This window comes from Streptomyces sp. NBC_00016 (genome assembly GCF_045040885.1).
Taxonomy (GTDB): domain Bacteria; phylum Actinomycetota; class Actinomycetes; order Streptomycetales; family Streptomycetaceae; genus Streptomyces; species Streptomyces coriariae.
On record NZ_CP108304.1, the window covers coordinates 6981621 to 7039291 of the forward strand.

The 57671-nt window shown below is 70.5% G+C and carries 37 protein-coding genes and 1 pseudogene (1 of these 38 only partly in view); 21 read left to right on the plus strand and 17 right to left on the minus strand.

From position 1 onward, the window contains the following. The 3 genes from OG933_RS30835 to OG933_RS30845 form a co-directional block, all read right to left on the minus strand. Nucleotides 1-663, minus strand: partial view of a S53 family peptidase gene (locus tag OG933_RS30835; RefSeq protein WP_362535792.1) — the 5' end (the start) only. It extends 1278 nt beyond the left edge of the window; 663 of the gene's 1941 nt are visible here — the first part of the coding sequence; its start codon is at nt 661-663; the stop codon falls past the left edge of the window. A gap of 198 nt (nt 664-861) precedes the next feature. Further along, nucleotides 862-1461: a DUF305 domain-containing protein gene (locus tag OG933_RS30840; RefSeq protein ID WP_362535801.1), complete on the minus strand. Its 600-nt coding sequence runs from the start codon at nt 1459-1461 to the stop codon at nt 862-864. A gap of 11 nt (nt 1462-1472) precedes the next feature. Then, nucleotides 1473-2141 (minus strand): DUF3105 domain-containing protein, encoded by a 669-nt coding sequence (locus OG933_RS30845; protein WP_405630052.1) that lies wholly within the window; start codon nt 2139-2141, stop codon nt 1473-1475. A gap of 169 nt (nt 2142-2310) precedes the next feature. Here OG933_RS30845 and OG933_RS30850 point away from each other — a divergent pair, with 169 nt between their 5' ends. Together OG933_RS30850 and OG933_RS30855 are read left to right on the plus strand one after the other, a co-directional pair. Continuing rightward, nucleotides 2311-2754, plus strand: coding sequence for an RrF2 family transcriptional regulator (locus OG933_RS30850; protein WP_405630054.1), 444 nt, complete (start codon nt 2311-2313; stop codon nt 2752-2754). Between the two features lie 232 nt (nt 2755-2986). Continuing rightward, nucleotides 2987-3253 carry a DUF6959 family protein gene (locus OG933_RS30855; RefSeq protein WP_362535784.1) on the plus strand — a complete coding sequence of 89 codons (267 nt, stop codon included), beginning with the start codon at nt 2987-2989 and terminating at the stop codon, nt 3251-3253. Between the two features lie 184 nt (nt 3254-3437). Here the strand turns inward: OG933_RS30855 and OG933_RS30860 are convergent, their stop codons facing one another. After that, nucleotides 3438-4268 (minus strand): DUF4394 domain-containing protein, encoded by an 831-nt coding sequence (locus tag OG933_RS30860; RefSeq protein ID WP_362535783.1) that lies wholly within the window; start codon nt 4266-4268, stop codon nt 3438-3440. Between the two features lie 452 nt (nt 4269-4720). Between OG933_RS30860 and OG933_RS30865 the strand changes: the two genes are divergently transcribed. Continuing rightward, the gene (locus OG933_RS30865) at nt 4721-6037 is read left to right on the plus strand and encodes a PucR family transcriptional regulator (RefSeq protein WP_405630055.1); all 1317 of its coding nucleotides are present in this window, start codon (nt 4721-4723) and stop codon (nt 6035-6037) included. A gap of 54 nt (nt 6038-6091) precedes the next feature. On the opposite strand, the gene OG933_RS30870 is transcribed toward OG933_RS30865, so the two are convergent. Continuing rightward, nucleotides 6092-7291, minus strand: coding sequence for a globin domain-containing protein (locus tag OG933_RS30870; protein WP_405630057.1), 1200 nt, complete (start codon nt 7289-7291; stop codon nt 6092-6094). Nucleotides 7292-7623: 332 nt separating this feature from the next. Between OG933_RS30870 and OG933_RS30875 the strand changes: the two genes are divergently transcribed. Further along, nucleotides 7624-8985 (plus strand): glutamine synthetase family protein, encoded by a 1362-nt coding sequence (locus OG933_RS30875; protein ID WP_362535777.1) that lies wholly within the window; start codon nt 7624-7626, stop codon nt 8983-8985. Nucleotides 8986-9145: 160 nt separating this feature from the next. Here OG933_RS30875 and OG933_RS30880 read toward each other — a convergent pair whose 3' ends face one another. Continuing rightward, nucleotides 9146-9553, minus strand: a complete 408-nt coding sequence (locus OG933_RS30880) for a hypothetical protein (protein WP_405630060.1) — start codon at nt 9551-9553, stop codon at nt 9146-9148. A gap of 22 nt (nt 9554-9575) precedes the next feature. Further along, entirely contained in the window at nt 9576-10010 is a 435-nt protein-coding gene (locus OG933_RS30885) for a VOC family protein (protein WP_020126755.1), read from the minus strand. A gap of 173 nt (nt 10011-10183) precedes the next feature. Here OG933_RS30885 and OG933_RS30890 point away from each other — a divergent pair, with 173 nt between their 5' ends. Then, nucleotides 10184-13180: a bifunctional [glutamine synthetase] adenylyltransferase/[glutamine synthetase]-adenylyl-L-tyrosine phosphorylase gene (locus OG933_RS30890; protein WP_405630063.1), complete on the plus strand. Its 2997-nt coding sequence runs from the start codon at nt 10184-10186 to the stop codon at nt 13178-13180. A gap of 62 nt (nt 13181-13242) precedes the next feature. Here OG933_RS30890 and OG933_RS30895 read toward each other — a convergent pair whose 3' ends face one another. Next, complete coding sequence (locus tag OG933_RS30895; RefSeq protein ID WP_362535770.1) at nt 13243-14172, minus strand: DMT family transporter; 930 nt, start codon at nt 14170-14172, stop codon at nt 13243-13245. A 71-nt stretch (nt 14173-14243) separates the two neighbouring features. Between OG933_RS30895 and OG933_RS30900 the strand changes: the two genes are divergently transcribed. Next, nucleotides 14244-15140, plus strand: a complete 897-nt coding sequence (locus OG933_RS30900) for a LysR family transcriptional regulator (RefSeq protein ID WP_028806317.1) — start codon at nt 14244-14246, stop codon at nt 15138-15140. 141 nt (nt 15141-15281) lie between these two features. Beyond that, nucleotides 15282-15572 (plus strand): annotated as a pseudogene (locus tag OG933_RS30905) (amidohydrolase family protein); the annotation flags it as partial. 63 nt (nt 15573-15635) lie between these two features. Here the strand turns inward: OG933_RS30905 and OG933_RS30910 are convergent. After that, the gene (locus OG933_RS30910) at nt 15636-16496 is read right to left on the minus strand and encodes a phosphatase PAP2 family protein (protein ID WP_362535767.1); all 861 of its coding nucleotides are present in this window, start codon (nt 16494-16496) and stop codon (nt 15636-15638) included. Nucleotides 16497-16627: 131 nt separating this feature from the next. Further along, nucleotides 16628-17662 carry a LacI family DNA-binding transcriptional regulator gene (locus tag OG933_RS30915; protein ID WP_020126750.1) on the minus strand — a complete coding sequence of 345 codons (1035 nt, stop codon included), beginning with the start codon at nt 17660-17662 and terminating at the stop codon, nt 16628-16630. A 398-nt stretch (nt 17663-18060) separates the two neighbouring features. On the opposite strand from OG933_RS30915, the gene OG933_RS30920 reads away from it, so the two are divergent. From OG933_RS30920 to OG933_RS30965, 10 genes are all read left to right on the plus strand, one after another. After that, the gene (locus OG933_RS30920; protein WP_362535764.1) at nt 18061-19332 is read left to right on the plus strand and encodes an extracellular solute-binding protein; all 1272 of its coding nucleotides are present in this window, start codon (nt 18061-18063) and stop codon (nt 19330-19332) included. A gap of 115 nt (nt 19333-19447) precedes the next feature. Further along, on the plus strand, nt 19448-20452 hold the full coding sequence (locus OG933_RS30925; protein WP_020126748.1) for a carbohydrate ABC transporter permease: 1005 nt from the start codon (nt 19448-19450) through the stop codon (nt 20450-20452). Nucleotides 20453-20465: 13 nt separating this feature from the next. Beyond that, nucleotides 20466-21368 (plus strand): sugar ABC transporter permease, encoded by a 903-nt coding sequence (locus OG933_RS30930; protein WP_405630066.1) that lies wholly within the window; start codon nt 20466-20468, stop codon nt 21366-21368. Between the two features lie 200 nt (nt 21369-21568). Further along, nucleotides 21569-23257, plus strand: coding sequence for a glycoside hydrolase family 13 protein (locus tag OG933_RS30935; protein ID WP_054237988.1), 1689 nt, complete (start codon nt 21569-21571; stop codon nt 23255-23257). Nucleotides 23258-23386: 129 nt separating this feature from the next. Beyond that, the gene (locus OG933_RS30940; protein ID WP_362535759.1) at nt 23387-24826 is read left to right on the plus strand and encodes a lipase/acyltransferase domain-containing protein; all 1440 of its coding nucleotides are present in this window, start codon (nt 23387-23389) and stop codon (nt 24824-24826) included. 42 nt (nt 24827-24868) lie between these two features. Beyond that, nucleotides 24869-29110 carry a hypothetical protein gene (locus OG933_RS30945; RefSeq protein ID WP_362535757.1) on the plus strand — a complete coding sequence of 1414 codons (4242 nt, stop codon included), beginning with the start codon at nt 24869-24871 and terminating at the stop codon, nt 29108-29110. Between the two features lie 45 nt (nt 29111-29155). Then, on the plus strand, nt 29156-32845 hold the full coding sequence (locus OG933_RS30950; protein ID WP_405630070.1) for an AAA domain-containing protein: 3690 nt from the start codon (nt 29156-29158) through the stop codon (nt 32843-32845). Further along, on the plus strand, nt 32842-36060 hold the full coding sequence (locus OG933_RS30955) for a hypothetical protein (protein WP_362528182.1): 3219 nt from the start codon (nt 32842-32844) through the stop codon (nt 36058-36060). The genes OG933_RS30950 and OG933_RS30955 overlap by 4 nt, the downstream gene beginning before the upstream one ends. Further along, the gene (locus OG933_RS30960) at nt 36057-38435 is read left to right on the plus strand and encodes a sensor histidine kinase (RefSeq protein ID WP_405630073.1); all 2379 of its coding nucleotides are present in this window, start codon (nt 36057-36059) and stop codon (nt 38433-38435) included. The genes OG933_RS30955 and OG933_RS30960 overlap by 4 nt, the downstream gene beginning before the upstream one ends. A 216-nt stretch (nt 38436-38651) precedes the next feature. Then, complete coding sequence (locus OG933_RS30965) at nt 38652-40028, plus strand: alpha-amylase family protein (RefSeq protein ID WP_362528178.1); 1377 nt, start codon at nt 38652-38654, stop codon at nt 40026-40028. A gap of 57 nt (nt 40029-40085) precedes the next feature. Here OG933_RS30965 and OG933_RS30970 read toward each other — a convergent pair whose 3' ends face one another. Continuing rightward, nucleotides 40086-42155, minus strand: a complete 2070-nt coding sequence (locus OG933_RS30970) for a carbohydrate-binding module family 20 domain-containing protein (RefSeq protein ID WP_405630075.1) — start codon at nt 42153-42155, stop codon at nt 40086-40088. Nucleotides 42156-42388: 233 nt separating this feature from the next. On the opposite strand from OG933_RS30970, the gene pulA reads away from it, so the two are divergent. From pulA to OG933_RS30985, 3 genes are all read left to right on the plus strand, one after another. Beyond that, on the plus strand, nt 42389-47806 hold the full coding sequence (gene pulA, locus OG933_RS30975) for a pullulanase-type alpha-1,6-glucosidase (protein ID WP_405630077.1): 5418 nt from the start codon (nt 42389-42391) through the stop codon (nt 47804-47806). Nucleotides 47807-47880: 74 nt separating this feature from the next. Further along, on the plus strand, nt 47881-49509 hold the full coding sequence (locus tag OG933_RS30980) for a fused response regulator/phosphatase (RefSeq protein ID WP_362528196.1): 1629 nt from the start codon (nt 47881-47883) through the stop codon (nt 49507-49509). Between the two features lie 35 nt (nt 49510-49544). After that, nucleotides 49545-49907 (plus strand): 5-carboxymethyl-2-hydroxymuconate Delta-isomerase, encoded by a 363-nt coding sequence (locus tag OG933_RS30985; protein ID WP_020126741.1) that lies wholly within the window; start codon nt 49545-49547, stop codon nt 49905-49907. Nucleotides 49908-49974: 67 nt separating this feature from the next. On the opposite strand, the gene OG933_RS30990 is transcribed toward OG933_RS30985, so the two are convergent. The 5 genes from OG933_RS30990 to OG933_RS31010 form a co-directional block, all read right to left on the minus strand. After that, a complete protein-coding gene (locus tag OG933_RS30990) occupies nt 49975-50664 on the minus strand; it encodes a TetR/AcrR family transcriptional regulator (RefSeq protein ID WP_108221622.1) in 690 nt (229 codons plus the stop codon). Between the two features lie 175 nt (nt 50665-50839). Then, on the minus strand, nt 50840-51874 hold the full coding sequence (locus OG933_RS30995; protein ID WP_405630080.1) for a PDR/VanB family oxidoreductase: 1035 nt from the start codon (nt 51872-51874) through the stop codon (nt 50840-50842). Beyond that, the gene (locus OG933_RS31000; protein WP_362528167.1) at nt 51874-52776 is read right to left on the minus strand and encodes a metal-dependent hydrolase; all 903 of its coding nucleotides are present in this window, start codon (nt 52774-52776) and stop codon (nt 51874-51876) included. The genes OG933_RS30995 and OG933_RS31000 overlap by 1 nt, the downstream gene beginning before the upstream one ends. Before the next feature lie 104 nt (nt 52777-52880). After that, nucleotides 52881-54824, minus strand: coding sequence for a hypothetical protein (locus OG933_RS31005; RefSeq protein ID WP_362528164.1), 1944 nt, complete (start codon nt 54822-54824; stop codon nt 52881-52883). A 44-nt stretch (nt 54825-54868) separates the two neighbouring features. Then, complete coding sequence (locus tag OG933_RS31010) at nt 54869-55348, minus strand: tetratricopeptide repeat protein (RefSeq protein ID WP_405630082.1); 480 nt, start codon at nt 55346-55348, stop codon at nt 54869-54871. Between the two features lie 124 nt (nt 55349-55472). On the opposite strand from OG933_RS31010, the gene OG933_RS31015 reads away from it, so the two are divergent. Beyond that, complete coding sequence (locus OG933_RS31015) at nt 55473-55913, plus strand: hypothetical protein (RefSeq protein WP_020126735.1); 441 nt, start codon at nt 55473-55475, stop codon at nt 55911-55913. Nucleotides 55914-56083: 170 nt separating this feature from the next. Here the strand turns inward: OG933_RS31015 and OG933_RS31020 are convergent, their stop codons facing one another. After that, the gene (locus tag OG933_RS31020) at nt 56084-57640 is read right to left on the minus strand and encodes a DUF1996 domain-containing protein (protein ID WP_362528159.1); all 1557 of its coding nucleotides are present in this window, start codon (nt 57638-57640) and stop codon (nt 56084-56086) included. Nucleotides 57641-57671 lie beyond the last annotated feature (31 nt).

A 57671-nucleotide genomic window follows, 5' to 3' on the forward strand; every position in this document is an offset into this window, starting at 1 on the left:
GGTGTTGGAGCCGTAGTACGAGGAGAACGGCCCGGAGTTCTTGAACACCGCGTCCGGCGGCGGGAGCTGGTCCTTGGACGCGGCCTTGTGCGGTGCGTTGTCCAGGCCGGTGACGGTCAGGACGGCGCCGTCCAGGCTCGCGGGAGCCGAGGCCGACTTCGACGGCGCGCGGTAAGTCCGGCTGCCCTTGGTGTAGTTGTGCAGCTGGGTGCCGAACGCCTTCTCGACGGCTGCCACCTCACCGCTGACCGAGACATAGTGCCGGGTCGTGCCGGTGATCTTCAGACCGGCCGCCGTCAGCCACGACCTGACCGCGGCCACCTGGGCCTCGGTCGCGCCGAAGCGGGCCTGGGACTGCTCGGCGGAGAGGTACTTGCCGTAGGCGGGCGAGGCGGGGTCGGACACGGCCTTCGCGTACGCGGCGAGGCCGGCGGCGTCCCGTCCCGCGAGGTAGACGCGGGCGGAGACCTGGGCGCTGTCCGAGGTCGAGCCCTTGTCCGCCTTCGCCGTGGCCCACGCGGGCTTGGTCCCGGCCAGCGTGTCACGGGTCGGGCCGTCCGCGGCGTGCGCGGCGGGTATGCCGAGCGCCAGCGCGCCGGCGATCATGGGCAGTGTCGCTGCCATGCTCGCTCCGGCGCGCAGCGCGGCGCGGTTGGATCTCATAGGACCCCCTGTATGTGGTTCGACGCGAGTGGATCACTCGGCGTGCTGGCCACTCTTGCGATGAACCGTTCATGCCAGGGGAATGCGAACACCAAGAAGCGCCCAAGTGACCGCTTGCTGGGCTGATTTGACGGATACGTCCGTGAAATCGAGGGAAAACCCTATGGGTTGGTCCCCCGTGAGTCGGCCGAGTCAGTCCTACGGCTTGGCTCCCCGGGCCTTCAGCAGGTCAGTCATCAGGCCGATCTCCGACTGCTGCGCCTCGACCATGCCCCGCGCGAGCCGCTTCTCCACACCGACCGTGCACTTGTCCACACAGCCCTCGGCCATGTGGATACCGCCCTCGTGGTGCGCGGTCATCAGCTGCAGGAAGAGCACCTCGGCAGCCTTGCCGTTCAGCGTCCCGAGCTTTTGCAGCTCGGTGTTGGTCGCCATGCCCGGCATCAGCGCGCCGTCCTCGCCGTCGGCCATGTCGCCCATGCCCATCCAGCTCATCGGCGCCTTCGACGACACCTTCGGCAGCCCCCACAGATCGAGCCAGCCCAGCAGCATGCCGCGCTGGTTGGCCTGCGTCTGCGCGATGTCGTAGGCGAGCCGCCGGACGTCCTCGTCGGTCGTCCGGTCCCGCACGATGTACGACATCTCGACGGCCTGCTGGTGGTGCACCGCCATGTCCCGGGCGAACCCGGCGTCGGCGGAGTCGGCGGTGGGCGGTGCGGTGTCCGCCGAGCCGTCCTCGGCGACGGAGTAGGTGATGGCCCCCGCGGCGACGAGCACTCCGGCCACGGCCACCGCCACTCCCGCGTACCTCACTTCGACAGACCACCCGTGCAGGCGGCGCCCGGCTCGGGCGTCTGCTCGCCCTGCACGAACTTCTCGAGGAACGTGTCCACGTTCGCGTCGCTCGCGCTCGTCACCGTGCGCTGGTGCCCCCACGCGGTGAGCATGATCGGGTCGGCCTGGGCGTCGTCCGGGCTCATGAGCGTGTAGGGCGTCTTCTTGACCTTGGCGGCGAGGGCGTCGACGTCGGCCTTGCTCGCCTTGCTGTTGTACGTCACCCAGACCGCGCCGTGCTCGAGCGAGTGCACGGCGTTCATGTTGTCGAGGGCCTTGGTGTAGACGTCCCCGTTGCAGTTCATCCAGACCTGGTTGTGGTCCCCGCCGACGGGGGGCTCGGTCGGGTACTTCACGGTCTTGGTGACGTGGGTACGCCCGAGCGTGCCCTTCCACGTCTTGACCCCGTCCGCACCGGTGACGAAGTGCCCCGAGGCCGCCTTGCCGTCGGCGGCGGTGTCCTTGTCGTCGCCGGACTGCGACTTCACGACGAACACACCACCGGCGACCAGCGCGACCACGGCGACGACACTGCCGCCGATCACGAGAAACCGGTTACGCCGCTCACGGACCTGCTCGGCCCGCCGCATCTCCTCTATGCGCGCCTTGCGCGCCGCGCTGCCGGTTTTGTTGGCGGAACCCATGTGGCCTGTCCTTCTGGGGAAAAGGGGCGGGACGGTCGGGGTGTGCGAGTCCGCTGATCGTAATGGGGAGACGGGGAAAGTCGTAGACGGGTCACAGCCAAGAGAGGGGCGAGGGGGAGTGCGGGCGAATAATTTGAATCGGAGATGCGCATTATCTACGCTTCCTCCCATGCGGCTGTTGCGATCCACCGACCTGGCACTGCGCGTCCTCATGCGACTCGCGGTGGCGGGCGACACTCCGGAGGCGACCCCCACGACCCGTGACGTGGCGGCCGCCATGGAGGTCCCCTACACCCACGCGGCCAAGGTGGTCGCCGAGCTCCAGCACATGGGCCTGCTGGAGGCCCGGCGGGGTAGGGGCGGCGGCCTGGCCCTCACCGACCTGGGCCGCGCCACCTCCGTCGGCACGGTGGTCCGCGCCTTCGAGGGGGACGGCGACGTCGTCGACTGCGAGGGCGCCACCCCCTGCCCCCTGGCCTCGGCCTGCCGGCTGCGCGGCGCCCTGCGCCGGGCTCAGGAGGCGTTCTTCGCGTCCCTGGACCCGATCACGGTCGCCGACATCGTGGCGGAACCGACGGGCCCGCTGCTGCTGGGGATCTCGCGGCTCGCCTGATTCACGGGCGTCGCGCGGGCCGGCGCCGTGGGTCGGCGATGGTGCCGGGGCGCCGCGCACGTCGGAGCGGATCGCTGTCGCAGAGGCCCTGGCGTCGGCCCGTGACCGGAGGCGGATCCGTGTTCCCACCCCACGTCAGCCGCGGTTTCCGGGTCCCGCCTGCCCCATCCTTCACGCTTCCCCCCTGCCAATGCGGTTGTCGCCACATCGCCGGGCCGGATTGGATGGCCCGATGGAACGCATCGAAGCAGAGCTGTTCACCGCCGGCGGCAACAACGCCGTAGTCCGCCTGCCCGGCCGACGCTTCCCCGGGGTTCTGGTGCAGGGCGACTCCCTGTACATCCTCCGCACCGACATGGCGGAGCTGGTGGAGGCGTGCGACCGCGGTGACCTGGGCGACGCCCGCGACGCCGCCGGGCTTCTCCTGGCCGGCCTCGACGCCCTGCTGGAGCGCTACGGCGCCGCGTTGGACGAGCACGAGATACCGCGGCCGTACTGAGCCGGGCCGGCCGCCCGTGCCGTTCCCCTGGCCGTTCCCCGCCCGACGACTCCCCTGGCCGTTCCCCGCCCGACGACGCGATCCCGGGCTCGCCGCGGTCCGGGAGCAGCCGGGCCGCGGCGAGGGTGGGACGAGGGTGGAGCGGGGTGCGGGGCAGGGCGTAGGACGGGTCGTCCGGGCGGGCTCAGGTCCCGGAGATGGTGATGGCCAGGTCCGTGATGTTCAGGGGGAACTGGCCGATGGCCGTCGTGTCGCCGGTGAGGACGTCGACGCCGTACAGCGAGGGCGTGCTCGCGCCGTACGGCGTGAGCGTGGCGAAGGCCGCGTACGAGGTGGTCTTGCCGTTGGTCAGGTAGCTGAAGATGTCCAGGCCCGCGTTGAGACCGGCGTCGAAGCCGAGCAGACCGGTCGTGACGAGGTTGCCCTCGTTGGGCGGAGACTGGATGACGACCTGGTCGTTGAGCGTGTCGACGTCGATCAAGGTCGTCCCCGTGGACCCGACCAGGTCGTTGTTGGTGTACCCGGCGGCGGTCACGCCCTGCACCGCCGTGGTGGCCGGCGGGATGTTCAGTGCGGTGTCGGCGGCCGTGGTGTGGTCATTGAGGTTGTGCCGCAGGTTCTGGCCGTAGTCGCTGATCACCCGGAGCCGGTCGGCCGCCGGGTTGAAGTCGATGTCGAAGGTCGTGCCGTAGAGCGCGACCTGGAGCTGCGAGACCTTGGTGACGACGACGTCGGCGGTGGCCGGCGGGGTCTTGATCGTGTAGATGCCGCCCTTGTCGCCGAGGCCGTACAGGAGGCCGTTCTGCACCCGGTGGTCGATCCCGAGCAGTTTGGTGTCGCCGCTGAGGCCGGTGACGAGCCGGACCCAGTCGAGCACCTGCGGCTTGTCGGTGGTGAACGTGGCCATCAGCGTGCCGTCCCCGGTGATCCCGAAGGCCCGCAGGCTGGGGACGGCGGAGGCGGCGGAGCCGGAGCCGGGTGCGCCGACCATGAGGGCGGTCGCCGCGGAAATCATGGCGACGGTCGCCGCCAATCTCTTTCTGGTCCCTGTTCTCACTGTTGTCTTCCTCCCGTTCGAAAGAACGTCATTTCCTCGCACCGCACCGCAGTGGAATGGCAGCGAAAGGGCAGCGCTTCAGGCGTCCTGGACGTCGCTGAACAGCGAGGGAATGCGTTGACCGCGTTGGATGCGTCGGTTGCGCCGGTTGCGCCGGTTGTGTCGACCGACGTGTCGAGCCGTTCGCCGCACCGAAGTGATCCCCCGTGGGCGGCTGCGCGGTTCCCATTAAGCCCAGGCCGCGGCGGCCTCACAAGCGGATCCGGCGACAAGTACGCCCTGATCGAGGAACTTTGCGCGGGATGACAAACGCGACGTCGGCACATCCTTCATCAATTCACCCGGATTGATAAACCCCCGTCCGGATTTCGTCTGTCGACGCTCACGACCGCGATGGCATGCTCACGCTCATGGGGAGTCTCTTCGGTGAGCTGGCCCGGCAGGCGACGGCCAACGCGCGCCGCGAGGTGGAGACTTATGTGCGCGAGATTCCGGAGCTCGGATCCCTCGACGTGAACTCCCGGGCCAGGGCGGAGACGCTGGAGTACGCGGTGTGGTTCAGGCATCGCACGGTGGAACTCGCGCCGGAGAACGGCGGGTTGACCGAGGACGACCTCGGCTACATCACGTCGATGGGTGCGGCACGGGCCGGGTCGGGGATGTCGCTGGAGTCGCGGCAGCGGGTGCTGCGCGTGCACACCGCGCTCATGCTGCGCGAGATCAACGAGGCGACGGAAGCCCAGCGCGGCGGCCATGTCGAGGAACTCATGCGGATCATGAGCTGGTTCGCCCCCCAGGGCGAGCGCGGCATCGGCGCCTACCGCGAGGGCTTCGTGACGGTGATGCGGCACCAGGTGCCCTACGTCGAACAAGTCGCCCTGCTGGCACGGTCGTTGCTGGCCGCGGACCCCGCCGCGGAGGAGCTCGCCCTGGTCGCGGGCATGGAACTGGCCGACCACTACGCGGTGACGGTGATCCGGGTGCCGGACCGCCCGGCCGGCGATCGCGACCTGGAGAACGAGATCGAGGCGCTGGTGAAGACGCACGGGGTGCCGGCCACCTGGTGCCCGGAGCGCGGCGGCGGAGGCGGCGGGCGCGGGGGCGGTGAACTGATCGTTTTGGTTCCCCGGGCCGCCGGGCCCGCCCGGCGGCACGCCGCGCCCGACCTCGTGCCGGATCCCGTACCGGACCTTGTCCCGGACCTCGTCCCGAATGTCGTCCCGAATGTCGTTCCGGACCTCGTTCCGGACCTCGTCCCGGATCTCTTGCGGGACCTCCTGCAGGACTTCGCCCAGGCTCTCGGTCGCCCCTGCGCCGCCGGTACCGCCTGCGCGGCGCGGTCCGAGCTGGCCGGTGCCCTCGACCGGGCCCGGCGGATCAGCAGGGCGGCTCCGCTGCGGCGGGCGTCGACGCGACTGCGGCCGCACACCCTCGCGGACGTCTTCGTCGAACTCACGGTCGCGGACGTGCCGTTCGTCGACGAATGGCTCCGAACGGTGGCCCGGAGCCTGCGACCGGGCCCGGACCTGCTCGTCACCCTCGACGCCTACTACCGCCACGACATGAACCGCGGCTCCGCGGCGACGGCCCTCAACGTCCACCCGCGCACCCTGGACTACCGCCTTCGCCGGGTGCGGGAACTCACCGGCATCGACCCGGGATCGACGCACGGCGTGCGCATCCTCAGTTCGGCCGTCACGCGGAGCCTGTCGCGGGCGTGGAGCTGAGCCGAGCCGGGAGGGTGCGGCGAGGGCGGGTCCGGGTGTCGTGCGGGCCCCTTCTCAGGCCCGAGCCAGCCACAGGTCCGGGCCGAACACCTCGTAGTGCACGTCCGCCGGGGCGACCCCCTTCTCGATCAGCTGCGCCCGCACCGCCCGCATGAACGGCAGCGGACCGCACAGGTACGCGCGCGTGCCCGGCGCGACGGAGACGTCCGTGAGGTCGGCCAGACCGGTCCGGGCGTGGGCCGGCGCCTCCCGCTCGTACCAGAGGTGCACGGACGCGTCCGGCAGCTTCGCCGCGTACGTCTCGTGGTCCGTGCGCAGGGCGTGGTCCGCGGGGGAGCGGTCGGCGTGGACGACCGTGACCGGCGCGTCGTGGCCGGTGGCGGCGAGGTGGGCCAGCATCGCCACGATCGGGGTGACGCCGATGCCGGCCGAGGCGAGGAGCAGGGGGGTGCCCGCGGCGTCGGCGAGGACGAGATCGCCGTACGGCTCGGAGAGCTCCAGCACGCTGCCCTCACGCACGCGCGCGTGGAGGTGGTTCGAGACCTCGCCCTCCGGTGTCGTCGCCCCGCCGGGCACCCGCTTGACGCTGATCCGGCGCACGTCGGCCCCCGGTGCGCCGGAGAGGCTGTACTGCCGTATCTGGCGTGCTCCGTCGGGCAGTTGCGTGCGGACGGACACGTACTGGCCGGCACGGAAGTCCCGTACGGGTGCGCCGTCGACCGGGCGCAGGCCGAAGGTGACGACGTCCTCGGTCTCCCGGACGCGTTCCACGACCTCCCACTCGCGCCAGGCGTCGCTCCCGCTCTCCTCGTACAGGCGGCGCTCGATCGCGATCAGCGCGTTCGCCATCAGCCAGTAGACCTCGTCCCAGGCCGCGGCGACCTCGGGGGTGACCGCCTCGCCCAGGACGTCGGCGATGGCGGCGAACAGGTGCTCGTGGACGACCTCGTACTGCTCGGGCGCGATGCCGAGGGAGGCGTGCTTGTGGGCGATACGGGTGAGCATCGCGTCGGGGCGGTCCTGCGGGCGGTCCTGCGCGGGCTGGACGAGACGCGTGGCGAAGGCGGCTATCGATCCGGCCAGAGCCTGGCGCTGGGTGCCCGCCGCCTGGTTGCCGCGGTTGAACAGGTCCCGGAGGAGTTCCGGATGCGCCGCGAAGAGGCCGGCGTAGAAGCGCTCGGTGATCTCACCGATGGCCGCGCCCACGGCGGGGAGGGTGGCGCGGACGGTGGCAGCGGACTGTTCGGACAGCATCGGGGCTCCTCAAAGCTCACTCGGTGTTCTGCTGTCCGGCACGCTAGTTAAACTTGCATCTGAGATGCAAATTAAATGGGCGTGGCGGGACGGAGGGGGTGGGGCATTACGGATGTCGGTGCGAGCAGGCAAGATGGGCAGCAGAGCAGTACGCCCGCCGGACGCGAGGCGGTACATCTGCCGGACGTGCGGCGTTCAGGCCCGGGTCGCTGAGGCGATCATGGTCGGCAACGCGCATGAAATGGTGTTGTGGTGTGATGCTCGGGTGCCCGACCGCCTCTCCGTGGGACGGGAAACAGGCGGCCTGACCAGCAAGGATGGGGAAGCGCAAGATGGACAAGCAGCAGGAGTTCGTGCTCCGGACGTTGGAGGAGCGCGACATCCGGTTCGTACGGCTGTGGTTCACGGACGTGCTGGGCTTCCTCAAGTCCGTCGCCGTGGCCCCGGCCGAGCTCGAACAGGCCTTCGATGAAGGCATCGGCTTCGACGGCTCCGCGATCGAGGGCTTCGCCCGGGTCTACGAGTCCGACATGATCGCCAAGCCGGATCCGTCCACCTTCCAGGTGTTGCCCTGGCGCGCGGAGGCCCCCGGTACCGCCCGGATGTTCTGCGACATCCTCATGCCGGACGGCTCGCCGTCCTTCGCGGACCCGAGGTACGTGCTGAAGCGCGCCCTGGCGCGCGCCTCCGACCTGGGCTTCACCTTCTACACCCACCCGGAGATCGAGTTCTTCCTGCTGAAGAACAAGCCGACCGACGGCTCCCGCCCGACCCCGGCCGACAACTCCGGCTACTTCGACCACACCCCGCAGAACGTGGGCCAGGACTTCCGGCGCCAGGCGATCACCATGCTCGAGTCGATGGGCATCTCGGTCGAGTTCTCCCACCACGAGGGCGCCCCCGGCCAGCAGGAGATCGACCTGCGCTACGCGGACGCGCTCTCCACGGCCGACAACATCATGACCTTCCGGCTGATCATGAAGCAGGTCGCGCTGGAGCAGGGCGTGCAGGCCACCTTCATGCCGAAGCCGTTCTCGGAGTACCCGGGCAGCGGAATGCACACGCACCTCTCCCTCTTCGAGGGTGACCGCAACGCGTTCTACGAGTCGGGCGCGGAGTACCAGCTCTCCAAGGTCGGCCGGTCCTTCATCGCCGGTCTGCTGAAGCACGCCGCCGAGATCGCCGCCGTCACCAACCAGTGGGTCAACTCCTACAAGCGCATCTGGGGCGGCTCCGAGCGCACGGCCGGCGCGGGCGGCGAGGCGCCGTCGTACATCTGCTGGGGCCACAACAACCGCTCCGCGCTGGTCCGCGTGCCGATGTACAAGCCCGGCAAGACGGGCTCCGCGCGCATCGAGGTCCGCTCCCTCGACTCCGGCACCAACCCGTACCTGGCCTACGCCATGCTCCTCGCGGCCGGCCTCAAGGGCGTCGAGGAGGGCTACGAGCTTCCGCCGGGCGCCGAGGACGACGTCTGGGCCCTGTCCGACGCCGAGCGCCGCGCGATGGGCATCGAGCCCCTCCCGCAGAACCTCGGCGAGGCCCTGAGCCTGATGGAGCGCAGCGACCTCGTCGCCGAGACCCTCGGCGAGCACGTCTTCGACTTCTTCCTGCGCAACAAGCGCCAGGAGTGGGAGGAGTACCGCAGCGAGGTCACCGCCTTCGAGCTGCGGAAGAACCTGCCGGTGCTGTAAGCGCAGGTCGGGGCGGGTTTCCCGCTGTGACGACACGTGGGGCCGACGGTCATGGACCGCCGGCCCCACGGCGTCCTACCGACTCCGGGCCGACTCCGGGCCGACTCCGGGCCGGCCCCGGGGCGGCCCGCAGGTGAGGCGGCCCCGCACCGCCCGGGACTCAGTGTGCGCGAAGTGCCCGGTGGGCGCCGTACGCCTCGATGAAGGCCTGGATCGACGGCAGGTCGTTCGCGAAGGACGTCGAGCGCCACTTCGTCTTTCTGCCGTCGCGATGGGCCAGGTCGATCCATACGGCGATGCTCACCGAGGAACTGTCGGAGAAGCTCTGTCCGTTCACCCGGAGCGTGATCCCGGCCAGATCGTGGAAGTCGACGATCGTCAGCGACTTGCCTTCGTTCGCGTACTCGACGGCGCCGTCAGGGGTGATGACCAGCAGCGGGTCCGGGTCGTGCGAGGTCCCGCGCAGGAACCCGGAGAGTTTCCCGCGCCTCTTGGTGAAGACGCGCCAGTCCGCAGGTACCGGACCCTGGCGTGCCTGCCGGAGGATCGCTCGTGGATCGGTCGGCATGACCCCGCACCCCGCCGGTGCCCTACGGGGCCGACAGTTTCGCCAGGACCTGGTGGAGCGGTTCCGTCTCCCGGCGGCGGTACTCCTGGATCGCCCAGCCGTTGCCGTCGGGGTCCTTGAAGTACATGAAGGTCGCTCCGTCCTGCGGTGCGAACTGCTGGGGTTCGCTGACCTCCAGGCCGCGGGCGGTCAGTTCCTCGTACGCCGCCTTCGCGTCCGTCACGCAGAGCTGCATGCCGTGGTAGGTGCCCGGCTGCGGGGTTCCCGTCGGCACCTGGAGGCCGTCGACCAGGGCGATCGAACAGCCGGAGCCGGGTGGGGTGAGCTGGACGATGCGTACGCCCTCCATGACCTCGCCGTCGAGGTCGACGTGGAAGCCGACCTTGTCGCGGTAGAACTCCTTGGCCCGGTCCACGTCGGACACCGGCAGCAGGATCACCTCTAGGGTCATGTCCATGGCTTGACTCCCTTGTCGCGGCCGTCGCTCTGTCTGTACAGAACCGAGGTCCCGCGGCACCGAAGTCCCGCGGAACCCGAAGTACCACAGAACCGGAAACCGCGCCGGGGCGCCACCGAAAGGCCCGGGTTACGCTCAGGTGCGTACGACCTTGATCCGAGGGAGGGCCGGGGATGATGGCGCCGGGGCGCAGGAGCAGCACCTTCACACGGCTGCTGCGGCACGGCTTCACCGACCCGTCCGCCGCCGAGCGGCTCCTGGACGGGCCCGAGCTGTCGCCGGTGCGCAACGACCCCTTTCTGCTGGAGGCGCTCGGCGCCACCGCCGATCCCGATCTCGCCCTGCACGGTCTCGTCCGGCTGCTGGAGGCCCAGCCCGGCCCCACCGCCCGTCGGGAGCTGCTCGACACGCTGATAGCGGCCAAGCCGCTGCGCGACCGGCTGCTGGGCGTGCTGGGGGCGTCCGCCGCCCTCGCCGACCACCTCGCCCGGCATCCGCGGGACTGGGAGGCGCTGGTCACGTACGAGCCGCGGGACCTGCATCCCGGGGTGGAGGAGTTCGAGCAGGGCCTGGCCGAGGCCACGGACCCCGTGTCGCTGCGCGTCGCCTACCGGCGCTGCCTGCTGTCCATCGCGGCGCGGGACGTCTGCGGGACGACCGATCTCGCCGAGACCGCCGCCGAGCTCGCCGATCTCGCCACCGCCACGCTGCGGGCCGCCCTGGGACTCGCCCGGGACGCCGCGCCCGACGACGCCGCGTTGTGCCGGCTGGCCGTCATCGCGATGGGCAAGTGTGGCGGGCACGAGCTGAACTACGTGTCCGACGTCGACGTGATCTTCGTGGGGGAGGCCGTCGACGGGGCCGACGAGGGCAAGGCACTGCGGGCCGCCGCCAAACTGGCCGCGCACCTGATGCGGATCTGTTCCGAGACCACCGTCGAGGGGTCCATCTGGCCCGTCGACGCCAATCTGCGGCCCGAGGGACGCAACGGGCCGCTGGTGCGGACGCTGTCCAGCCATCTCGCCTACTACCAGCGGTGGGCCAAGACCTGGGAGTTCCAGGCCCTGCTGAAGGCGCGGCCGGTGGCCGGCGACCTGGCACTGGGGGCCGAGTACGTCGCCGCCGTGGGGCCCCTGGTGTGGCAGGCCGCAGAGCGGGAGAACTTCGTCGTCGACGTGCAGAAGATGCGGCGGCGGGTCGTCGAGAACATCCCGGTCGCCGAGGTCGAGCGTGAACTGAAGCTGGGGCCCGGAGGGCTGCGGGACGTCGAGTTCGCCGTACAGCTGTTGCAGCTGGTGCACGGGCGGGCCGACGCGTCCTTGCGGAGCGGGACCACGCTCGACGCCCTCCAGGCCCTCGCCGCGGGGGGGTACGTCGGGCGTGCCGACGCCGAGCAACTGGACGTCGCGTACCGCTTCCTGCGCTCCATGGAGCATCGGATCCAGCTCTACCGGCTGCGGCGGACCCATCTGGTCCCCGAGGCCGAGACCGACCTGCGGCGGCTGGGCCGCTCACTCGGACTGCGCACCGACCCGGTCGCCGAGCTCGGCCAGGAGTGGAAGCGGCACGCCGCCGTGGTGCGTCGGCTGCACGAGAAGCTGTTCTACCGGCCGCTGCTCGACGCCGTCGCCCAACTCGCGCCCGGTGAGACCCGGTTGAGCCCGAAGGCGGCCCGCGAGCGGCTGGTGGCGCTCGGGTACGCCGACCCCGCGTCCGCGCTGCGCCACCTGGAGGCGCTGGCCTCCGGCGTCACGCGCAAGGCGGCCATCCAACGCACCCTGCTGCCGGTTCTGCTCGGCTGGTTCGCGGACTCCGCCGACCCGGACGCGGGCCTGCTCAACTTCCGCAAGGTGTCGGACGCGCTCGGCAAGACGCCCTGGTACCTGCGGCTGCTGCGGGACGAGGGCGCCGCCGCGGAGAACCTCGCCCGGGTGCTGTCCGCCGGGCGGCTCGCCCCCGATCTGCTGATGCGGGCACCGGAGGCGGTGGCGCTGCTCGGCGACGGGGACGGTGGCGGGCTCGAGCCGCGCGGGCGGGCGCAGTTGGAGCAGGAGATACTCGCCGCGGTGCGACGGGCCGACGGCGTGGTGCAGGCGGTCACCGCGGCGCGTGGGGTCCGTCGGCGTGAGCTGTTCCGCACGTCCGCCGCCGACATCGTCGCCTCCTACGGTACGGAGGCGCAGCCGGTCGAGGCGGATCAGGGCGCCCTCGTGGACCTGGTGGGCGGGGCCGTGTCGGACATCACGGCCGCCACGCTGGCCGGCACTCTGCGCGCGGTGGTGCGGGACGGCTGGGGCGACACGCTTCCGACGTCCTTCACCGTCATCGGCATGGGCCGCTTCGGCGGTCATGAACTGGGCTACGGCTCCGACGCCGACGTCCTGTTCGTGCACGAGCCCCGGGACGGCGTCGACGAGCGCGAGGCCGCGGAGGCCGCGAACAAGGTCGTCTCCGAGATGCGCCGGCTGCTCCAGATCTCCAGTGCCGACCCGCCGCTGCTCATCGACGCCGACCTGCGTCCGGAGGGCAAGTCCGGGCCGCTCGTCCGCACATTGAAGTCGTACGAGGCCTACTACCGTCGCTGGTCGCTGGGTTGGGAGTCACAGGCCCTGCTGCGGGCCGAAGTCGTCGCCGGGGACGAGGAGTTGGGGCGAAGCTTCATCGAGCTGATCGACCCCCTGCGGTATCCGGCGGACGGGCTCGGCGAAGAGGCCGTCCGGGAGATCCGGCGGCTGAAGGCCCGCATGGAGTCGGAGCGGATGCCCCGGGGCGCCGATCCGAAGCTGCACACCAAGCTGGGCCCCGGCGGCCTGTCCGACGTCGAGTGGACCGTGCAGTTGGCCCAGATGCGGCACGGTGCGACGCATCCGGGGCTGCGCACCACCCGCACCCGTGCGGCCCTCGCCGCCGCGCGCGACGCAGGCATCGTCCCGGACGAGGACGCGGCGACGCTGGACGAGGCGTGGGTACTGGCGACCCGGGTGCGCAACGCGGTGATGCTGGTGCGCGGACGGGCGGGGGACACCTTCCCGTCCGACCCCCGGGAACTGGTCGCGGTGGGGCGGTACCTGGGGTACGGGCCCGGGCGGGTGGGCGACATGCTCGACGACTACCGGCGCACCGCGCGGCGGGCCCGGGGCGTGGTGGACGAGCTGTTCTACGGCGGCTAGGGCGCTTCTTTCGGATCGGGTCGGATCAGGCCGTGGACCCGGGCTGATCCAAAGGAAGCGCCCTAGGGCCGCTGGACGACGGGCCGGGTCACGCCGTCGCGCCGCGCGTCCGCAGGCCCGCGCGTACGCGACGCCGTGTTCCGCCGGGTCAGCCCCACGCCCACCAGCACCACCGCCATGCCCGCGAGAACGCGTACGCCGATCTGCTCGTCCAGGACCGCGGCGCCGAGCGCGACCGACACGACCGGGAGCAGGTAGCCGACCGTCGCCGCCGTGGTGGGGCCCTCGTCCGCTATCAGGCGGTAGTTGAGGTAGAAGGTCACGCCCGTGCCGAGGACGCCCAGCGCGGTGACGGCGAGCAGGGCGGTGGCGTCCGGACGGAAGGGGCCGGCCGCGGGGAGGGCCAGGGTGCTCCAGGCCGTGGCGGTGAGGAGCTGGGCCGCCGACATGGCCATCGGGTTCTTCGAGGCCGTCAGGTGTCGGGCCATGTAGGCGAAGGCCACCGCGTAGCTCGCCGCCGCGGCCAGCAGGTACAGGGCGGGCAGGCTGAGCAGGCCCTCGTGGTGCCAGGGGGCGAAGATCAGGACGGTCCCGGCGAAGCCCAGGACCAGACCGGCCAGCCGCACGGGACGCAGCGCCCGGTCCGTGCCCAGGCCGATCCCGATGAGGAGCGACCAGAGCGGGGTCGTGGCGTTGAGGACGCCCGCGATGCCCGAGTCGAGGTGCTGCTCGCCCAGGGCGAAGAGGGCGAAGGGAAGCGCGTTGCAGAACAGGGCGGCCACGGCGAGATGGCCCCAGGTGGTCCGGGACCGGGGGAGGCGCTGGCCTGCCCGGCGGGCCAGGAACAGCAGGACGGCCGTGCCCAGGACGCACCGGGCGACGGTGATCTGGGCGGGGGTCAGGCCGTGGGTCAGGGCCAGCTTGATCCAGAGGAAGCCGGAGCCCCAGAAGAGGGCGAGCGCGGCCATGCGGAGCGTGGAGGCGAGGGGCATGTCCCTACGGTCGTCCGCCTGATCTGTGAGGACAAGTGAAATGTTCTGGATGGTTCGTTAAGCTGGACTGCATGCTTGATGTGCGGCGGATGCAGGTGTTGCGGGCGGTCGTCGGAAACGGGTCCGTGACGGGGGCCGCGGCCGTGCTGGGGTACACGCCGTCCGCCGTCAGTCAGCAGATCGCCGCCCTGGAGAAGGAGGCGGGGGCCGCGTTGCTGGAGCGGGTCGGGCGGGGCGTACGGCCCACGGCTGCCGGACTGCTGCTCACCGAGCACGCGGAGGCCATCGGGCGGCAGGTGGCCGAGGCCGAGGCGGCGCTCGCCGACCTGCTGGCCGGGCGGACCGGGCGGTTGGGGGTGCGGTACTTCGCCACCGCGGGGGCCGGGCTGGTGGCGCCGGCCGTGGCGCGACTGCGGGAGGCGCATCCCGGCGTCCGGATCGAGCTCAAGCTGACGGTCGATCCCGAGGACCCGGTGGCGGAGGTGCGCGAAGGGCGGGCCGATCTGGCGTTGCTGGTCAGCAGGGAGGGGCGGCAGGACAGTGGCGTACGGCTGCTGCATCTGCTCGACGATCCCTATCTCGCCGTCCTGCCGCGCGGGCACCGGCTCGCCGGGCGGCGGAGTGTGCGGCTGGCGGAGCTGGCCGAGGAGGCGTTCGTGGGCAGCGAGTGGCCGGGGCCCTGTCTCGACGCCCAGCTGGACGCGTGTGCGGTGGTCGGGTTCCGGCCCCGGTTCATGGTGCAGAGCGAGGACTACGTGACCGCCCAGGGGTTCGTCGCCGCCGGTCTGGGCGTGAGCCTGGTGCCCCGGCTGGGGCTCGGCAGCCGGCATCCGGGGGTCGTCGTGCGGGAGGTGCGTGACCCGGTGCCGGTACGGGCCATCCAGGCGGTGGTCCGCGAGACGGCGCCGGCGCAACCCGCGCTGGACGCGTTCATCGACGCGCTGAAGGGGGCCGCGGGAGCGCCGTGAGGGGCCGTGCGATGCCGGCCGGGCATGGCGGCGTCGATCGGGCCGCGCGGCCCCCATCCACCCGCGCGGCCCCCATCCGTCCGCGCGGCCCCCATCCGTCCGCGCGGCACCCGTCGGTCGACGCGGCACCCGTCCATCCGGCCCATCGCCCCGTACGACGTGCGGGGCGTGCTGGCCGACGCCCGTGCGCCCCGGGGCGCGGCCTCGGCGCGGGCGGGACTCACCGGGCTGGAGGCGCTGGAGGGCTGCACCACGCATGCCGCCAGGGCCGCGGGGGAGAGCGGATCGGCCGGCCGGATCGCCGTCGGGTTCCGGGCCGACCTCACCGCGCTCGGTCTCGACCCGGTCGCCGCTCCGGCGGACGAGACGGCCGAGGCGCCGGTGCGGCTCACGGTGACCGGGGGACACGTGGTGCACAGGGGAGAGCGCTGAGCCGCAAGCCGCAAGCCGCAGCCGCAAGCCGCGGCGCCGAGCGGCGGACCGTGCTGCCGGATGTCAGGCCTTCGTGGGGAGCAGGGGCCTGCCCTGCCCCTTCGGCGGCACCCTTCTCGGCAGGGCGTACGGCAGGGTCCCGTACCAGACGCGGGCCACCGCGAAGCCGAAGGCCAGGCAGAGGACGCCCCCCACGGCGTCCAGCCAGAAGTGGTTGGCCGTCGCGACGATCACCACCAGCGTCGCCGTCGGGTACAGCAGGCCGAGGATGCGCACCCAGGGCAGCCTGGCCAGCGCGAACACGGTTAGACCGCACCACAGGGACCAGCCGATGTGCATGGACGGCATCGCCGCGTACTGGTTCGACATGTGCTTGAGGTCGCCGGAGGCCATCGAACCCCAGGTCTGGTGGACCATCACCGTGTCGACGAAGTCGGCGCCCGGCATCAGCCGCGGGGGCGCCAGCGGATACAGGTAGTAGCCGACCAGGGCCACGGCGGTGGTGGCGAAGAGCACCAGGCGCGTCGCCGCGTAGCGCCCCGGGTGGCTGCGGTAGAGCCAGACCAGGACGGTCAGCGTGACGACGAAGTGCAGGGTCGCGTAGTAGTAGTTCATGCCCACGATGAGCCAGGTCACCGAGTTCACGGTGTGGTTGACCGACTCCTCCACGGCGATGCCGAGGCTGTGCTCCACGCGCCAGATCCAGTCCGTGTTGCGCAGCGCCTCGGAGCGTTGTTCCGGGACCGCGTTGCGCACCAGTGAGTACGTCCAGTAGCTCACGCCGATGAGGAGGATCTCGAACCAGAGGCGGGGGCGACGGGGGCTGCGCAGCCGGTGCAGGCGGCGCTGCCGGGGCGCGGTCGTGACCGGTTCTGGAAGGGCCTGGTCACGGCCTTCCAATGGCGTCACAGTCGGTTCACCCATGGACACAAAGTCTGCCAGAAAAGACCTCTTCGCCCGATCATCCCTCGGTCGGGTTCGGCCCGCACTTTCTACGACGGCCGGACCGCTCCGCCTACTGCCGGCGTACCGGGGAGAAGTCGGACGTCTCCGACCTACGGACGATTGCGGTCCCCGGGCGCCGAAGCGGTCGAACCGCGCACCACCAGCTCCGGCATGAACACGAACTCGCTGTGCGGCGCCGGTGTCCCGCCGATCTCCTCGAGGAGCGTGCGGACGGCGGCCTGGCCCATCGCGGGGACCGGCTTGCGGACGGTCGTCAGGGGCGGGTCGGTGAAGGCGATCAGCGGGGAGTCGTCGAAGCCGACCACCGAGATGTCCTGGGGCACCGCGAGACCGCGCTGCCTGGCCGCGCGTATCGCGCCCAGCGCCATCATGTCGCTGGCGCAGACGATCGCCGTACAGCCCCGGTCGATCAGGGCCGTGGTCGCCGCCTGGCCGCCTTCGAGGGTGTAGAGGGAGTGCTGGACCAGGTCGGTCTCGATCGTCTCGGGGTTGAGGCCCAGCTGTTCCTGGACCGCCCTGACGAAGCCCTCGATCTTGCGCTGGACCGGCACGAACCGCTTGGGGCCGAGCGCCAGTCCCACCCGGGTGTGACCGAGCGAGACGAGGTGGGTGACCGCCAGGGTCATCGCCGCCCGGTCGTCGGGGGAGATGAACGGTGCCTGGACCTTCGGGGAGAAGCCGTCCACCAGTACGAAGGGGACGCCCTGCGCCCGCAGCTGCTCGTAGCGCTGCATGTCGGCCGTGGTGTCGGCGTGCAGGCCCGAGACGTAGATGATGCCGGCGACCCCGCGGTCGACCAGCATCTCGGTCAGTTCGTCCTCCGTGGAGCCGCCCGGTGTCTGGGTGGCGAGGACCGGGGTGTAGCCCTGGCGGGTCAGCGCCTGGCCGATGACCTGGGCCAGGGCCGGGAATATCGGGTTCTCCAGCTCCGGCGTGATCAGGCCGACCAGCCCCGCGCTGCGCTGGCGCAGCCGGACAGGGCGCTCGTAGCCCAGGACGTCCAGAGCGGCGAGCACGGACTGGCGGGTGGTGGCGGCGACACCGGGCTTGCCGTTGAGAACGCGGCTGACGGTCGCTTCGCTCACCCCCGCCTGCGCAGCGATGTCGGCAAGCCGTGTGGTCACAGGGGTGGACTGTACCGGTCGGGTGCTGACTTGCACACCGATCGGACGCCGTGGGCGACCTGTTGAACGGCCCGCGGGCTGCTGCGTCATCGCGCTCCCTCATGAAAGTGATGGCAAGAGCTTGCAGAGTCTTGCACAGCGGCTCCGTGCCCCGCTGCGAGGCCCCTCAACCGCGACAACTACGGTCTCACGGCGGTCGAGGGGAGGTCACGCACGGATCACGTGCGGATAACTTCGGTGATGTCTTGCACTTTTTTTCTGCAAGGTCTTTCGTGCCGCTTACATCGCTGTTACGTTCACGTCGCCCGACGGCAGCAACGGCGCGGTCGGAGTCGGCAGGACAGCGGACGGGACCGCTTCCTGCAGCTAAACGGGCTCTCACCCTCAAGGAGAAACTCATGCGGCGTGGCATAGCGGCCACCGCGCTGGTGGCGTCCTTCGCCCTCGCGGCGACGGCCTGCGGCGGGGACGACAGCGGCAGCGACAACTCGTCCGGGCCGGTCACCATCACCTGGTGGGACACCTCCAACGCCACCAATGAGGCGCCGACGTACCAGGCCCTGGTCAAGCAGTTCGAGGCCGCCAACAAGGACGTCAAGGTCAAGTACGTCAACGTGCCCTTCGACCAGGCGCAGAACAAGTTCGACACGGCCGCCGGTGCCTCCGGCGCCCCGGACGTGCTGCGCTCCGAGGTCGGCTGGACCCCCGCCTTCGCCAAGAAGGGCTTCTTCCTGCCGCTGGACGGCACGGAGGCCCTCAAGGACCAGGCCAAGTTCAAGTCGAACCTGATCGAGCAGGCCAAGTACGAGGGCAAGACGTACGGCGTGCCGATCGTCACCGACACGCTCGCGCTGGTCTACAACAAGGCGCTCTTCGCGAAGGCCGGCATCGAGGCCCCCAAGACCTGGGACGACCTGAAGACCGCCGCCGCCACCATCAAGGCGAAGACCGGCGTCGACGGCTACTGGGGCTCCACCCAGGCCTACTACGCCCAGTCCTTCCTCTACGGCGAGGGCACCGACACCGTCGACGCCGACGCCAAGAAGATCACCGTCAACTCCGCCGCCGCGCAGAAGGCGTACGGCACCTGGCTGGGCCTCTTCGACGGCAAGGGCCTGCACAAGGCGGACACCACCGCCGACGCGTACGCCCACATCCAGGACGCGTTCGTCAACGGCAAGGTCGCCGCGATCGTCCAGGGCCCGTGGGAGATCACGAACTTCTACAAGGGCACCGCCTTCACGGACAAGAACAACCTCGGCATCGCCACCGTCCCGGCCGGCTCCACCGGCAAGGCGGGCGCCCCGACCGGCGGCCACAACCTCTCGGTCTACGCCGGCTCGGACAAGGCCCACCAGGCCGCCGCGCTGAAGTTCGTCAACTTCATGACCTCGGCGGCGAGCCAGGCGACCATCGCCCAGAAGAACTCCACGCTGCCGACGCGGGACGACGCCTACACCGCCGCCGTCAAGGCCGACCCGGGCATCGCCGGCTACCAGACGGTGCTGTCCGCCGCCCAGCCGCGCCCGGCGCTGCCGGAGTACAGCTCCCTCTGGGGCCCGCTCGACACCGAACTGCCCAAGATCGCGGGCGGCAAGGAGACCCTCGACAAGGGCCTGAGCACCGCTGAGACCGCCATCGCCAAGCTGGTGCCGGACTTCAGCAAGTGAGCCGGTGTGGCCGCCGGATCTCCCACACATGGGGGGAGAGATCCGGCGGCCACCTGCCTGTGAGCAGTACCACCCCGTCGAAGATCCAGCGTGAAGATCCAGAAGGTGTCGAACCATGACAGTCGCCATCGACCGCGCGACCGGCAAGCGCCGCGGTGACCGTGAGCCGAAGCCCGGGCCGGCCGGGCGCCTGAGGCGCGGCTACCAGAAGCACTGGTACGCGTACGTGATGATCGCCCCGGTGGCGGTCGTCCTCGGCGTGCTCGTGCTGTACCCCCTGGTGTACGGCCTGTACCTGACGCTGACCGACGCCAACAGCCTGAACACCGCGCGCACGATCGGCGTCAACCACATCGACGCCACCTACAAGTTCATCGGCCTCGACAACTACGCCGACATCCTCTGGGGCCCGACGGCCTACGACCGCTTCTGGTCGCACTTCATCTGGACGATCGTCTGGACGGCGGCCTGTGTCGCCCTGCACTACGGCATCGGACTGGGTCTCGCGCTCCTGCTCAACCAGAAGCTGCGCGGGCGGACCCTGTACCGGCTGATCCTGGTGCTGCCGTGGGCGGTGCCCACGTTCGTCACCGTCTTCGGCTGGCGGTTCATGCTCGCCGACGGCGGCATCATCAACTCCGCGCTCGACGCCCTGCATCTGCCCTCGCCACTGTGGCTGGAGGACACCTTCTGGCAGCGGTTCGCCGCGATCATGGTCAACACCTGGTGCGGTGTGCCGTTCATGATGATCTCGCTGCTCGGCGGCCTCCAGGCCATCGACGCCTCCCTCTACGAGGCCGCCGAGATGGACGGCGCCAGCGCCTGGCAGCGCTTCCGGTACGTCACCCTGCCGGGCCTGCGGTCCGTCAGCTCCACCGTCGTCCTGCTGGGCATCATCTGGACCTTCAACCAGTTCGCCGTGATCTTCCTGCTGTTCGGCAACACCGCCCCCGACGCGCAGATCCTCGTCACCTGGGCGTACTACCTCGGATTCGGACAGCAGCCGCGTGACTTCGCCCAGTCCGCCGCCTACGGCATCCTGCTGCTGGCCATCCTGATCGTCTTCACCTCGTTCTACCGCCGCTGGCTGAACCGCAACGAGCAGCAGCTCGCGATCTGAGGCAGGAGTTCCCATGAGTAGCACCACCGCCGAGACCTCCGCCCCCGTGAGCGAGCAGCGTCCCAAGACCCCGCGCGCCCGGCGCCGCGGCGAGAACACCCTCGTCGGCTCCCTCGCCTCGCACGGCGTCCTGCTCGTCGCGAGCGTCATCGCGCTCTTCCCGATCGCCTGGCTGGTCTATCTGTCCCTCGGCCCGGACACGGACGACTATCTGCACCCGGGCGGCATCTGGGACAAGATGACGTTCGACAACTACACGTTCGTCCTCCAGCACACGCAGTTCTTCGACTGGCTGAAGAGCTCGCTCATCGTCACGCTCGGCACCACGGCCATCGGCGTGCTCATCGCCGCCACCACCGGCTACGCCGTCTCCCGGATGCGCTTCCCGGGCTACAAGAAGTTCATGTGGGTGCTGCTGGTCACCCAGATGTTCCCGGTCGCCGTGCTGATGGTGCCGATGTACCAGATCCTCTCGGACCTGCAGCTCATCGACAACTACTTCGGCCTGATCCTCGTCTACTGCACGACGGTCATCCCGTACAGCGCCTGGCTGCTCAAGGGGTACTTCGACACCATCCCCTTCGAGATCGACGAGGCGGGACGCGTGGACGGGCTCACCCCGTTCGGCACCTTCTTCCGGCTGATCCTGCCGCTCGCCAAGCCCGGTCTCGCGGTGGCCGCCTTCTACAACTTCCTCACCGCCTTCAGCGAGGTCGCCTTCGCGTCGACGTTCATGCTGAGCGACGACAAGTACACCCTTGCCGTCGGTCTGCAGTCCTTCGTCAGCGAGCACGACGCCCAGCGCAACCTCATGGCCGCCACGGCGGTGCTGATCGCGATACCCGCCGCCGTGTTCTTCTACCTCGTGCAGAAGAACCTGGTGACCGGCCTCACCGCGGGCGGCACGAAGGGCTGAGCCGGTACGAGACTCCCGCGCGCCGTCAGGCGCGCGGGTGGCGGCCGCGGTGTCCATCCGACCCCGCCGGCACCGCGGCCGCCTCATCCACCCGTCTCATCGACTCGCCTCGTCGATCCGCCTCGAGACCACTCGCCCTCGACAACGAAGCCGAGCCCCAACACTCCATGTCAGCAACTCCGTTACGTACCAAGGACGCCATGAGCCAGCAGCCCGCAGCCCCGGCCCCCACCTCCACCTCGGCTGTCGCCACCGTCGCCAAGCGCCGTGACTGGTGGCGGGACGCGGTGATCTACCAGGTGTACCCGCGCAGCTTCGCCGACAGCAACGGCGACGGCATGGGCGACCTGGAAGGCGTACGCTCCCGTCTCCCGTACCTGCGCGACCTCGGTGTGGACGCCGTGTGGCTCAGCCCCTTCTACGCCTCCCCGCAGGCCGACGCCGGTTACGACGTCGCCGACTACCGCGCGGTCGACCCCATGTTCGGCAACCTCCTCGACGCCGACGCGCTGATCCGGGACGCCCGTGAACTGGGCCTGAGGATCATCGTCGACCTCGTCCCGAACCACTCCTCCGACCAGCACGAGTGGTTCAAGCGGGCGCTCAGGGAAGGCCCCGGCTCCTCCCTCCGGGACCGCTACCACTTCCGGACCGGCAAGGGTGCGAACGGCGAACTCCCGCCCAACGACTGGGAGTCCATCTTCGGCGGCCCCGCCTGGACCCGGGTCACGGAGCCGGACGGCACCCCCGGCGAGTGGTACCTGCACCTCTTCGCCCCCGAGCAGCCCGACTTCAACTGGGAACACCCGGCGGTGGGGGACGAGTTCCGCTCCGTCCTGCGCTTCTGGCTGGACATGGGCGTCGACGGCTTCCGTATCGACGTGGCCCACGGCCTGGTCAAGGCGGCGGGTCTGCCGGACCTCGGGGCCCACGACCAACTCAAGCTGCTGGGCAACGATGTCATGCCGTTCTTCGACCAGGACGGCGTCCACGAGATCTACCGCCAGTGGCGACTCATCCTCGACGAGTACTCGGGCGAGCGCATCTTCGTCGCCGAGGCCTGGACCCCGACCGTCGAGCGCACCGCGAACTACGTCCGCCCCGACGAGCTCCACCAGGCCTTCAACTTCCAGTACCTGTCCACCGAGTGGGACGCGGAGCAGCTGCGCGAGGTCGTCGACCGCACCCTGGAGGCGATGCGCCCGGTCGGTGCCCCCGCCACCTGGGTGCTGTCGAACCACGACGTGACGCGGCACGCCACCCGCTTCGCCAACCCGCCCGGCCTCGGCACCCAGATCCGCACGGCGGGCGACCGCGAGGCCGGTCTGCGGCGGGCGCGGGCGGCCACGCTGCTGATGCTGGCGCTGCCCGGCTCGGCGTACGTCTACCAGGGCGAGGAGCTCGGCCTGCCGGACGTCGTCGACCTGCCCGACGAGGTGCGCCAGGACCCGGCGTACTTCCGCGGCGCCGGCCAGGACGGCTTCCGTGACGGCTGCCGGGTCCCGATCCCGTGGACGCGCGAGGGCTCGTCGTACGGCTTCGGCGACGGCGGCAGCTGGCTGCCCCAGCCGTCCGGCTGGGGCGAGCTGAGCGTGGAGGCACAGCAGGGCGTGCCCGGTTCGACGCTGGAGCTGTACCGCTCGGCCCTCGGCATCCGCCGCTCGCGGCCCGACCTGGGCGCGGGCGACTCGGTGGAGTGGCTGAAGGCCCCGGCGGGCGTACTGGCCTTCCGGCGCGGGGAGTTCGTGTGCGTGGCGAACACCACGGGGGAGTCGGTGACGACCCCGGCGTACGGGCGGGTGCTGCTCGCGAGCGACGAGGTGACCGAGACGGACGCCGGCGAGGCCAAGCTTCCGGCGGACACGACGGTGTGGTTCACGACGGCCTGACGGCGGACGCAAGGCCCGCCGCTCGGCCACCGAGCGGCGGGCCTACTTACGTGCGGCAAGACTTGAGCCGGGGTACGAGACCTGAGCAAGTCCGCATCTCGTTGCAAGTCCATCCAGTAAATTCGTGTCATGAGTTCAGCGATCGCCTGGGGCAGGCCCCCGGTGCGGCCGGGACGCACGCACGACGCCGTTCTGGTCGTACCGGGCATCATGGGCACGGAGTTGTACGAAGCGGAGACGGGGCGTCTGCTCTGGGGCATGTCCAAAGCGGCTGAGTACGCGGCCCGCTGGGACCTCGAGAAGGGCATGGACGCGCTCGCGTTCACCGAGGAGGAGCGGGCGGGTCGCCTGGGCCGCGTGGTGCCCGGCCGGCTGCTCCGGACGCCGGCCTGGATGCCGCTGACCGACGGATTCGAGCCGTACACGCCGCTCGTCAAGAGTCTGCGCACGGCAGTCGTCCACCCCGACGCCGTCGCCGAGTTCGGATACGACTGGCGTCTTCCCGTCGAGCACAACGCGAAGTTGCTGGCCGAGAAGGTGGACCGGCACCTCACCGCCTGGCGGGCGCACCCGGACTGTGTCAGTGCTCGTGCCGGAGCCCCCGACCAGCGGCCGGCGCGCATCGTCCTCGTCGCGCACTCCATGGGCGGTCTGCTGACCGCGGCACTGTCGCTGATCCCCGGTGCCGTGGACGATGTCCGCGCCGTCCTCACGATCGGTACCCCGTTCCACGGCGCCGTCAAGGCGATGGAGATGCTCAACACCGGGCGCGGCATGCTGGGGTTGCCGGCGAAGAACCTGTCCCAGCTGGCGCGTACCCTGCCCGGTCTGCACGACCTGCTCCCCAGCTACCGCTGTCTCGTCTCGGGGGACGACGTGGTCGCTTTGACGCCGGGCGACGTGGAGAGCACCGGGGGGGACCGTGAACTGGCCCGTGATTCCTTCGCGTTGCACGCACGTCTGGAGCGGGCTGTGCTGCCCGGCCACCGGATCGTGGAGGGCACCGCGCAGAGCACCACGCAGTCGCTCCGTATCCGCGACGGGATGGTAGAGACCCTTCACCTCGGTTTCGACCGGCACGACGACGACGAACTCCTCCGCGACGAGATCGGCCGGCTTGTCGAGATCGACCACGGTGGCGACGGAACGGTGTACCGCTACTCGACCACTCACGGTGAGGTGGACACCTATCCCGTGGCCCAGCAGCATGCCGCCCTCGCCGTCACCACGTCGGTTCTGGACTTCGCGCACGGGTTGCTCGTCGGGGAACGGCGCGGTGCCCGGCTCGGCGGTACCGACGTGGGACTCGACACCCCTGACCGGGTCCCGTTGGGAACCGCGTTCGACGTGGTGGTGCGCACCGAGCAGGATCCGGCGTGGGTCAGCTGTGTGGTGGAGGACGCCGAGATCGTCGGCCCGCAAGAGCCGGTGCGCCGACCGCTGCTGACCCCGGTACCGGGCTCGGAGGGTCTGCTCAGCGACCGGGTGCTGCTCGACGAGGCCGGTCTGTACCGGGTGAAGGTGGGCGGCGGCAGTGACCCGGTCACCCGGCTGGTCATGGTGGCCTGACGGGCGGGGCGAAGAGATCGGACGAACACGGGGGCCGGCCGAATGGACGAACAGGACGAGGGCTTCTCCATCGTCACCCTGCCGATGGACCAGTACGTGGACGCTCGCCGGTTCGGTGAGGTGGGCGAGGTCGTGGCGGAGGCGGACGCCGTGGCCGAGTTGCTCGGCAGGTGGGGCGGGGAGCACCGGGCCTGGGAGGGCGAGGACCGTGATCTCGCCGCCACCCAGGTCCGCCTGCGGCAGTGGTCCAGGGCGAATCCTCCGCGCAATTCCATGCTTCTGTGGTTCGGCCACGGCGAGTCCAACCAGGACAGCGCGTCGCTCGCCGTGCGCGGCAACGGTGCCGACGGCGAGGACGACCACATCACGCCCGAGGATCTGTGCCGGCACCTCGTGAGCCAGTTTCGAGGCAGGGCACGGGAGGAGGACTGCTGGGCGGTGGTGGTCGTGGAAGCCTGCGGTGCCGCCCGGTTCGTCGACCTCTTGCTCTCGCACGTGCTACGGGAGCGGGCCGCCGTCCGCCTCCTGCTGATCGGGTCGGGGGCTGACCAGGGCAGGGGCTACGTCGCCTCGATCCGCCAAGTGCTCACCACGGTGCTGGCCGAGTTCTCCGACAACTACAGCCATATCCGTCTCAGAGACCTGGCACAGCGTATCCAGGACCTGCTGTCACCCGGCCAGGTGTTGTGCCTTCTCAAGGGGGACGAACATGTGGTCCGCCGGGGCCGGGCGGTCGGCCCCGTGATCATGACCTTGGAGGATTACGCCAGACCGCGGCGGGAGCTGCCGTCGCCGCGGCCGCCGGAGGTGACTGCCGACCGGGCGGTCTCCACCCCGCTCGCTCCGCTGGGAACCGGCTTCCCCGGCGGCGAGCTTTCGTGGTTCTTCGTGGGCCGGGCCCAGGCGCGTGACCGGATCGCCGCCTGGCTGGCGTCCGCCGACCACGGGGTGCTGGCGGTGACCGGGCCGCCCGGGTGCGGCAAGTCCGCGCTGCTGGGGCACATCCTCTTACAGGCCGGTCGGCCCGAAGTACCGCCTCCGGCCGGCCGCGCACCGCGACACGAGCCATGGCCCGACGACGTTCCGCGGCCTCGGGCCGATGCCTTTCTCAACCTGACCGGCGCTTCGGTCCGCCAGATCGTCCGGCAACTGGCCCAGGTGTTCGCCGTTCCGGTCCCGCCGGACACCGTCCATGACGACGAGCGAATCCGTGCCTTCCTGGACGAGGTCGGCACGCTTCACGAGCCCCGGACTCTGTTCGCCGACGCACTGGACGCGTCCTCCGACCCGAACCGGCTGGCCGACCTGCTGCGGGCGCTGGGCGCGCTCAGCGGCGTCCGGGTCGTGGTCGGCACCAGGCCCTCGTCCGCGGACACCCTCGACGTACCGGGGGCCGTGACCGAGGACCTGCTCAACGCCTTGGGATGCGCAACCGACGAGGAGGACACGCTCCGCCTGACCCCGGATCCGCAGGACCTCTCAATCTACGTGCGCGAGGCACTGCTGTCCGAACGAGCGGCGTTCCAGCACCTCGACCTCGACATGGAGGCGGCCGTGCAGCGCGTCGGTGCCCTGATCTGCGCCCCGGGTCCGGGGACCGAGCGCGACTTCCTCTATGCGTCGCTGGCCGTGCACGAGATCATCGCCGATCCCTCGCTGCTGCTCGACAGCAGACGGGAGGACCTGGCCGGTCTGCTCAGCAAGGACCACCGGTGGCTGTTCGCCGCCGTAGTCGCACGGCTGCGGGTCACGCTGCCGGGAAGTATCGCGGTCCTGCGTGCGCTGGCCTTCGCCCGCGGCCACGGGCTGCCCCGCGCCGAACGGATCTGGGCCACGGTCGCGTCGGCCCTGAACGACACGGTCGTGGACGCCGGACTCCTGGAGGTCGTGGCACAGGCCGCGGCACCGTACGTGATGATGGACGCCGAGGACGGCCAGGCCGTCTACCGGCTGGCGCACCGCAGCTTCCGTGACTTTCTCCTCGAGAGCGCCGGAGCACCCGAGGGTTCCCCGGCGCGGCCGGCGAGCGACCGGCTGCGCATCGTCACCGCCCTGACCGGACTGGCCGCGTCGAAGGACGGGGGGATGACGGCCGTGCCACGGCCGCATCCCTATCTCGTGAGCCACCTGGCCGATCACGCCGCCGAGGCGGGCGCCGAGGGATGGCGGGCGTTGGCCGCTCACACGGGGGTGCTGGACCACCTCGACCCGGCGGCGCTGACCAGCGCCGTGCTGCGGTCCGGCGCGGAACTCGCCGCGCTTCCCTCTGTCATCACCGGGGCACTGGCCACCGCTCATCTGGGCGTGATCTCGGGGCCGGAGGATCGCAGGGGGCTGCGCGAACTCGGGACGTGGCGGACGACCGGTGCCGCGCCCGCTGCGCCCCTCGCCGGCCATGAGGGGCCGGTGGCGGCCTGGACGGTCCGGTGGGCCGCCCTCACGCTCCACGCTCCGCACGTGACACTCGCCGACCTCCAGGTTCCGATGCGGGCGCTGCGGGTGCTGCCCCGCGGGGACGACGGCCGTCAGTTGCTCGTAGGTGCCGGGGACGCCGGTGTGGTGCGTGCCTGGGACCTGAGCACCGGTCTGGAGACAACACCCGCGTTGCGCGGCGGTGCACAGGACGGTTCGCAGTGGGTGCTCGCCCCGTTGCGCGGCACGGACGACACGGACTGGCTCGCCGCGGCCGGGGACGACCGCACCCTGCGGCTGTGGGACATGGCGACCGGACGCCCGGCGGCCAGGGCGTACTCGCTGGAGGGGGATGCCGTACGGGCCATGGCGCCGTTCGCCGGGAAACTGGCGGTCGGTGATCTCCAGGGCCGGGTGCGGCTTTTCGACCCCGCCGAGGGCCGCGAGTCCTCCCTTGCCCTGACCGGCCACCATGGGCCGGTACACGGCATGAGTGTCTACCCGCAGCCTGAGGCGGACGGCGAGTCCGAACGGCTCGTCACCGTGGACGGAAAAGGGTGGGTACTGGTGTGGCGGCGGGGGCGCCGCCGATCGGTCGCCAGCTGGCAGGGCCACGCGTCGGGTGTGTACGCGGTGGCCGCGTACTCCGATGCGGAGGGCGCGGTGGTGTTGGCGACGGCGGGTCAGGACGGCACCGTGCGGTTGTGGGATCCGCGGGGGAAGGCGGAGTTGGGCCGGTTGATCGGGCACGACGGGCCGGTGTTCGCGGTGGCCGCGTACTCCGATGCGGAGGGCGCGGTGGTGTTGGCGACGGCGGGTCAGGACGGCACCGTGCGGCTGTGGGATCCGCGGGGGAAGGCGGAGTTGGGCCGGTTGATCGGGCACGACGGGCCGGTGTTCACGGTGGCCGCGTACTCCGATGCGGAGAGCGGAGTGGTGTTGGCGACGGCGGGTCAGGACGGCACCGTGCGGCTGTGGGACCCGATGGGACGATGTGTGGACGGATACAGGGCCGGCCTGTCGTCCGCGGTGCGCGCTCTCACGGAGGCCGGCGGCACCCTGTGTGTGGCGTACGCCGACGGCAGCGTCGCCGGTTTCGGAGCGGCCGAGGGCGCCCGCCACGCCGGGCCGAAGCCGGACAGTCCCGTCGTGGCCATGGCGTCGCTTGCCGCCGCGGACGGCGCACCTTTGCTGGCGACGGCGCATGTCGACGGGAGTGTCCGACTCAGGGGCGCCACCGGCCGCTGGGCGCAGCTCGATGTGGCTTTTACGGCAGGGTCTCGGGTGCAGTTCATGGCCGGGCTCCGACTCGCCGACGGACAGCCCGCCTTCGCCGCGCTCACCGCCGCAGGCGACCTGTGCGCCTGGGATGCGGGCACCGGAACCCCGCTCTGGTGTGTCGGCACCGGGCTGACCGGGCCGTTCACCACGATGACGGTGATTCCCCGTGGTGACAGGACGGCGCTGGCCGTTGTGGGCGACGGCGGCCACCGCGTCTGGTGGTCCGGTGCCCCCGAGGGGCCGTGGATCCCGATGCTCACGACCGGGCCGGGGCGGGTGGCCGCGCTGGCGGCCGTCGGAGACTCCGGAACCGGACAGCAGACGCTGGTCTCCGCGAGCCCGGACGGCGTTCTCCAGGTCTGGGACACCACAGGCACGAGGCTGCTGCACACGGTGCGGCTGGGGCTGCGCTGCCACGCCCTGGCCGCACTGGACGCGAACGTAGTGGCGGTGGGGACCCATGAGGGGATCCTCGCCCTCGCCCTCGACCCACACAGGTGGGCCGGCACCGGGCCACCGGACGCGGACGTGGCGGATGAGGCCCGAGAGCCGTTTGCCGAATGGGCTGACAGACCGTCGGATGTCGCCTGAGAATGCTGATCCGACGTCGAAAGGGGGCGGGGCGTGGTGAATGAGGTGGAAGAGTGCAAAGCGCTCATAGAACGGCTTTTCTGTAGTGAGAACGCGCAGTTCGAGGGCTACACGCTCGAAAGGGAACCTGAGGTCGTCGTTCCGGAGCGCCTGGTCCGCGCGACCTTGAACCGCCGTACGGACGCCGATGATCGGCACGACACGTACGAGCTCACGGTATTCCGTCACATCACAGGCCTCGCAGGCGAGTTGTGGGAACACACCGCTCGCAACCTGCTGCGGGTGGGTGCGCTCAACCATCCCGCGCTGCCGCAGATCGCCATGGGCAAGTTCGTCCCGAGCGAGGACATCGCCTTCACCCTCACCCGCGAGCGTGGCCGGCCGATCGACATCGACCGCACCGTCGCCTGGGCCAAGCGCAACCCCGTCAGGGCCTTCGAGCACTTCAGCATCCTGCTCGACGCTCTCAAGGAGCTGCACGCGGCGGGCATCATCCACCGCAACCTCACCGCGGGCTCACTCACGACCCATGTCATCGACATGGCGAAGGACCCGGACGAGGTCGCCATCATCCTCTCCCGGTTCGAGATGAGCACGCTGATCGGGAATGTCATCCGGACCGTGGGCGCGGGCAGTGGGCCCGACAACGCCGACGAGGTCCGCCAGTTCTACACCGCTCCCGTCGGCATCGAGCCCGAGCGTCATCTCGCCTTTCTGGCACCCGAGTTGCATTCGTACCTGTTCGACGAGCACACCAGCGTGCGACGGGACTGGGTGAGCACGGACATCTTCGGGCTGGCGGCCACCGTGTGGGAGTGGTTCTGCGGCCCCGTACCCGACGTTCTGCCGGAGCAGTATGCCCAGGTGAAGCAGGCCCTGCCGACAGATCGCAAGGCCGCTCTGGGCCGGCTCCAGCGCGCGATGGTCTCCCACCTGCCCTCCGCCGATCTGCCTGCGGAACTGACCCAGGCCCTACGCCGCATGTTGGAGACCCACCCGAAGAGCCGGTGGAACGCCTATGAGGCGGCCAAGCACCTGGAGACACACTGGCAGGGCATCCGCGGCCACTGGGCGGCACCGGACCAGAAGACCCCCCGACTGGTGGCCTTCCTGCCGGACTGGAGCGTGCAGATGCTCCACGAGGACCGGAAGTGGATCCAGCATTCCCCGGCCACCCAGGCCGGACAGGAGGAACTGCGGTTCTTCCTGGAGCACGAACTCGCCGAGGCCGAACTGGTCCACTCCCCGCGCGGTGCCCTGGGCTACGCCACCGGGCCGGACGACACCCTGAAGGAAGCGGAGTGGGTGCTGATCGGGCAGCGTGCGGTCTGGTTCTGTGCCGTCCTCTTCGACCCCGTCCCCATGTCGACCGAGCGCAAGCACTTCGAAGAGGTCCTCCTCATCAAGTACCTACGGGACAAGGACATCACCCTGGAACTGGTGACGAACCAGCGGAGGCGCAAGATCGAGGGCGGCCTCAAGGTCATCCCCTTCCGGCCCGGACAGGACCTCTCCGGAGCCGTCCGCGGACACCGCCCATGGACCGACCTCCAAGAGGCGGTGCGCGCGGGCGCCAAGATCGACACGCTCAACGAGATGTACCTGCGCTCCCTGCAATTCCTTCTCGGCTACCAGCATGTCGTGCTCAAGTCACGCTCCTATCCCTTCCGCACGGTAGGGCAGCGCCAGGGCACGGTCACCATAGAGTTCGACGAAACGGCCGACGCCGAACGCCGGCACGCCTCCCCCATGCTGTCGGCCTACGCCCTCGACGAGCGGCGTCGGCCCCGGTTCGGGGATTTCTTCACCTCTCTGCACAGTGAGCGGGACGGCAAGGCCACGGTGCTGAACGTCGTACGCCGCGGCTCCAGCCGCGAACCGTACTTCGGCGGTACGGGCGTGACGGCCGTCTTCCGGGAGCAGGTCGACGCCGACACCATCCGCGTCACCGTGCAGGGCGGCGGATCCATTCCGCAGACGGGCTGGATCCGGCATACCGACGACGCCGGCACCGGCCCCCAACTCGACCGGCAGGAACGCGCCCTCAAACAGTTGCGGGTCCATCCGCTGCTGATCGAGTCCCTGCGGGCACCCTTCTCGTTCGACCTGGGGCGTGGCCGCTGGATCGACAGCCGACCGTTCCCGGGTGAAGTGGAGTTCGACGGCGCCTCCCGCAAACTCATCGAGCGGTTGCTGGGCACGCACCCCTTCTTCGCCCTCCAGGGACCGCCCGGCTCCGGAAAGTCGACGCTGACGGCCGCCGCCGTGCGGCGCAACCTGGCCGTGGAGCAGGGCGCGCGGATCCTCGTCACATCGCAGTCCAACCACACTCTCGACGGCCTGGCCCGCAAGCTGATCCAACAGCAGGGGCCGCGCACGCTCATCCTGCGTGAGACCGCGGCGGGCAAGGAGGACGAGGTCCGTGACCCCCTGGTACGGGCGCACACGCTCACCCACCTGACCAGAACCGTCCGCGACGCATCCACCCGGCTGCTCCAGGCCCGGCTCGACCGGAAGGAGTACGAACAGCCGCCCTACGCCGACAGGCCGTACACCGAGGATCTCCTCAAACTCGCCGAGGAGTGGGGCATCGACCTCGAGCGCCTGGTCCCGCTGAAGGAGGACGATCCGCGCCGCGAGCTGGCCAAGCAGTGGCTGGAGCACATCACCTCCGACCAGATCGAACTCGGCGACCGGATCCGCAGCGGGGCCAGCGTCATCCTCGCCACCTGCTCCATCGCGGCGATCGTCAACGACGGCCGATGGGACCCCAAGGACCTGTTCGACTGGGTGATCGTCGAGGAGGCCGCCAAGGCCTGGTCCACCGAGATCATCGTCCCGCTGGTCCTCGGCGTGCGCTGGACCCTCATCGGTGACCATTTCCAGCTCGGTCCGCACCGCGAGGAGGAGCTGGAGGCCTTCCTGACCTCCCTGCGCAACCACCCCGACCCGCTGGTCGCCATGGAGTACGAGCAGAAGGACGGGCATCTCGGCGCCCTACGGCTGTTCAAGCAGGTCTTCGTGGGCAAGACGGCGAAGGACTACCAACAGGCCGACTCCGCGGTGGGGCGCATCGAGAACCAGTTCCGTATGGACAAGACCATCGCCGAGCCGGTCAGCCGTGCCTTCTACCCCAAGGTACCGGCCGTCGAGGAGATCGGGATGCCCGTCAGCTTCCTCAACACCGAGAAGCACAAGCCGCACGGGCTGACCGCGCCCGGGTTCCTCCGCGGCCGCCCGCTGGTGTGGGTCGACACCAGCGGCTGCGAGGGATTCGGTGACGAACCACGATGGCGCAACCCGGGCGAGGTGGATCTCGTGGACCGGCTGGCCCAGCTGCTGAAGCCGCTCTCCGCCCCGTCCGACCAACTCGACGCCGACGACAGTCTCGCGATCCTGACCCCCTACAAGGCACAGCTGGAACTGCTCGGCGGCCGGGACTCGTTGCGCGGCCGCGAGTACACCGTGCACGCCTTCCAGGGCAGGGAGGCGGATCGCGTGATCGTTTCCCTGGTGCGCAGCACGGCCGTGCCGGGCGCCAGCATCGAACGCAACATGGGACACGTCGGCCGTCGTGAGCTGATCAACGTCATGATGTCCCGCGCCCAACGCCTGCTGATCGTGGTGGGCAACCTCCAGCACTTCACCACATACGGCGGTGAGCACTGGGCAACCGTCGCCAAGGTACTGCGCCACTACGGCACCGTGATCTCTGCCGACGAGGTGGGTTCATGATGAACGAAGTGGTCCAACTGGCGCTCCCCTGCCGGGTGCTGACGCTGAAGATGGAGGTCGGTCCCGAGGACGGTGCCACCCGACTGGAGACGCTCGTCACCAAGGCCATCGGCACCGGACTGACCAAGGTCAAGGACTTGGCCGACCTGTTCGTCCTGCCGTACCGCGTGGTGCTCGACGTGGTGGCGTCGCTGTGGGGACGAGGGCTGGTCTCCATCGACCTGCACAGCGGTGATCTCGAACTGAGCGACGGTGGCCGCGACGGCCTCGGGGCCGGGGCCGGCACCTCGGAGGCTGTGGAGAACGGGATGTCGGAGACCCGGCAGTATCTCTACGAGCCCATCACCGGAAGCTTCTTCGTCGAGCGGGAGGGCAGCGCCAAGGCGCCGGCCGGTGCCCTGCGCGCTCCTGTCGACCACCGGCTGAAGGCGGCGGACCTGCCGCCGCGCGACCTGCTCGCCGCGGTCCGCGCGGCCACCCGGTACGGCGGCGGCCCCGGCTACCGGCGCCGCATACTCAACGTCGGCTTCGGCAACCCGCTCCTCGCACCGCCCGACGACATCCGCTGGTACACCGTCGGCGTCCAGGTCCAGTCCGACCAGGACAGTGGCCGGCTGACCGTGGCCGTGGCCGATCCCGGCAAGCGGTTCTGGAACGCTCGTGCGGAGGCCCGCTTCCAGGAGTACTTCGCCCGACTCGGCGACGAACAGTCCGACAGCGGGCTGGTGCGGGCACTGCGGGGGAAGGCGAGTCGGGGCCTGCTCGAACCCGAGGGCGTACCGCAGCTCCTGGCCCGTCTCGCGGCCCAGGCCGAGAAGCTGTCACGGGTCGAGGCCAAGAACACCGCACAGGCGCAGAAGGCCATGGAGGATGTCGGCCGGCAGATCCAGCAGCGGCTGCGGGCGCTGCTCCAGGCGCGGGCCCAGCTGGAGCCGATCGAGAATGCCCAGGGGCACGAGTGGGTGCTGAAGGACCTGCTGGCCCAGGCGCGCAAGCAGGTCGTGATCGTCTCCCCGTCGATTCGCTACTCCACCCTGAGCGGGCTGCTGCCGGCCCTGCACGCGATGCTCAAACGGGGGGTCCGGCTGGTCGTCTCCTGGGGCCGGACGATCAACGACTCGCTCGATCCCGCGGTGCGCACCGCCCTGAGTGAGCTGGCCGCCAAGTATCCCAAGCGGGTCCTGCTCTCCTCGTCCAGTGTGCGCACCGCGGCCTGCCTGGTGATCCAGGACAACGTACGGGCCTACGTCGGCGCGTACGGTCCCCTCGACCTCGTCAGCGGTGTCGGCGGCCGGATGACGGGACTGCTGATCGAACCGTCGAAGTACGGCCCCGGGGCGCCCGAGTGCGTCGTGGACCTGCTGTTGTGGGTCCGCCGGGCCGCATTCGCCGCTCCCGAACGGCTGGGCGTCCTGGCCCGTCATGACGACTTCCCCGCGGTCGACGAGGTCGAATCCGACATCTTCGAGATCGCCGAGACCCCGCTGCCGCCGGGGCCCGCCGACGACACTCCGGAGATGCTCCAGATCTGGGCCGCGAGCTGGCGCGAGCACCGGATCGCGCTCGCCCGGGTGGTACGGCAGGCCACGGACGAGGCGCCCGGCGTGGAGGTGGTGGAGGACCGGGTCCACGAGGAGTTCCTCTGGCAGACACTGCACGGCGCGGTAGGCCGACTGGTTCTCGCCGACGATCGCATCAGCCCCCGGGCGGCGACCGAACGTGTCGCGGCCGCCCTGCGGGAGCGCGCCGAGCACGGCGTCGCGGTTCACCTGGTGCAGCCCACCCCGGTCCGTGACTCCGACGCCGTCAAGGCCTTCACCAAGCTGATCGACGGGACGCGCGGCGTCACCGTGCACCGGCGGCGTTCCGGCGTGCGACTGGTTGCCTGCGACGACACCGTCCAACTGGGCAGTTTCGCCCCGTTGGGGCGGGCAACGACTCGTGCCGAAGGCGTCGGAACCGCCAGCCAGCTGGGGGTACGGGTGCACAGTGCCCGGTTCGTCACCGACTTGCTCCGCCGCCTCGGTGTCGAGCAGGAGCAGGAGGTGCCCGGACCGGACGCGTCCACCGATCCGCCGGTCACGGACGGCGCCGCCGTCGCCTACGGAGCCTTGGTGATGGCGCGCCAGGCACACGGCGAGGGCGGGCACGGTGAGGTGCTGCGAACGATTCTGCGCGACCTCGACGACCCCTGGCGGGTCCTGGAGGTCTGGGAGCAGCGCAACGTCTCCGCCACGGATCTCCGCCGGGGCGCCGCCACGCTGCTGCGCTTCGGCGACCGAGTGCCGTCGGTGTATCGCGAGCGCTGGTGCCGCTGGCTGGTCGGGGACGCCTGGAGACGGCACGCGTTCTTCGAGGCGGCGCTGGTCGGGCGCATGCTGCCGAACGGCGATTCGGCCCTGGGTGCGGCGGTGTGCACGGTGGCCCTGCCGCTCGAGTTCGGTCCGGTGGGCAGCACTTTGGAGACCTGCGCCCTGGAAGTCGAGGACGAGCGGGAACAAGGGGTCGCGGCCGTAGGGGGGTTCGCCGAACTGCTCCTGTGGGGTGGGCCCTCAGGGCGGCAACTGATCGATCTGCACCGGGGCATCCTGTCGTCGCAATGGGGGGAATTGGCGCAAGCCACTATGGACTTGCCGTTGCCTGACGGGCGAGGTCTGCCGCTCGTCACGTTCGCGGCTCAACTGGCCACGGTCATGAGCGCAGCCGATGTGGAGGAGGGCTGGGTGCGGCTGACCCGGACGATCGACGAGATACGGCGCCGTCGCCAGCGCTTCAACTTCGACTCGGGACAGGCATGGCATGACGGAATGTTCGCCCCGGACGGCATCCTCACCCGTATCGACGCGGCGACCGGAGACCCGGATCTGCGCCATGATCTGGGGCACGGCCTTCCGGTGAACGTTCGGCGTCATGTGGACAAGCTGGTCTCGCAGGCCGGAGAGGAACCCATTCAGTGGCGCAAGCAGATGTCACATCTGCACCGCATCGAGGAACTGGTCCGGGAGGCCCGTTTGCTGTCGGCCGCTGCCGTGAGCCGAGCCCACTCCGATGAGCGGGTCCCTGATGGCGTGAGGGACTACGCCCTGGTGACCGCCCGCCTCTGGGACGGCCTGTTCAGTGAGGCGGACATCCTCACGCCGCCCTACCGGTATCCGGCACTGGCGTTGTTGCAGCGACTGGAGCCGGTGGCCCAGTGGGCGAGGGTGCGCACATGACTGCCGACCCCCTGCACGATCTGCTGGCCCGCTGGCCGGGCCGTTTCCGGTTCGGTCGGCTGGCCGTGGCACTACGCGACCCCGAACGGCTGGACGACGCGTTCCTGACCGATGCCGTACTGCGCGGCATTGCCGAGGACGACGACGAACGGTCGGTCTTCGACAGCCTGCTGCGCGAGGGGCAACTGGAAGCCGCCGAGTACCTTCTGGAGAACGGCCCGCTCGGTGAACCCGCCCAGAACAGGCACCGGATCACGGCACGCCAACATGAGCTTCAGGAAGAGCTCAGATCCCGCTTCGCCGTCCTGAAGCAGCTGGCGGAGGTGGCCGACCTGCCTCTCCCGCCCGAGTTGGACTGGGCGGAACTGGAACGGCGATGCGCTGTGTCCTGGCCTGAGACCGAGCGGTTGCTGAACACTGCCAGGAATACGATCGAGACCGGGCTGGACGCCGGCCGCGAGCGTCTCAGTGCCAGGCTGGCGGAGAAGGAGGCCCAGGGTGCGACCGATCTCGCCTGGGCGCAGTCGAGCCGTGCGCTGATCAAGGATGGGCTGCTGCGGGCCGCGGCTCGCCAGATCGACGACGGTACGCGGAGCCCTGGCCCGGAACGCGTACCCGCCCTGCCCGCCTGGAATCTGGAGGTCTCCCCGGAGCGGCTCCTGGAATGGCATCTCGACCCTGTTCAGCAGCAGCGGCAGGTGCGTTACCGCGACTGGGCACCGGCCGACGACTCGGCCAGACATCTGCTTGAGGCGTACTACTCCCTGTCCGACGGCGGTTTCGTCGCCGCACAGGGCTTCACGACAGCGCTCAACGCCTTCCTGTTCCCCGAGGACACGGAGGAGACGAGACCTGACGAGGTCCAGGGCGGATATCTCACGACCGTGTCACGGGTCTTCGCCGACCCGGAGACGGCCCGCTTCCGGCCGCGGGACAATCTGGATCTGTTCATCGGAGGGCCCGAGACCCGCGAGCCGGAAGGCATGAACAAGGTGCCTCCGTTCGCTGCGGTCGGCCCGTGTCTTGAGCCCCGGGCGGATCGCGGCCGGTGCTCGGTGCTCGACCTGCGATCCCTGCTCCAATTGGCCACCCTGCGTACAGGACGGTCCACCGCGCTGCTGCGCGTGCTGGGACGGCAGTGGCCGCTGGCGATGTTCGCCGGTGCCACGGCGGACGAACTGGCGGAGCTCTTGGGGCCGGACGAGGGCGCGTGGTGGATGACACTGCGCTGGATTCTCGACCTGACCGGCCTCGGCGGTATCACCGTCGCCGACACCCTCGCCTCCGCGACCGGCTGGGATCCGGCGCTGCTCACCCTGTTCCTCGAAGCGTTGGCCGAGCGGCAGGCCCTGGCCGCAGGCGGCCCGGGTTGGCTGCCGCGGTGGAGTCAGCACCGACAGTTCACGGCAGCCGTCGAGGACACGGTACTCAGGCCGTTGGGACCGTCTGTCGGTGCCCGGATCGCGTTCTGGGCCGCGCTTTCGGCGGCACCCGTCGGCGAGGACGTCACTGCGGACGAGCTGATGCGGGAGACCCAGTACGCGGCCGATCTGGTCCCCGATGTCGCCGCACTCGGTGCGGCCATGGTGTGCCTCGGCCGGCTTCGGTTGGCCGAGGAGGCGTCCGCGGATCGTGTACGGCTTCGGCAGTGCGGAGTGCTGATCGCCCTGCGCGACCGGGCGGGGCAGCGGCTGGAGGAAGCCCTGCGGGACTGGGCCGAGCGCGCGGAGGAGGATGCGCCCGCGGAGGAGAGCCAAGCGGTACGCGAATGGGAGGCTCGCCGGTACGGGCTGAGCCCGGGATATGACGAGTACCTGGCTGCCCTGGCCGACTCCGTCCCGGCGGCCGACCTCGACGACAAGCTTGCCCGGTTGGCGCGACACACCGCTGAGGACGCCGTGGACGAGCAGCAGGTCGCCGGAGCCACTGACCTGGTCCCCCTGCTCCGTGAGATGCGGAGTCTGTGGCAGCAGGCCCTTCGAGGCCGGCAGATGGAACTCAGCGCGCCCCCCAAGGCTGTCGCGATGATCAGTGGCCGGGCTGCCCAGGTCGTCCTGTACGAGTTGCTGGCGAACGCGGGCGAGGCGCTGGCCGACTCGGAGGGCGGGCGTGTCTCGGTCGAGGTCGAACAGTCCGGCGAGGACTGGCTCGTGGAAGTCCGCGACAGCGGCCCCGGTATCTCGTATCCCGAAGGACGTGAAGATCTCGTGTTTCGCGCGGCCCGTTCAACCAGGGGCGAGGGCCGAGGAGGTGGCCTGCACCGAGCCCGTCGCATTGCCGAAGCCGCGGATGGCGCCCTCGTGCTGGCCGCACGCTCTCATGGGCACCCCATCCTGAAGGGCGCGCACTTCCGACTGATTCTTCAGATGGGCTGAACGCGCCGCCAGGAGCTGCGCCTGGTTGCTGCTCGAGGGAGACCTTGGGGGAGGGACGCCTGGTTCCCACGACCGTCTGACGGCGCCTCTGAAAGTTCTTGCATCAACTTCACACGGCCCGCTGCCTTTTGAGGCAGCGGGCCTTTAACATCTCCGTCACCGCAAGTTTGCTGAAATGTTTCAGCAAGAGCCTTCAACGGAGAAGGACTTCCCCACATGGCAAGCAGCAGACCCCTTTCGGGCGCCCTCGCCCTGGCCGCCGCAGCCGTCGTCATGGCCCCCACAGCCGTGTCCGCCGCCCCGCCCGGCACCAAGGACGTCACCGCCGTCCTCTTCGAGTGGAACTTCGCCTCGGTCGCCAAGGAGTGCACCAACACCCTCGGCCCGGCCGGTTACGGCTACGTCCAGGTCTCCCCGCCCGCCGAGCACATACAGGGCTCGCAGTGGTGGACGTCGTACCAGCCCGTCAGCTACAAGATCGCGGGCCGGCTGGGCGACCGAGCGGCCTTCCAGAGCATGGTGAACACCTGCCACACGGCGGGCGTGAAGGTCGTCGTCGACACCGTCGTCAACCACATGTCGGCGGGCAGCGGCACCGGTACCGGTGGCTCGTCGTACACGAAGTACGACTACCCGGGCCTGTACTCCTCGTACGACTTCGACGACTGCACCTCCCAGATCAGCAACTACGCCGACCGCTGGAACGTCCAGCACTGCGAGCTGGTCGGTCTCGCCGACCTGGACACCGGCGAGGAGTACGTCCGCAAGACCGTCGCCGGGTACATGAACGACCTGCTCACCCTCGGGGTCGACGGCTTCCGCATCGACGCGGCCAAGCACATCGACACCGCCGACCTCGCCAACATCAAGTCGCGGCTGACGAACCCAGGCGTGTACTGGAAGCAGGAGGTCATCTACGGCAGCGGAGAGGCCGTCCAGCCGACCGAGTACACCGGTAATGGGGACGTCCAGGAGTTCCGCTACGCCTACGACCTCAAGCGGGTCTTCAACAGCGAGAACCTCGCCTACCTGAAGAACTACGGCGAGGGCTGGGGATACCTGAGCAGCTCCGTCGCCGGGGTGTTCGTCGACAACCACGACACCGAGCGCAACGGATCGACCCTCACCTACAAGAACGGCGCGAACTACACGCTCGCCAACGTCTTCATGCTCGCGTATCCCTACGGGTCCCCGGACATCAACTCCGGGTACGAGTGGTCGGACGCGGACGCCGGACCGCCCGACGGCGGTGCCGTGAGCGCCTGCTGGCAGAACGGCTGGAAGTGCCAGCACGCCTGGCCGGAGATCCTGCGCATGGTGGCCTTCCGCAACGCCACGCGGGGTGCGGCGATGACCGACTGGTGGGACAACGGGGGCGACGCGATCGCCTTCGGGCGGGGCACCAAGGGGTATGTCGCGATCAACCACGAGAGCGCTTCCCTCAGCCGGACGTACCAGACGTCCCTCGCCGCCGGCACCTACTGCAACGTGCAGAACAACACGACCGTGACCGTGAACGGCTCGGGCCAGCTCACGGCGACCCTCGCCGCCGGCACGGCGCTGGCGGTCTACGCGGGCAAGTCGAGCTGCTGAGCTCCCTCCCCGGCCGCCACCGGAGCGCACCGGCGCTCCGGTGGCGGCCGGGACCGCTCACTTCCAGGTGTCGCTCGTGGAGTACCCGGCCGAACTGCCGGTGGTGTAGGCGCGGTTCGTGCCGGACTCCCAGGTCACGTTCCCGGAGCCGTCCTTCTTGAGGAACTTGTACTCGAAGGCGGTGCTGCGGGGGACGATCACCTTCCTGCTCCAGGTGGGATACGACGCCGACGACAGCGGGACGGCGTCGGCGGGGCTCCAGGAGCCGAGGGAGGCGAGGGACCCGACGACGTAGACGTTGGTGCCGAGGCTCGTCGTCGCGGTGACGTTGAAGGTCACGTCGGTGGCGCTCGCGTTCGCCAGGTTCCAGGAGTTGTCGAGGGTGAGCGCCGAAGTCGCGCTCGTGGCGGTTCTGTTGGCGTTGGACTCCCAGGTCACGTTCCCGGCCGAGTCCTTCTTGACGTACTTGTACTCGAAGGACGTGTCGACCGGCACGCTCACCGCCCCCGACCAGAGCGGGTAACCGGCGGACGACAGCGGGACGGCCCTGGAGGTGTCCCAGCCGCCCAGCGCGGCGATCGAGCCGACGACGTGAACGGTCGTGCCGCTCGTCGTCGGCGCGTACGCGTTGAAGGTCGCGGTCACCGTGGACGTCGATCCGCCGTCGTCGGGCTCGCAGGTGGTGCACGGGGTGAACGCGCCGTCGTGGAAGGCGATCGCGCTCTTCGCCGGGACGGTGAGCGTGGCGTTGCCGCCCGAGACCGTCACCGTCGTCGCGCCGTTGTCGACGACGTTCGCGTACGTGCCGTCGGCCATGCCGGTGGCGAAGGTGTGAGTGGCCGCCGAGGAACCGTTGTTGAGCGCGATGTAGCCGCTGCTCCCGCGGGCGAAGCCGATCACGTTCGAGGACTTCGTCGTCCAGTTGGTGACCGCCGCCGAGCCGACCGCGTTGTGCCACTTCACCATGCCGGCGATCGCGGTGTCGCGCTGGAGGCAGTACCAGCCGGAGGAGCAGTTCGTGTCCGTGACGAAGCCGTTCGAGTTCGGCGGGGCCTGGTCGGAGGAGGACCACTCGAAGCCCGAGTAGATCGTCGGGGTCGCCCACTTGTAGGCCAGCTCGAAGACGTTGGCGAGCCGGTAGGTGTCGCCGTCCTTGTAGCTCATGTGCAGCCCGTTGCGCTCGGTGTCGTGGTTGGTCACGAAGGACACCGAGTTCGCGGCCGGGAGGACACCGCCGCTCTCCAGGGAGGACAGGTCGCTCACGTTCCCCTGGAACGCCGACTTCAGCCTGCTCGCGTAGGTGAAGTCCAGGACGTCGCCCGAGGAGTAGTAGTCGGAGGCCGCCGGGGTCGAGCCCGGGTACACCTCCTGGAAGACGTACGGGTCGGCGCCCGAGGCCGTGTTGTCGAGCTTCGCCCAGATCGCGTTCAGGTCGGCGACCGGGATGTGCTTGGCGGCGTCGATGCGGAATCCGTCGACCCCCAGGGCGATCTGCTTGTTGAGGTGGGCGGCGATGCCCGAGCGCACGTCGTCGTCCTCGGTCTCCAGGTCGGGCAGGCCCAGCAGTTCGCAGTTCTGGATCTCACTCAGGTTCGACCAGTCGTCGATGATCAGGTCGGAGTCGTTGCACTCGGCCGAGGTGTGGAAGTCGTCCGGGTCCCAGTCCGGGGTGTCGTACTTGTTCGTGATCGTGGTGCCGTTGTAGCCGACGCCGGTCTGCGCGGCGGTGTGGTTGATCACGGCGTCCGTGTAGACCTTGAGTCCCGCGTCGTGGCAGGCCGTGACCATCGACGCGAACTGGGCCGCCGTTCCGAAGCGGCCGTTCAGGGCGGCGGAGTACGGCTGGTATACGTCCCACCAGTAGTAGCTGGACTGCTTGAGGGACTCGGCGGGCGGGGCGACCCACACCGCGCCGTAGCCGCCCGGACCGAGCACGTCGGTGCACTCGGACGCGACGGAGTTCCAGTTGTACTCCCACAGGTTGGCGATCACGTCGCCGGAGGTCGTGGCGTCCGCGTGGGCGGGTCCTGCGGGCAGGGCGATCGCTCCGGCCAGGGCCAGTGCGGCGGCGGCCGCGGCACTCGCGGTGCGCCGTAGGACGCCCGGGGGGTGGTCTCTGATGGTCATCTGCGGCTCCGAAAGGGGTTTCCTCGGGGGGGTTCGGGTTTCAACAAGGGGTGAGAGTGGGGCAGTTGAGAACGGCCCGTCAAGGCATTAGTGAAAGTTCTTGCTGTGAGTTGCAAGCCTCTTGCTGTAAACCTTTCGTGAGCGATACGGTCACGCGGGCGCCCGGCGACGAAGCCGTCCCGCGGCGTCGGGGTCGGACCCGAGAGAGCCGCAATCGCAAGGAGTTCCCGCCTGTGATACCGAGATGGCCGGCGCCCCCGACGCGCCGCATCGCGCCACCCGCCCGACGGATCGCGGCCGTCGCCGTGGCCGCGCTGGCCGCAGCCCTCGTGCAGCCCCTCGCGGCGCACGCGGACAGCCCGCCCCCACCGCCGTCCGACGCGAAGCTGGCCGCCGCCCCGGCCCGCCACGACGACACCCGTGAGCAGTTCTACTTCGTCATGCCGGACCGCTTCGCCAACGGCAGCACCGCCAACGACAAGGGCGGACTGACCGGCTCACGCCTCAGCACCGGTTACGACCCCACCGACAAGGGCTTCTACCAGGGCGGTGACCTCAAGGGACTGACCCAGCGGCTCGACTACATCAAGGGCCTCGGCACCACCTCCATCTGGATGGCGCCGATCTTCAAGAACCGCCCCGTGCAGGGGACCGGAAGCAATGCCTCGGCCGGCTACCACGGCTACTGGATCACCGACTTCACCCAGGTCGACCCGCACTTCGGCACCAACAAGGACCTTCAGACCCTCATCTCCAAGGCGCACGCCAAGGGCATGAAGGTCTTCTTCGACGTCATCACCAACCACACGGCCGACGTCGTCGACTACGAGGAGAAGTCCTACGACTACCTGTCCAAGGGCGCGTTCCCGTACCTGACGAAGGACGGCGAGCCCTTCGACGACGCCGACTACGCGGACGGCGGCACGAAGTTCCCGGCCGTCGACGCCGGCTCCTTCCCGCGCACCCCGACGGTCACCGCCGCGCAGCAGAACGCGAAGGTCCCGTCCTGGCTCAACGACCCGACGATGTACCACAACCGCGGCGACTCGACCTACGCCGGCGAGTCGACCACGTACGGAGACTTCTCCGGGCTCGACGACCTGTGGACCGAGCGGCCCGAGGTCGTCAGCGGGATGGAGAAGATCTACCAGCGCTGGGTGCGGGACTTTGACATCGACGGCTTCCGGATCGACACCGTGAAGCACGTGAACATGGAGTTCTGGACCCAGTGGGCCACGGCCCTCGACGCCTACGCGGCCAAGCAGGGCCGGGACGACTTCTTCATGTTCGGCGAGGTCTACTCCGCCGACACCTCGATCACGTCCCCCTACGTCACCCAGGGCCGCCTCGACGCCACGCTCGACTTCCCCTTCCAGGAGGCGGCCCGCCAGTACGCCTCCCAGGGCGGCAGCGCGCAGAAGCTCGCCTCGGTCTTCGCCGACGACTACAAGTACACGACCGACAAGGCCAACGCCTACGAGCAGGTCACCTTCCTCGGCAACCACGACATGGGCCGCATCGGGTACTTCCTGAACCAGGACAACCCCAAGGCCACCGACGCCGAACTCCTCGCCAAGGACAAGCTCGCCAACGAGCTGATGTTCCTCAGCCGCGGCAACCCGGTCGTCTACTACGGCGACGAGCAGGGCTTCACCGGCTCCGGCGGTGACAAGGACGCCCGCCAGACCATGTTCGCCTCGCGCACCGCCGACTACCTCGACGACGACGAGATCGGCACCGACCGCACCCACGCGAGCGACGCCTACGACACCGGCGCCCCGCTGTACCGGCAGATCGCGGCGCTCGCGAAGCTCCGCAAGGCGAACCCCGCCCTCACCGACGGCGTCCAGACCGAGCGCTACGCGGCCGACGGCGCCGGCGTCTACGCCTTCTCCCGCAACGGCACCGGCAAGGACACGACCGAGTACGTCGTCGCCTTCAACAACGCCGGCACGGCGCAGGAAGCGACCTTCGAAACCGGTTCCGCGAACACCGCGTTCCGCGGGATCTACGGCACCGACAAGACGGTTGCCGCCGGAGCCGACAAGAAGATCACCGTGACCGTTCCCGCGGGCTCGGCCGTCGTCCTCAAGGCCGCTCGCAAGCTGCCCGCGCCCGCGGCCGAGCCGGCCGTCACCCTGCGGGCCCCGGCCGCCGGCGCCACCGGCACCGTCGAGCTGAGCGCCGACGTGCAGGGCGGCCGGCTCAACCGGGTCGTCTTCGCCGCCCAGACCGGCAACGGCAAGTGGCAGACCCTCGGCTCCGCCGACCACGCCCCCTACCGGGTCACGCAGACCGTCGACGCGGACGTACCCGCGGGAACGGCCCTGCGCTACAAGGCGGTCGTCGTCGACTCGGCCGGACGCACGGCGAGCGCCACCGCGGCCTCCGTCACCGGCACCCCGCCCGCCGAGGAGATCCCCACCGCCTCCTCGCGGGACTACGCGATCGTCCACTACAAGCGCACCGACGGCGACTACGCCGACTGGGGCCTGTACGCCTGGGGCGACCTCGCCGACGGCGAGTCGACCACCTGGCCGGACAGCCATCCCTTCGTCGGCCGGGACGCGTACGGAGCCTTCGCCTACGTCAAGCTGAAGCCGGGCGCCTCGTCCGTCGGGTTCCTCGTCATCGACAAGGACGGGAACAAGGACGTCTCCGCCGACCGCACGATCGACGTCACGAAGACCGGCGAGGTCTGGATCGAGCAGGGCAAGGAGGGCCTCCTCACGGAGAAGCCCGACTACCCGGCCCAGGACACCGGCAAGGCCGTCCTGCACTACCACCGCGCCGACGGCGACTACACCGGCTGGGGTCTGCACACCTGGACCGGGGCCGCGAACCCCACCGAGTGGTCGAACCCGCTGAAGCCGGCCACGACCGACGCGTACGGCGCGGTCTTCGAGGTGCCGCTCACCGCCGGCGCCACCAGCCTCAGCTACATCCTCCACAAGGGCGACGAGAAGGACCTCCCGACCGATCGGTCGCTGGACCTCACGAGCAACGGGCACGAGGTGTGGCTGCTGAGCGGGCAGGAGAAGTACCTGCTCCCGCAGCCGGCCGGCTCCGCGGCGGCCCTCGACCTGACCACGTCCAAGGCGGTCTGGATCGACCGGAACACCGTCGCCTGGAACGGCTCCGAGGCCGCCGCCTCGACCGAGCTGCTGTACAGCGGCAAGGGCTCGATCGCGGTCACGAACGGCACCCTCACCGGGGCCGCCAAGTGGCTGCGGCTGACGAAGACCACCCTCACCGACGCCCAGAAGGCCGCGTACCCGCACCTCAAGGCCTACACCGCCTGGTCCGTGGACCCGCGCGACCGGGACCGGGTGCGTGCGGCGCTGAGCGGTCAGGTCGTCGCCTCCCAACGGGCGGTGAACGGAGCGGTGCTGGCGGCCACGGGCGTACAGATCGCGGGCGTGCTCGACGACCTCTACACCGGTGCGACCAAGGCGCGGCTCGGTCCGACCTTCCGCGACGGCCGGCCCACCCTGGCCGTCTGGGCCCCGACGGCCCAGCAGGTCTCCCTGGAGCTCGACGGCTCCACCGTGAGGATGAAGCGCGACGACACCACCGGCGTCTGGTCCGTCACCGGCCCGAGGTCCTGGAAGAACAAGCCCTACCGGTACGTCGTGACGGTGTGGGCGCCCAGTGTCGGCAAGGTCGTCACCAACAAGGTCACCGACCCCTACTCGGTCGCCCTCACCACCGACTCCGGGCGCAGTCTCGTCGTCGACCTCGACGACAAGGCCCTCGCCCCGGGCGGCTGGTCCACGCTCACCAAACCGAAGGCCGTCCCGCTGAAGGACGCCCAGATCCAGGAGCTGCACGTCCGGGACTTCTCCGTCGCGGACACCACCGTCCCTGCCCAGGACCGGGGCACCTACCTGGCCTTCACGGACCGAGGCAGCGACGGCTCGAAGCATCTGCGGGAGCTGGCGGCGGCGGGCACGTCGTACGTCCATCTGCTGCCCGTCTTCGACATCGCCACCATCGCCGAGGACAAGGCCGCACAGTCGACCCCCGGCTGCGACCTGGCCTCCTATCCGGCCGACTCCGACAAGCAGCAGGAGTGCGTGGCGAAGACCGCCGCGAAGGACGCCTACAACTGGGGGTACGACCCGTACCACTACACGGTCCCCGAGGGTTCCTACGCGGGCGACCCGGACGGGACCGCCCGTACCGTCGAGTTCCGCCGGATGGTGAAGTCGCTGAACCAGGAGGGCCTCCGGGTCGTCATGGACGTCGTCTACAACCACACGGCGGCGAGCGGCCAGGCGGCGACCAGCGTCCTCGACCGGATCGTGCCCGGCTACTACCAGCGGCTGCTCGCCGACGGCTCGGTGGCGAACAGCACCTGCTGCGCGAACACCGCGACCGAGAACGCGATGATGGGCAAGCTGGTCGTCGACTCGATCGTCACCTGGGCCAAGGAGTACAAGGTCGACGGCTTCCGCTTCGACCTCATGGGACACCACCCCAAGGCCAACATCCTGGCGGTGCGCAAGGCGCTGGACGCGCTGACCCTCGCCAAGGACGGTGTCGACGGCAAGAAGATCATCCTCTACGGCGAGGGCTGGAACTTCGGCGAGGTCGCCGACGACGCCCGGTTCCTCCAGGCCACGCAGAAGAACATGGCGGGCACGGGCGTCGCGACCTTCTCCGACCGGGCGCGCGACGCCGTGCGCGGCGGCGGGCCGTTCGACGAGGACCCGGGCGTCCAGGGCTTCGCGTCCGGGCTCTACACCGACCCCAACTCATCCACGCACAACGGCACTTCGGCCGAGCAGAAGGCCCGCCTGCTGCACTACCAGGACCTGATCAAGGTCGGGCTGAGCGGCAACCTCGCCTCGTACGGCTTCACGGACACCGACGGCAAGGAGGTCACCGGCGCCGAGGTCGACTACAACGGCGCCCCGGCCGGCTACGCGAAGGCGCCCGGCGACGCCCTCGCCTATGTCGACGCGCACGACAACGAGTCGCTGTTCGACGCGCTGGCGTACAAGTTGCCGGGGGACACCTCGGCGGCCGACCGCTCCCGTATGCAGGTCCTCGCCATGGCCACCGCCGCGCTCTCCCAGGGCCCGGCCCTGTCCCAGGCCGGCACCGACCTGCTGCGCTCCAAGTCCCTGGACCGCAACTCCTACGACAGCGGGGACTGGTTCAACGCGATCCACTGGAACTGCGCCGCCGGCAACGGCTTCGGCCGGGGACTGCCGCCGGCCGTCGACAACGCCTCCAAGTGGCCTTACGCCAAGCCGCTGTTGACCACCGTCGGCGTCGGCTGCCCACAGATCACCGCCGCATCCGCCGCCTACCAGGATCTGCTGAGGGTCCGCACCACCGAGAAAGTGTTCTCCCTCGGGACGGCCGAGCAGGTGCAGTCGGCGCTCTCCTTCCCGCTGTCCGGGAAGGACGAGACGCCCGGGGTGATCACCATGGAACTCGGTGACCTCGTCGTCGTGTTCAACGCGACGCCGACCGAGCGGAAGCAGACCGTCGACGCGCTCGCCGGGACCGGATACCGGCTGCACCCGGTGCAGGCGGCGGGGTCGGACCCCACCGTCAGGGCCGCGTCGTACGCGAAGGGGTCCGGCACGTTCGCCGTGCCGGGCCGGACCGTCGCGGTGTTCTCCCGGACGACCCCCTAGACAGGGGCATTACCTTGGTGGAGCAGGCCTTGCATCCGGCCTGCTCCACCGGTGAGTCCGAGGGCCGACAACAGATGAACGCCGACGTCAGCGACAGACGGACCGACACGACCGTGCTGGTCGTGGACCGTACGGCGGCCGGCCGGTTCGCCCTCGGAGTGGTGCTGCGCCGCGCCGGTCACCAGGTCGTCGCGGTCGGCACCGGCCACGAGGCCCTCGTCGAACTGGACGTACGGCGGCGCAAGGGCGCCCTGCCGGACGTGGCCCTCGTCGACGTCGAGCTGCCGGACATGAGCGGCTTCGAGCTGTGCCGCCGGCTCAAGGCCCGGCCGCACATGGCCGGACTGCCCGTCGTGCACTTCTCGGCCGGTGACGTGGCCCCGGGCGATCGCGGGCAGGGGCTGGACGCGGGCGGCGAGGCCCACCTGGCGATGCCCGCCGAGCCCGAGGAGATCGACGCGGTGGTCCGGGCGGCCGTGCGGGCCGCGCGACTGCGGGCCGACGACCAGGCGGCGGCTCGGCGGCTGTCGCTGCTGTCGGAGGCGATCGTCGGCATCCAGGCGGCGCGCTCCCCGCAGGAACTCGCCGACGCCGCCGCCGAGGGCACCGCGCGGCTCACCGGCTCGCCCGCCGCCGTCTTCGTCCTCGGCCCGGACGACGTGCTGCACCGGGGCACCTCCAGGAACCGCACCTCGCTCGCACTGCCGGACCAGGACGCCCACCAGGCCGTCGTGGCCCTGCTGCGGCGGCTCACCCACGGCCAGGCGGGGGTGCGGATCACCACGGTGGCCGCGCCCCTGTGGCCCGCCGGGTTCTTCCGGCCCGGGGTACCGCACGACGCCCGGCTGGTGCTGATCCCCACCCAGGACGGCCGGTCCTCGGTGTGTCTGGCCACCCCCACCCGAGGGGTCCGCCGGGTGGACCCCGAGACCGAGTCCCGGCTGGCCCGGCTCGCCCAGGCCACCGCGCTCGCCGCCGAGCCGCTGCTGATGTACCAGGCCGAACGGCACGTGGCGCTCACCCTTCAGCACAGCTTCCTTCCCCGGCCGCAGCGGCTGCCCGAGCTGCCGGGCGTCGACGTCGCCGTCCGCTATGTGCCCGCGTCCCGGGAGGCGGAGATCGGCGGTGACTTCTACGCCGCCCTGCGCACCGGGGAAGGGGTGCTGGCCGCGGTCGGCGACGTCGTCGGGCACTCGCTCGAGGCAGCCACCGTCATGGTCGAGATCCGGCACGCGCTGCGCGCCTACTGCGTCGACGAGAGCGACCCGGCCGTGCTCGCCGAGCGCCTCGACCGGATGCTCCAGCTCTACCACCCCGGGGTCACGGCGACCGTCTGCCTGGTCCTGATCGACCCCGGAACGGGGCGGGTCCGGATCGCCAACGCGGGGCACATACCGCCGCTGATCGTCCGGGACACCGGCGGCGCCGACTACGCCAAGGCGGCCGGCCCGCTGCTCGGCCCGGGCGTGCCCCACCCGCCGCCCACCGAACTGTTCCTCGAACCCACCGACCGGCTCCTCATGGTCACCGACGGTCTGATCGAGACCCGGGGCACCGACCTCGCGGTCTCGATGGAGCAGCTGCGCGCGGCGGCCATCGGCGCCATGCCGGGCCTGGACGCGCTGTGCGACACCCTCCTCACCAGCTTCGGCCACGACCGGGAGGACGACATCGCGATGCTGGCCCTGCGGCTGACGACTTAGGCTGATCCTTGTTTCCCTGGAACAGGAGTGCGCCCATGCCGCAGATCACCGTCGACTACTCGACCACGATGGCGTCCGCCTTCGACCGGAACGGGTTCGCGCGGGCCCTGCACACCTCGGTCGTCGAGATCGCGGCCGCCAAGCCGGAAGCCTGCAAGACCCTGTTCCGTCCCGCCGAGTTCACCGCGTTCGGCTACGACGATCCCGAGGAGCGGGGGCACGCGGTCGTCCACGTCACGCTGGGGCTCCTCGCCGGACGTACCGACGAGACGAAGACGAAGCTGACCGAGGCCGTACTGGAGCTGCTGCGCAAGCACGTGACGCAGGACGGTTTCGTGCTGCACGCCTCCGCCGAGGTGCGCGACCTCGACCCGTCGTACCGCAAGTACGAGAGCTAGAGCCGGAGCTAGAGCCGGAGCTAGAGCCGGAGCCGGAGCCAGGACAGGGACCGGGCGGCCGGCGGTCTCAGGAGGCCAGGGCGATGAGCCGGGTGACCAGGTCGCCGAACGGCCCGTCGGCCGGCTCGTCGCCGAGCACGGGGCGCAGCAGTGTGCGCAGCTCGTCGTCGTGGGCCGCGCCGACGGCCGTCAGCGCGGCGAAGTCCTGCACGAGCTGGACCTCCAGCTCCTCGCGCGGGATGCGCCGCCCGTCCAGCCAGATCAGCGCGGTCGACTCGGCGAGCGAGATCCAGGAGCGGACGATCAGCTCCAGGCGCGGGGGCGCGTCGGTGATCCCCAGGTGCGACAGGATCTGTTCGTAGGCGTTCTGGCGGACGGCGTCGATGAGGGCGTTCGTGGTCGAGGAGCCGACCGCCGGGCCGCCGCGCATGAGGGCGGAGAAACCCGGGCCGTGCGCGTCGACGAAGTCGAAGTAGCGGCGCATCACGCGGAGCAGCCGGGAGCCGAGCGGTCCTTCGCGCGGCTCGGCGAACCGGCCCGCAAGATCCTCCGATGCCCGCTTCAACGCGGCCTCGTACAGGCTGAGTTTGCCGGGGAAGTAGTGGTAGACGAGGGGGCGCGAGATGCCCGCGGCCGCGGCTATCTCGTCGATGGAGACCTCGTCCGGCGAGCGCTGGGCGAACAGTTCGAGGGCGACGCCGATCAACTGCTGCCGACGCTCCTCGACTCCCATTCTGCGACGAACCCCGGTAGTCATGCGAACACCTTACCGATCGGTTCCGGCCCAGAACGGACCGGACCGGTGCAGACGTTCACCCCATCCGTCACTTAACCGACTGCTTGTCCGGTCACATGTCAGTCATTTTTCGCTCCGCCCTTCGCGTCGCCTGTCGCTCCGTGCGGGCGAGCGGAGCGCGGGGCCGCGTGCCGGGTCACATGTCCAGCACCAGGCGCTCGCTGCGCGCCCGGGAGACACAGATCAGCATCGAGTCGTCGCGCTCCGCGTCGGTGAGCAGTTCGTCCCGGTGTTCCACCTCGCCCGCCAGCACCCGCTGTTGGCAGGTCCCGCAGAAGCCCTGCTCGCACGAGTAGAGGGTGTTCGGCAGTTCGGCCCGGACGGCGGCCAGCACGGTCGAGTCGGCCGCGACGGTCACCACTCGCCCGGTGCGCCTGAGTTCGACCTCGAAGGGGTCGCCGTCCCGGACGGTACGCGCCGTGAACCGCTCGACCCGGACGTGCGGCACCCGCTCCTCCACCGCCGCCATCAGCCCTTGCGGGCCGCAGCAGTAGACGGCCGCCCCCTCGGGCAGGTCCATGAGGAGCGCGTCGAGACCGGGCCGTCCGTCCACCACCGTCACCCGGCCGCGGTTCTCCCCGCCGAGCTTCTCGACCTCCTCCAGGAACGGCATCGAGGCCCGGGTCCGACCGGCGTAGAGCAGCCGCCACTCGGCGCCTTCGGGGAGGGCCCGCAGCATGGGCAGGATCGGCGTGATGCCGATGCCCCCGGCGACGAAGACGTACGAGGGTGCCTCGACGAGCGGGAAACGGTTCCGGGGCCCCCGCACCTCGACCTCCATCCCCTCCCGCACCTGCTCGTGCACCTCGCGCGAGCCGCCCCGCCCGTCCGTGACGAGCCGCGTGGCGACGGTGTAGGAGGAGGTGTCCTGCGGGTCCCCGCACAGCGAGTACTGCCGTACCAGGCCCGAAGGCAGCACCAGGTCGAGATGCGCCCCCGGCTCCCAGCGCGGCAAGTCGCGTCCCTCGAGCCGCAGTCGGACGACACCCTCGGCGATCTCGTGCCGCGCGGTGACCAGCAGCCGCAGTGCCCGCGACCGGGGCCGGCCGGAGACCGGTTCGGCCAGCGCGGGCATCGGCCACAGCGGCGAGACCCGGATCCGGCGGCGCAACGCCCGCCGGACGAGCAGCGCCGCGCCCGCGACGGCCACGGCGGTCAGCGGCTTCGGCATCACGAAGCCCCCTCTTCCGCGGCGAGCGCGGCCAGCGCGGCGGGGGAGGAGGCGAGATAGGCGACCGCCTGCTCGGTGGAGCCCTCCTGCGAGGGGTGGTACGCGCGGCTCAGATAGCGCGGTACCGACCTCAGCAGATCGCCGGTCGCGGGCAGCGTGCCCCGTCTGCCGCGGACGTAGAAGGCCTTGAAGGAGGCGCGGCCGTCGGTCAGGGTCGGGTCGTTCTCCATGAAGAAGCGGGTCCCGCGCTGCCACAGGAACACCAGCGCCGCGAACGCCGTGGCCCAGGTCCGCACCCGTCGCCGGTAGCCGCCGTCGAGGTGGGTGAAGAGGTCGAAGGCGACGGACCGGTGCTCGACCTCCTCGGCCCCGTGCCAGCGCAGCAGGTCCAGCATGGTCGGGTCGGCGCCCCGCCGGTCGAGCTCCTCGGCGTTCAGCACCCAGTCGCCGAGGAACGCGGTGTAGTGCTCGATGGCCGCGATCAGCGCCACCCGCTCCATCAGCCACCAGCGCCGGGCCCGGCCCGGCGGCAGGGTCCGGTCGCCGAGGAGCTTCTCGAAGAACCAGTCGACCTGCGCGGTGTACGGCGTCGGGTCGAGCCCCTGCTCCCGCAGATGCGGCAGCACCTCGTCGTGGGCCTGGGAGTGCATCGCCTCCTGCCCGATGAACCCGATGACGTCCTCGCGCAGCCGCTCGTCCCGGATGTACGGGAGCACCTGCCGGTAGACGTGCACGAACCAGCGCTCGCCGGCCGGCAGCAGCAGATGCAGCACGTTGATGGTGTGCGTGGCGAACGGGTCCCCCGGCACCCAGTGCAGCGGGGTGCCCTCCCAGGAGAAGGACACCTTGCGTGCCTTGAGCGTGACACGCTCGTCCGGCCGCCCCTCGGGCTTGTTAGACATGATGTCAATGTACTGACGGGTAGGGCGGGGGTGAACCCCTGTGCGACAACTCGCCCGCACCACTTGCGCACCCGGCTCGTCCCACCGGTGTGCCCGCGGACGGGTCAGCGCAGTCCGCTGATCGACCGCCCGTCCTTCAGCCTGCCCTCCAGGCCGGCCTGCGCGCCCTGCTTCGTCGGCACCGCCAGCAGGTTGCCCCGACCGGACCCGGTGACCCCGCCGGTCGCCCGGACGGACGCCGTCGCCCTGTCGCCGGCGGCGAGGAGGTACCAGTGGCCGCCCTTCGACTTCCACAGCACCCCGGCCAGCACATGCGGATCGCGCGGCCCGCACGCCGGTACGTCCCCGGCCTTCGCCACGGCCGCTCCGAACAGCCCGCCCGGCGTGTGGAACTGGGCCAGCACCCTGCTTCCGTCGCCCCGCCAGGTCTCGGCCCGGGTGCACACCCAGGTCGCCGCTCCGTTCGCCTCGGGCAGCTGCTGCCGGGTGTAGCCCCAGGCGTTGACCGTCCGTACGCCCTGTCCGCGGGCGTCGGCCAGTGAGCAGGCGAACGGCGCCCAGGTCCGCAGCGCCGCCGCGCCGCTCGCCTCCTTGGGCGCGGCCGGGCGCCCCGCGGTGAGACGGGCGGGGACGAGCTCGCCGAGATCGCTGAGCAGATGGGTGCCGGAGGCGTCCGTCAGCTGGAGCACGTTCCAGGTCGTGCACGTGCCGGTGTGGGTGGCCGGGCTGGACAGCGGCGAGGTGATCCCGTCGGTCAGCGTCAGGTCCATCATCCCGGCACCCGGCTTCGACAGGTCCCGCTCGCCGGCCTTCGTCACCCAGGGCGCCGTCAGATAGCGCACGTTGCCGTCCGCCCGGCCCAGCACCAGCGCGCCCGCCTCGGGGCCGGTCGCGCCGTCGACCCGCGCGAAGTCGAGGGCCGCCCCGGCGGTGCCGTCCTTCGGCTCGGCGTAGCGGGCGATGCGCAGACCGTCGTACAGGATCACCACGCGCGCGGTGTCGACCTCGCCCGCGTAGAGGAGCTGGGGCGGTCCGGCGGGGCCGCCCAACGGGGTCTCCGGGGTGGCGGAGACGTGCACGGCCTTCCCGGGGCGGGCCCAGACGGCGAGGGCGCGGCGCAGCAGCGCGCTGTCGCGGGTGAGGGGCCCGCGCGCGGGCCAGACCGAGAAGTCCGTGCGCGCGGAGGTCTTCCAGGCGGCGGGGGACACCTTCACCAGCCGCCCGGGGTCGAGTGCGGCCTCGGCGGCCGGGTTCTGCGCGTACGGCGGGGCGGCCGCGCCGTCGGGTCCCCAGCCGCCGCCGGGCAGCGCGACCAGGGCGCCGCACACGGCGAGCGCGGCCGCGGCGGCCAGCGCGGCCCTGGTGTGGCGGCGGCGGCGCATCAGATCGGTGGGCCGGACCTGGAGCGAGCAGGCGTCGAACTCGGGGGAGTCGAGCAGGGTGTACCGGTCGGCGGGGACCTGGCCGGCCTCGCGCAGCGCCGCCGTCACCTCGGCGCCCGGGACGCCGGACCCGGTCAGCACCTCGCGGACGTCGCCGTCGGGGAGCCGCTCCAGACCGCGCAGCACATAGGCGGCCCGGGCCGGGCCCGACAGGGTGGCCAGGCGCTGGTCCAGGGCGAGCTCGTCGGCGCCGCCGGAACGGGGGAAGAGCCGCAGGCCCCACACCTGGGGGAGCAGCGGCGGGAGCTGCGCGCGCCTGCGCCGGGCCCGCAGCCGCAGCGGCAGCCCCGCCTCCAGCGCCGAACGCACCACCTGGAGGCGGATGTAGGCGTACCCGGGGTCGCCGTCACGGCCGTCCCTCGCGCCCCCGTTCTGGGCCGGGATGACGGGGGTCGAGGCGCTGCCGCGGGGCAGGGCGCGCTGGGCGAGGGCGTGGGCGGTCAGGACGCGCCGACCGCGGCCGAGGCCGGGGGGCAGCACCAGATAGGCGAGCCGGACGAGCCGCGGGTAGTGCTCGACGAGCGCGGCCTCGGCCTGCTCGACGTCGACGGTCCGGTCGGCGGAGGATCCGGGTGCGGGGCGCGGGGCGACATCCTGTGACTGCACGTCCAGCAGAACGAGCGAAACGGAGGATGGTCACCCCGGGCGGGTCAGTCCTCCCGCAGCGCCTTCGCGTAGTTGGCCATCGACCGCTGGTAGCGCGGCAGATGGGGAGCCAGGGCGCCGAGCACCAGGGACAGGCCCTCGCGGTCGCGGCCGAGGCTCGACAGGCACAGGGCCAGACAGGCGCGTACGGCGTCGTCCAACTCGTCCGACGGGGCGTCCAGTTCGGCGGTCAGCAGCTTGACGCCCTCGTCCGCCTGCCCGATGTTGCGGAGGGAGCTGGAGAGTTGGATCTTGGCTCGCCGGCCCTTGTAGCCGCTCACCTCGCTCAGCCCGCGCGCGAGCGCGTCCCGGTACAGCGGGGCGGCCCGGTCCGAGTGGCCGGTCGAGTCCCAGGCGCAGGCCTGCTCGAACGGGCCCAGCGGACTGCCCTCGGGGAGTTCGGCGACCAGCGTGTCGATCACGGTCCGGAACTCCGCCGCGCGCTCCTGCGGATACTCGTCGAAGCCGGCCCAGGCGGCGGTCACGCGATCTTCCCAGTCTTGGTTCACCGGCACACTCTCGCACGGGTGTCCCCACCAGGCAGGGGTATTTTGAGCGCACCGCGCGTGAGAGCCGTATCCAGTGCGAGGCTCTTGCAGGGAGGAACGGATGAAGATGACCCGACCGATGCTCGCGGTGGCCGCCGCCGCGGCGGCGCTGGTGCTGACGGGCTGCGGTTCCGACGGGGCCGAGGAGACCGTCCCGGTGACGGCGACCGGCAGCCTGGAGCACCTGGCCGCCGAGGTGAAGTGCACGCCCGACATGCAGACCGACGCCGACGAACTCCGGCAGGCCCTCTGCAAGAACGGCGACGGCAAGTTCATCCTGCTGACCTTCGCCACCGACCGCGGTCAGCGCGAGTGGATCAACGGGGCCAAGGACTACGGCGGCCACTACCTGGTCGGCCGCAAGTGGATCGCCGTGGGTGAGGAGACCAGCACCGTGACGGCGCTGCGCAAGACCCTCGGCGGTGACATCGAGGAGGGCACGGACCACTCCGCGCACGTGTCGGGCGAGCCCTCCGAAGGCGCCTCGCACTCCGGTCACTGACCGGCCCCAGCGCCCGCGCCGCGCCCCGCGCACCCGGCGCACACCAGAAGGCCGGCGGTGAGGAATCCTCACCGCCGGCCTTCTCGGTCGGCTCTGCCGTTCGGCTCTGCCGTTCGGTTCTACTGTTCGGTTCCACCGGCAGGCTCTACCGGGCGGGCCCGCTCAGCGGGTCACTTGCACTTCTTGCCGGTGTTGATGCAGTTGACCATCTTGTTCATCAGGTTCGTCGAGAAGAAGTTGATGAAGTCGTTGTGGTCGGTGATCGGCTTGTGCAGGTTCTCCGGGAAGCTGTCCACCGCGTACGGCTGCACGACCGTCCCGTTCTGGAGCTTCGGGGCCGGGACGTTGTAGACGAGCCGGACCTGGAGCTGGGGGATCGCCTTGAAGCCGTTGGCGCAGCTGCCGTCGGCCTGGGCGAAGGCCACGTGCGTGCGGTGGTTGGCGCTGTCGATGTTCTGACCGTCCCAGCAGCTCTGGAAGTTGGTCGTCCGCACCACCTGGCTGCCCTGCGGGCAGATCGGGTACTGGGTCTCCAGCTGCACCTTGTTCTCGAAGCCGGTGCAGCTCCAGTTCACGTTCGCGTTGGCGTTGCCGTTGACGAAGGCCTTCGCGTCACCGGTGATGATGCGCAGGGCCGTCGGCATCGCGACGACCTTGCCCTTCTTGCTGCCGACGAACTTGATCTGCGCCTGGGCGGGCTGCAGGATCTTGCCGACGTTGCCTTCCTTGCCACCGCCGTCGTTGTTCTGGTCGAAGTCCTGCGAGCCGTCCTGGACACGCAGCACCGGCCAGAAGTACGAGGACTTGTCGCCCTGGTTCTGGCAGCTGGTGCCGGCTCCCGCCAGCTCCTGGTCGCTCGCGAACGCGTCGTTGTTCTGGTTGCCGACGTAGTCGTGCAGGTGGTGCGCGCCGTTGGTGACACCGGGGGCGACGATCACGTTGTCCGTGTTGTGGTTGTCGTTGCCGTTGGTGCCGCAGTTCGAGGTGAAGGTGCCCCGGGAACCGCTGTTGCCGTTGGCGGCGGCACCGTTGCCACCCACGCCCAGCTGCGCGTTGGCCTGGACCTTGGTGATGTCCACGAAGTCCGCGGCGACCGGGCCGTTGCCGCCCTGGCCGTTCTGCGCCTGGCCGGCGTTGCCGTTGTTCTGGCCGCCGTTGTTCTGCTGGCCGCCATTGTTGTTCTGGCCACCGTTGTTGTTCTGCTGGCCGCCGTTGTTCTGCTGGCCGTTGCCCGCCTGGCCGGCGTTGGTGTTCGCCGCCTGCGTGGTGCAGGCCGCCAACTGGCTCAGCGAGCTGTTGAACTGGCCACCCGACCGCTGGATGTTGATGCGGATCCGGTCGATCGTGGCGGCGCGCTTCTCCTTGAGGGGGCCGGTGATCGCGTTCTGTACGAAGCTGGCGTCGTTCGTCTGGGCCTGACGCGTGGAGGCGAGCCGGGTGTAGGCCTCGGTGATCTGCTTGTCGAGGTTGGCCAGCTCGGTCGCGACGCCCTGCTTCGCGCCCTTGGGCACGTTGGTCAGCTTCTGCCCCACATCCGGGCAGGAGATGGTGGCGACCTGCGCGGCCGCCGTGGCGGCCTTGGTCGCGTTCTGGCCCGAGTTCGACTCGTGCGCCGAAGCGTAGAAGTTCGCCCAGATCAGCCCGCCCCCGCCGAGCGCTAGGGCCGCCGATGCTGCCACGGCCTTCGTGGCCATCGACGAACGGCGTTTACGTATGTTGCGTCCCATGGAACTCCTCTGACTTCCTTGCGGGGCAGCA

Coding starts and splice junctions, on each gene's coding strand:
- OG933_RS30855 (WP_362535784.1), top strand. CDS start 2,987: ATGGAACGCATCGAAGCAGAGCTGTTCACCGCCGGCGGCAACAACGCC.
- OG933_RS30940 (WP_362535759.1), top strand. CDS start 23,387: ATGAGTTCAGCGATCGCCTGGGGCAGGCCCCCGGTGCGGCCGGGACGC.
- OG933_RS31015 (WP_020126735.1), top strand. CDS start 55,473: ATGAAGATGACCCGACCGATGCTCGCGGTGGCCGCCGCCGCGGCGGCG.
- OG933_RS30865 (WP_405630055.1), top strand. CDS start 4,721: ATGGGGAGTCTCTTCGGTGAGCTGGCCCGGCAGGCGACGGCCAACGCG.
- OG933_RS30995 (WP_405630080.1), bottom strand. CDS start 51,874: ATGCCGAAGCCGCTGACCGCCGTGGCCGTCGCGGGCGCGGCGCTGCTC.
- OG933_RS30980 (WP_362528196.1), top strand. CDS start 47,881: ATGAACGCCGACGTCAGCGACAGACGGACCGACACGACCGTGCTGGTC.
- OG933_RS30870 (WP_405630057.1), bottom strand. CDS start 7,291: ATGCTGTCCGAACAGTCCGCTGCCACCGTCCGCGCCACCCTCCCCGCC.
- OG933_RS30920 (WP_362535764.1), top strand. CDS start 18,061: ATGCGGCGTGGCATAGCGGCCACCGCGCTGGTGGCGTCCTTCGCCCTC.
- OG933_RS30885 (WP_020126755.1), bottom strand. CDS start 10,010: ATGGACATGACCCTAGAGGTGATCCTGCTGCCGGTGTCCGACGTGGAC.
- OG933_RS30860 (WP_362535783.1), bottom strand. CDS start 4,268: ATGATTTCCGCGGCGACCGCCCTCATGGTCGGCGCACCCGGCTCCGGC.
- OG933_RS30960 (WP_405630073.1), top strand. CDS start 36,057: ATGACTGCCGACCCCCTGCACGATCTGCTGGCCCGCTGGCCGGGCCGT.
- OG933_RS30930 (WP_405630066.1), top strand. CDS start 20,466: ATGAGTAGCACCACCGCCGAGACCTCCGCCCCCGTGAGCGAGCAGCGT.
- OG933_RS30900 (WP_028806317.1), top strand. CDS start 14,244: ATGCTTGATGTGCGGCGGATGCAGGTGTTGCGGGCGGTCGTCGGAAAC.
- OG933_RS30935 (WP_054237988.1), top strand. CDS start 21,569: ATGAGCCAGCAGCCCGCAGCCCCGGCCCCCACCTCCACCTCGGCTGTC.
- OG933_RS31000 (WP_362528167.1), bottom strand. CDS start 52,776: ATGTCTAACAAGCCCGAGGGGCGGCCGGACGAGCGTGTCACGCTCAAG.
- OG933_RS30890 (WP_405630063.1), top strand. CDS start 10,184: ATGATGGCGCCGGGGCGCAGGAGCAGCACCTTCACACGGCTGCTGCGG.
- OG933_RS30990 (WP_108221622.1), bottom strand. CDS start 50,664: ATGACTACCGGGGTTCGTCGCAGAATGGGAGTCGAGGAGCGTCGGCAG.
- OG933_RS30985 (WP_020126741.1), top strand. CDS start 49,545: ATGCCGCAGATCACCGTCGACTACTCGACCACGATGGCGTCCGCCTTC.
- OG933_RS30880 (WP_405630060.1), bottom strand. CDS start 9,553: ATGCCGACCGATCCACGAGCGATCCTCCGGCAGGCACGCCAGGGTCCG.
- OG933_RS30945 (WP_362535757.1), top strand. CDS start 24,869: ATGGACGAACAGGACGAGGGCTTCTCCATCGTCACCCTGCCGATGGAC.
- OG933_RS30965 (WP_362528178.1), top strand. CDS start 38,652: ATGGCAAGCAGCAGACCCCTTTCGGGCGCCCTCGCCCTGGCCGCCGCA.
- OG933_RS30970 (WP_405630075.1), bottom strand. CDS start 42,155: ATGACCATCAGAGACCACCCCCCGGGCGTCCTACGGCGCACCGCGAGT.
- OG933_RS30850 (WP_405630054.1), top strand. CDS start 2,311: ATGCGGCTGTTGCGATCCACCGACCTGGCACTGCGCGTCCTCATGCGA.
- OG933_RS30925 (WP_020126748.1), top strand. CDS start 19,448: ATGACAGTCGCCATCGACCGCGCGACCGGCAAGCGCCGCGGTGACCGT.
- OG933_RS30845 (WP_405630052.1), bottom strand. CDS start 2,141: ATGGGTTCCGCCAACAAAACCGGCAGCGCGGCGCGCAAGGCGCGCATA.
- OG933_RS30875 (WP_362535777.1), top strand. CDS start 7,624: ATGGACAAGCAGCAGGAGTTCGTGCTCCGGACGTTGGAGGAGCGCGAC.
- OG933_RS30955 (WP_362528182.1), top strand. CDS start 32,842: ATGATGAACGAAGTGGTCCAACTGGCGCTCCCCTGCCGGGTGCTGACG.
- OG933_RS31020 (WP_362528159.1), bottom strand. CDS start 57,640: ATGGGACGCAACATACGTAAACGCCGTTCGTCGATGGCCACGAAGGCC.
- OG933_RS30910 (WP_362535767.1), bottom strand. CDS start 16,496: ATGGGTGAACCGACTGTGACGCCATTGGAAGGCCGTGACCAGGCCCTT.
- OG933_RS30895 (WP_362535770.1), bottom strand. CDS start 14,172: ATGCCCCTCGCCTCCACGCTCCGCATGGCCGCGCTCGCCCTCTTCTGG.